Source organism: Alistipes senegalensis JC50, from assembly GCF_025145645.1.
In the GTDB taxonomy this organism is placed as follows: Bacteria; Bacteroidota; Bacteroidia; order Bacteroidales; family Rikenellaceae; genus Alistipes; species Alistipes senegalensis.
Window position 1 is genome coordinate 2652017 of sequence record NZ_CP102252.1, and the last position, 57671, is coordinate 2709687.

General features: G+C 58.6%; 50 protein-coding genes and 4 pseudogenes (1 of these 54 cut by a window edge). 27 read left to right on the plus strand and 27 right to left on the minus strand.

The window, feature by feature from the left end; genetic code table 11:
- Positions 1-92 precede the first annotated feature (92 nt).
- Positions 93-1223: pseudogene (locus tag NQ519_RS10515) on the minus strand (DNA methylase); the annotation flags it as partial.
- A gap of 321 nt (positions 1224-1544) precedes the next feature.
- Positions 1545-1907 carry a WYL domain-containing protein gene (locus NQ519_RS10520; protein ID WP_083871083.1) on the minus strand — a complete coding sequence of 121 codons (363 nt, stop codon included), beginning with the start codon at positions 1905-1907 and terminating at the stop codon, positions 1545-1547.
- A gap of 24 nt (positions 1908-1931) precedes the next feature.
- Here NQ519_RS10520 and NQ519_RS10525 point away from each other — a divergent pair.
- From NQ519_RS10525 to NQ519_RS10550, 6 genes and pseudogenes are all read left to right on the plus strand, one after another.
- A pseudogene (locus NQ519_RS10525) lies at positions 1932-2699 on the plus strand (helix-turn-helix domain-containing protein); the annotation flags it as partial.
- Between the two features lie 235 nt (positions 2700-2934).
- On the plus strand, positions 2935-4035 hold the full coding sequence (locus NQ519_RS10530) for a DUF3575 domain-containing protein (protein WP_019151196.1): 1101 nt from the start codon (positions 2935-2937) through the stop codon (positions 4033-4035).
- 16 nt (positions 4036-4051) lie between these two features.
- Entirely contained in the window at positions 4052-4939 is an 888-nt protein-coding gene (locus NQ519_RS10535) for a FimB/Mfa2 family fimbrial subunit (protein ID WP_026076622.1), read from the plus strand.
- Between the two features lie 20 nt (positions 4940-4959).
- Complete coding sequence (locus NQ519_RS10540; protein ID WP_019151194.1) at positions 4960-5847, plus strand: fimbrillin family protein; 888 nt, start codon at positions 4960-4962, stop codon at positions 5845-5847.
- A gap of 34 nt (positions 5848-5881) precedes the next feature.
- Positions 5882-7684 carry a fimbrillin family protein gene (locus NQ519_RS10545; RefSeq protein WP_019151193.1) on the plus strand — a complete coding sequence of 601 codons (1803 nt, stop codon included), beginning with the start codon at positions 5882-5884 and terminating at the stop codon, positions 7682-7684.
- Between the two features lie 64 nt (positions 7685-7748).
- The gene (locus NQ519_RS10550; RefSeq protein ID WP_019151192.1) at positions 7749-9446 is read left to right on the plus strand and encodes a fimbrillin family protein; all 1698 of its coding nucleotides are present in this window, start codon (positions 7749-7751) and stop codon (positions 9444-9446) included.
- A 122-nt stretch (positions 9447-9568) separates the two neighbouring features.
- Here the strand turns inward: NQ519_RS10550 and NQ519_RS10555 are convergent, their stop codons facing one another.
- The gene (locus NQ519_RS10555; protein WP_019151191.1) at positions 9569-10567 is read right to left on the minus strand and encodes a competence protein CoiA; all 999 of its coding nucleotides are present in this window, start codon (positions 10565-10567) and stop codon (positions 9569-9571) included.
- 264 nt (positions 10568-10831) lie between these two features.
- Here NQ519_RS10555 and NQ519_RS10560 point away from each other — a divergent pair, with 264 nt between their 5' ends.
- Entirely contained in the window at positions 10832-11149 is a 318-nt protein-coding gene (locus NQ519_RS10560; protein ID WP_019151190.1) for a DUF2958 domain-containing protein, read from the plus strand.
- A 70-nt stretch (positions 11150-11219) separates the two neighbouring features.
- The gene (locus NQ519_RS10565) at positions 11220-11609 is read left to right on the plus strand and encodes a hypothetical protein (RefSeq protein ID WP_019151189.1); all 390 of its coding nucleotides are present in this window, start codon (positions 11220-11222) and stop codon (positions 11607-11609) included.
- 36 nt (positions 11610-11645) lie between these two features.
- Here NQ519_RS10565 and NQ519_RS10570 read toward each other — a convergent pair.
- The 9 genes and pseudogenes from NQ519_RS10570 to NQ519_RS10610 form a co-directional block, all read right to left on the minus strand.
- Positions 11646-12425, minus strand: a pseudogene (locus NQ519_RS10570) (IS3 family transposase); the annotation flags it as partial.
- A gap of 6 nt (positions 12426-12431) precedes the next feature.
- Positions 12432-12944 carry a helix-turn-helix domain-containing protein gene (locus NQ519_RS16305; protein ID WP_019151186.1) on the minus strand — a complete coding sequence of 171 codons (513 nt, stop codon included), beginning with the start codon at positions 12942-12944 and terminating at the stop codon, positions 12432-12434.
- 72 nt (positions 12945-13016) lie between these two features.
- Positions 13017-13313 carry a helix-turn-helix domain-containing protein gene (locus NQ519_RS10580; protein WP_009598243.1) on the minus strand — a complete coding sequence of 99 codons (297 nt, stop codon included), beginning with the start codon at positions 13311-13313 and terminating at the stop codon, positions 13017-13019.
- 1 nt (position 13314) lies between these two features.
- Positions 13315-13599 carry a helix-turn-helix domain-containing protein gene (locus tag NQ519_RS10585; RefSeq protein ID WP_026076620.1) on the minus strand — a complete coding sequence of 95 codons (285 nt, stop codon included), beginning with the start codon at positions 13597-13599 and terminating at the stop codon, positions 13315-13317.
- A gap of 369 nt (positions 13600-13968) precedes the next feature.
- On the minus strand, positions 13969-14631 hold the full coding sequence (ung, locus tag NQ519_RS10590; RefSeq protein ID WP_019151184.1) for a uracil-DNA glycosylase: 663 nt from the start codon (positions 14629-14631) through the stop codon (positions 13969-13971).
- A gap of 38 nt (positions 14632-14669) precedes the next feature.
- Positions 14670-15419, minus strand: coding sequence for a tRNA (guanosine(46)-N7)-methyltransferase TrmB (gene trmB / locus NQ519_RS10595; protein ID WP_019151183.1), 750 nt, complete (start codon positions 15417-15419; stop codon positions 14670-14672).
- 9 nt (positions 15420-15428) lie between these two features.
- Positions 15429-15872, minus strand: coding sequence for a hypothetical protein (locus NQ519_RS10600; RefSeq protein WP_019151182.1), 444 nt, complete (start codon positions 15870-15872; stop codon positions 15429-15431).
- 4 nt (positions 15873-15876) lie between these two features.
- Positions 15877-17328 carry a PSP1 domain-containing protein gene (locus tag NQ519_RS10605; protein WP_019151181.1) on the minus strand — a complete coding sequence of 484 codons (1452 nt, stop codon included), beginning with the start codon at positions 17326-17328 and terminating at the stop codon, positions 15877-15879.
- Between the two features lie 121 nt (positions 17329-17449).
- On the minus strand, positions 17450-18811 hold the full coding sequence (locus NQ519_RS10610) for an MATE family efflux transporter (RefSeq protein ID WP_019151180.1): 1362 nt from the start codon (positions 18809-18811) through the stop codon (positions 17450-17452).
- A 627-nt stretch (positions 18812-19438) separates the two neighbouring features.
- On the opposite strand from NQ519_RS10610, the gene NQ519_RS10615 reads away from it, so the two are divergent.
- Both NQ519_RS10615 and NQ519_RS10620 read left to right on the plus strand, forming a co-directional pair.
- The gene (locus NQ519_RS10615; RefSeq protein WP_227901123.1) at positions 19439-20185 is read left to right on the plus strand and encodes a hypothetical protein; all 747 of its coding nucleotides are present in this window, start codon (positions 19439-19441) and stop codon (positions 20183-20185) included.
- Positions 20186-20212: 27 nt separating this feature from the next.
- Positions 20213-20416: a hypothetical protein gene (locus tag NQ519_RS10620; protein ID WP_044054518.1), complete on the plus strand. Its 204-nt coding sequence runs from the start codon at positions 20213-20215 to the stop codon at positions 20414-20416.
- Between the two features lie 70 nt (positions 20417-20486).
- On the opposite strand, the gene NQ519_RS10625 is transcribed toward NQ519_RS10620, so the two are convergent.
- The 4 genes from NQ519_RS10625 to aspS form a co-directional block, all read right to left on the minus strand.
- Positions 20487-22940, minus strand: coding sequence for an ATP-dependent Clp protease ATP-binding subunit (locus NQ519_RS10625; RefSeq protein ID WP_019151179.1), 2454 nt, complete (start codon positions 22938-22940; stop codon positions 20487-20489).
- A 393-nt stretch (positions 22941-23333) separates the two neighbouring features.
- A complete protein-coding gene (locus NQ519_RS10630) occupies positions 23334-23828 on the minus strand; it encodes a metallophosphoesterase family protein (protein ID WP_019151178.1) in 495 nt (164 codons plus the stop codon).
- A 1-nt stretch (position 23829) separates the two neighbouring features.
- Positions 23830-25104 (minus strand): replication-associated recombination protein A, encoded by a 1275-nt coding sequence (locus NQ519_RS10635; RefSeq protein WP_026076619.1) that lies wholly within the window; start codon positions 25102-25104, stop codon positions 23830-23832.
- 171 nt (positions 25105-25275) lie between these two features.
- Complete coding sequence (gene aspS, locus NQ519_RS10640) at positions 25276-27030, minus strand: aspartate--tRNA ligase (RefSeq protein WP_019151176.1); 1755 nt, start codon at positions 27028-27030, stop codon at positions 25276-25278.
- A 448-nt stretch (positions 27031-27478) separates the two neighbouring features.
- On the opposite strand from aspS, the gene NQ519_RS10645 reads away from it, so the two are divergent.
- Both NQ519_RS10645 and NQ519_RS10650 read left to right on the plus strand, forming a co-directional pair.
- Positions 27479-27925 (plus strand): nucleoside deaminase, encoded by a 447-nt coding sequence (locus NQ519_RS10645; RefSeq protein WP_019151174.1) that lies wholly within the window; start codon positions 27479-27481, stop codon positions 27923-27925.
- Between the two features lie 97 nt (positions 27926-28022).
- Positions 28023-28982: a tetratricopeptide repeat protein gene (locus NQ519_RS10650; RefSeq protein WP_019151173.1), complete on the plus strand. Its 960-nt coding sequence runs from the start codon at positions 28023-28025 to the stop codon at positions 28980-28982.
- A 362-nt stretch (positions 28983-29344) separates the two neighbouring features.
- Here the strand turns inward: NQ519_RS10650 and queG are convergent, their stop codons facing one another.
- Positions 29345-30280 carry a tRNA epoxyqueuosine(34) reductase QueG gene (queG, locus tag NQ519_RS10655; RefSeq protein ID WP_019151172.1) on the minus strand — a complete coding sequence of 312 codons (936 nt, stop codon included), beginning with the start codon at positions 30278-30280 and terminating at the stop codon, positions 29345-29347.
- A 99-nt stretch (positions 30281-30379) separates the two neighbouring features.
- Between queG and NQ519_RS10660 the strand changes: the two genes are divergently transcribed.
- Entirely contained in the window at positions 30380-32047 is a 1668-nt protein-coding gene (locus tag NQ519_RS10660) for an AMP-binding protein (RefSeq protein ID WP_019151171.1), read from the plus strand.
- A 388-nt stretch (positions 32048-32435) separates the two neighbouring features.
- Here NQ519_RS10660 and NQ519_RS10665 read toward each other — a convergent pair whose 3' ends face one another.
- The 4 genes and pseudogenes from NQ519_RS10665 to NQ519_RS10680 all read right to left on the minus strand — a co-directional run.
- Positions 32436-32672: a helix-turn-helix domain-containing protein gene (locus NQ519_RS10665; RefSeq protein ID WP_019151170.1), complete on the minus strand. Its 237-nt coding sequence runs from the start codon at positions 32670-32672 to the stop codon at positions 32436-32438.
- Positions 32673-33150: 478 nt separating this feature from the next.
- Positions 33151-34185, minus strand: a complete 1035-nt coding sequence (gene asnA, locus NQ519_RS10670) for an aspartate--ammonia ligase (RefSeq protein ID WP_019151169.1) — start codon at positions 34183-34185, stop codon at positions 33151-33153.
- A gap of 166 nt (positions 34186-34351) precedes the next feature.
- A complete protein-coding gene (locus tag NQ519_RS10675; protein ID WP_019151168.1) occupies positions 34352-37579 on the minus strand; it encodes a glycosyltransferase family 117 protein in 3228 nt (1075 codons plus the stop codon).
- A 607-nt stretch (positions 37580-38186) separates the two neighbouring features.
- A pseudogene (locus tag NQ519_RS10680) lies at positions 38187-39278 on the minus strand (DEAD/DEAH box helicase); the annotation flags it as partial.
- A gap of 181 nt (positions 39279-39459) precedes the next feature.
- On the opposite strand from NQ519_RS10680, the gene NQ519_RS10685 reads away from it, so the two are divergent.
- The 8 genes from NQ519_RS10685 (at position 39460) to NQ519_RS10720 (ending at position 47342) form a co-directional block, all read left to right on the plus strand.
- Positions 39460-40134, plus strand: a complete 675-nt coding sequence (locus NQ519_RS10685) for a M15 family metallopeptidase (RefSeq protein WP_019151166.1) — start codon at positions 39460-39462, stop codon at positions 40132-40134.
- A 65-nt stretch (positions 40135-40199) separates the two neighbouring features.
- Complete coding sequence (cysS, locus tag NQ519_RS10690) at positions 40200-41675, plus strand: cysteine--tRNA ligase (RefSeq protein ID WP_019151165.1); 1476 nt, start codon at positions 40200-40202, stop codon at positions 41673-41675.
- A 102-nt stretch (positions 41676-41777) separates the two neighbouring features.
- The gene (locus tag NQ519_RS10695; protein WP_019151164.1) at positions 41778-43178 is read left to right on the plus strand and encodes an MATE family efflux transporter; all 1401 of its coding nucleotides are present in this window, start codon (positions 41778-41780) and stop codon (positions 43176-43178) included.
- Positions 43179-43182: 4 nt separating this feature from the next.
- A complete protein-coding gene (locus NQ519_RS10700) occupies positions 43183-43815 on the plus strand; it encodes a cytidylate kinase-like family protein (protein WP_019151163.1) in 633 nt (210 codons plus the stop codon).
- A 220-nt stretch (positions 43816-44035) separates the two neighbouring features.
- Positions 44036-44605, plus strand: coding sequence for a hypothetical protein (locus NQ519_RS10705; RefSeq protein WP_161603987.1), 570 nt, complete (start codon positions 44036-44038; stop codon positions 44603-44605).
- A gap of 97 nt (positions 44606-44702) precedes the next feature.
- Positions 44703-45815: a peptide chain release factor 2 gene (gene prfB, locus NQ519_RS10710; protein WP_019151161.1), complete on the plus strand. Its 1113-nt coding sequence runs from the start codon at positions 44703-44705 to the stop codon at positions 45813-45815.
- Positions 45816-45828: 13 nt separating this feature from the next.
- A complete protein-coding gene (locus NQ519_RS10715; RefSeq protein ID WP_147513257.1) occupies positions 45829-46983 on the plus strand; it encodes an exo-beta-N-acetylmuramidase NamZ family protein in 1155 nt (384 codons plus the stop codon).
- Between the two features lie 74 nt (positions 46984-47057).
- Positions 47058-47342, plus strand: coding sequence for a GIY-YIG nuclease family protein (locus NQ519_RS10720; RefSeq protein ID WP_026076614.1), 285 nt, complete (start codon positions 47058-47060; stop codon positions 47340-47342).
- 272 nt (positions 47343-47614) lie between these two features.
- Here the strand turns inward: NQ519_RS10720 and NQ519_RS10725 are convergent, their stop codons facing one another.
- From NQ519_RS10725 to serS, 3 genes are all read right to left on the minus strand, one after another.
- Positions 47615-48196, minus strand: a complete 582-nt coding sequence (locus NQ519_RS10725) for a sugar O-acetyltransferase (RefSeq protein WP_019151158.1) — start codon at positions 48194-48196, stop codon at positions 47615-47617.
- 75 nt (positions 48197-48271) lie between these two features.
- On the minus strand, positions 48272-48439 hold the full coding sequence (locus tag NQ519_RS10730; RefSeq protein WP_019151157.1) for a DUF362 domain-containing protein: 168 nt from the start codon (positions 48437-48439) through the stop codon (positions 48272-48274).
- Between the two features lie 46 nt (positions 48440-48485).
- Positions 48486-49757, minus strand: coding sequence for a serine--tRNA ligase (gene serS, locus NQ519_RS10735; RefSeq protein ID WP_019151156.1), 1272 nt, complete (start codon positions 49755-49757; stop codon positions 48486-48488).
- Positions 49758-49851: 94 nt separating this feature from the next.
- Here serS and NQ519_RS10740 point away from each other — a divergent pair, with 94 nt between their 5' ends.
- The 5 genes from NQ519_RS10740 to NQ519_RS10760 all read left to right on the plus strand — a co-directional run bounded on the left by NQ519_RS10740 (position 49852) and on the right by NQ519_RS10760 (position 54250).
- Positions 49852-51669, plus strand: a complete 1818-nt coding sequence (locus tag NQ519_RS10740) for a peptidase U32 family protein (RefSeq protein WP_019151155.1) — start codon at positions 49852-49854, stop codon at positions 51667-51669.
- A complete protein-coding gene (locus NQ519_RS10745) occupies positions 51669-52553 on the plus strand; it encodes a class I SAM-dependent methyltransferase (protein ID WP_019151154.1) in 885 nt (294 codons plus the stop codon). Before NQ519_RS10740 ends, NQ519_RS10745 begins: the two co-directional genes overlap by 1 nt.
- Positions 52554-52585: 32 nt before the next feature.
- Complete coding sequence (locus NQ519_RS10750; RefSeq protein ID WP_019151153.1) at positions 52586-52873, plus strand: hypothetical protein; 288 nt, start codon at positions 52586-52588, stop codon at positions 52871-52873.
- Positions 52870-53724: an AraC family transcriptional regulator gene (locus NQ519_RS10755; protein ID WP_019151152.1), complete on the plus strand. Its 855-nt coding sequence runs from the start codon at positions 52870-52872 to the stop codon at positions 53722-53724. Before NQ519_RS10750 ends, NQ519_RS10755 begins: the two co-directional genes overlap by 4 nt.
- 97 nt (positions 53725-53821) lie before the next feature.
- On the plus strand, positions 53822-54250 hold the full coding sequence (locus NQ519_RS10760; protein WP_257005757.1) for a DUF4405 domain-containing protein: 429 nt from the start codon (positions 53822-53824) through the stop codon (positions 54248-54250).
- Here NQ519_RS10760 and NQ519_RS10765 read toward each other — a convergent pair.
- The 3 genes from NQ519_RS10765 to NQ519_RS10775 all read right to left on the minus strand — a co-directional run bounded on the left by NQ519_RS10765 (position 54231) and on the right by NQ519_RS10775 (position 56221).
- A complete protein-coding gene (locus NQ519_RS10765; RefSeq protein ID WP_019151150.1) occupies positions 54231-54803 on the minus strand; it encodes a chromate transporter in 573 nt (190 codons plus the stop codon). The two genes, NQ519_RS10760 and NQ519_RS10765, sit on opposite strands and share 20 nt — an antisense overlap.
- On the minus strand, positions 54800-55345 hold the full coding sequence (locus NQ519_RS10770; RefSeq protein ID WP_019151149.1) for a chromate transporter: 546 nt from the start codon (positions 55343-55345) through the stop codon (positions 54800-54802). The genes NQ519_RS10765 and NQ519_RS10770 overlap by 4 nt, the downstream gene beginning before the upstream one ends.
- A gap of 144 nt (positions 55346-55489) precedes the next feature.
- On the minus strand, positions 55490-56221 hold the full coding sequence (locus NQ519_RS10775; protein WP_026076613.1) for an RsmE family RNA methyltransferase: 732 nt from the start codon (positions 56219-56221) through the stop codon (positions 55490-55492).
- A gap of 79 nt (positions 56222-56300) precedes the next feature.
- On the opposite strand from NQ519_RS10775, the gene NQ519_RS10780 reads away from it, so the two are divergent.
- Positions 56301-57671, plus strand: partial view of a M3 family metallopeptidase gene (locus tag NQ519_RS10780; RefSeq protein ID WP_026076612.1) — the 5' portion only. 813 nt of this gene lie beyond the right edge of the window; only the first 1371 of its 2184 coding nucleotides appear in the window; the start codon lies at positions 56301-56303; its stop codon lies beyond the right edge, outside the window.

A 57671-nucleotide genomic window follows, 5' to 3' on the forward strand; every position in this document is an offset into this window, starting at 1 on the left:
CTATTTCCCTTGCCACTATGGCATATTGATGAAAAAAGGCAGGAAAAGGGATGATATATCCCTAATCCTGCCACACATATCCGCACACTTGTTCACATTTTTATTCCTTTCGGTTTGCATACGAATCCCGCCCGTCCGATAACGATATGATCGGCAATGAAATTCCCAGACGGACTTCGGTCATTCGCCGGGCTGCGTATCTGCGGAGCATCTTCGGTTGGTTGTGACGGTACGTTCCGTACACCTTCCGTATCCGGCTTGACCTCCTGCCCGTCATTCTCCTTTTCGGCGACTTCGGGCACGGGCGGCGCAAGCTCCAACTGTATCTTGCGGTCGAGCGCGGCAAGTTCGGACTTCAACTGTTTCAGTTCATCTTCTTTTTTCCATACCTTGCCCGCTATTTTCTGCAACTGCGGAATATCCCTCTCCAATGCCTCGTTTTTCGCCTTGTACTGGTCAATGGTGGAGGGTATCTTCTCCAGTGCGTTCAGGAAGTTGCGTGCGGCGGCCACCGGGTCAGCCATCGCCAGATGCCCGTTGTTGTAGGTGTACTTGTAGTTCCCCTCCACCACGAAGCGGTTGTCGGTAAACTCCAGCCCCTCTTTGAGCATCCTCTCGCTGACCACCTTTATCGGGAAACCGTAAAGTTCTCCGACAGGATTGTACAGTCCGCCCGTCGTGGCGTTCTTGGCTATCTCCTGCAAACGCTTTCCGATAACCTTCTCATCCGAAGAAGAAACGCCGTCCTCCTTGACCGCATTCAGGCGGTTGCCCTCCTTGTCGGTCTTGACGACGGAAAGGAAACGGTTCCAGTCCTCCGTCATGGCATTGATGACCGCCGTGTTGTTGCGAAGTTCCCCCGTCTTGGCTTCCAATTTGAACTCCGAATCGCGCTTGCCCTTGCCCCACGACTTGCGTTCCCCTTCGAGCGATGCGATTTTCTTCTCCAATTTCGCCTTGTCGAGCAGGTCGGTGTTGCCGGAGAGCAACGCCATGTACTCCGAGAAGTTCATGCCCGACTTCTCGTCCATAGCCCCCTCGTCGATGGTACGCGCTCCCAACGCGCCGGACTTCAACTGCGAGATGAACGTCTGCTTGCAGTGCAGCAGGTTGAACTTGTAGCTGTCAAGCGACTTCTCCACGGCATAGATGATGACGTCCACGTTGTTACCGGCAAAATGCTTGGCAATCTCGTTGCCCGCCCTGACTCCCCGTCCATCCTCCTTGTTTGCAGCTGACAACCGGCGATAACTGTAAAGAGCAACTCCTTCCACGCTATTGGTTCAAGTGTGGAATTAAGGTAACAGGCTCTGACAAAGCCCACAAGTATAAATAAGCAACAGCCCACGCCTGTTTGAGACGTAAGGATATCAGCTTATTCTCTACTTGTTTTGAATTGTCAGATTCGTTACCTGAGAATAAAGCCAAACACTTTCCCGTGTTATGTATGTCTGCATTGCCTGCAACAGGCAGTACAAGATAAAGATAACAAAAATATCGAAACATAATACTAACTAAGTGTCCCCTTTTCGGGCTGTTGCATATTATTTGTCCATATTGCGATGCAATGCTTTTTCATATATTTCCGCGACTCTGCGGCGTAATGAAGCGGGTTTTATAACGGTTAACGAAGTGCTTCTGGAGAGTAACTCTATCACGAAATCGTTTGTAATTCGAAGCCGGACGCTTATTCTGAATTCATTTTCCGTATCGGTAAGGATGGTTTGCGAATGATGCAGCGGAACCGATTTCAGGAAACGACCGTCGAGAGCACTGTATGAAAGGACTATATCCTCTACCGGAATGTCCTCCTGATTCCAAATGCCGAAACAGTCTTTGAACAGATTGGCGATGTCGATGGTTTCGTCTCTTTCAAAAGTATCTGCAAGTATCTGAAAGTTGGAAATACGCTCTACGCCGAATAGTTTTAGTTATTATTGCTGCTGCCGGGTGGCGCCGTGCAGAATGTTGCATTGCTGGCTTTGGCAGCATGGCTGGTGATTTACGGGCTTGTGCTGGCCCGCAGGGTCATTGTCGCATACCGCAGAGCCGTCAGGATTTTCGATGACACGCATGCAGATGATATAGGGGCATATATAGAATGGCTGTCCACCTTTACCTATTGGGCACTTATCTTCGGTGTCGGATGCGGATTGCTGACATTCCTGCCTGACAAATATGTATATATCTGGGTGTTTTCATCAATCCCGTTCTACAGTTATCTTTTTCACTGTTATCAGAACTACCTGCTGTTCTATGAACAGGTAGAAAATGCGTTTGAGCAGGATATACAATCTGAAGAAGAACTTCTGACAAATTCGGGAACTGAACCCGAAATGGTTTCAGAAGAGGAAGTTCCAGTGTCCTATACAGAAATTATAGAGAAGGTGGACAACTGGATAAAGACAGACGGCTATGTCCAGCAGGGACTTACCATAAAAGAACTGTCCGAAATACTTCATACGAACCGTACCTATCTTTCCGCTTATATCAAGACTACGTATAAAATGACATTCCGCGAATGGATAACCGGTCTCCGGTTGGAGTATGCGAAAAACATACTGAAGGAGCATCCGGAAATCAATATACAGAAGCTGGCTGAGTCTTCCGGTTTTCTTTCCCGCAGTAACTTCATCAAATCATTTACCGAGAAGGAAGGATGTACGCCTGCCAAGTGGAAAAAAGCAAATCTGGAATAATTTGTGTGGTAAAAAGCCGATGAAAAAGGTCTCAGAAGCCCATTTTCAAAAAGTGCTCAAGCGACAAAAAAGTGCTAATTCGACAAAAAAGTGCTCAAACGACAATTTGAAAAGTGCTCAAACGACAATTTTTATAAAACGCTGTATTTTAACAGAAAAAGTTTTTGTAATATTTTGGGCGCTGAATGGCATTTATTACCTTTGGAGAAGACAAAGATAATAAATTCAAGTTTATATGAGCAGAAAAATCACTTTTCTCACCCTGTTTCTGTGGCTGATGACGGTAACTTTTCCTGTCATTGCGCAGCAGAAAGCAGACACGACCTACACCTTCCGGTTCGTTCCGCAGAAGGACATGTTCTACGTGCCTTGGAATGGCAATGACACGGAACTTGCCCGTCTGTTGGAATGTATCGAAAACAACAAAACCACAATTCTTGACGGCAAGCTGCCGCTATTGGTTGACGGCTACTGCAACTCGCTGGGCAGTGAAGCCGAGAACCTTGCCACGGCGAAGATTCGTGCCAACCGTGTGAAATCCGAACTGATTACACGCGCGGAAATAAAAGAGGAGAATTTCATTACCCGCAACCATGCGACTGAGGGTGACTTTGTTACCGTGCGCCTGACGGTACCGGTAAAGGAAACAGCCGTGACGGATGCGGAAGCGGAAGCACGACGCAAGGCGGAAGCCGAACGACTGGAAGCCGAGAAGCGTGCCGAACAGGAACGACTTGCCGAAGAGCAGCGTAAAGCGGAAGAAGCCCGACTTGCCGCTGAAAAGGCAGAAGCTGAGAAAGCCGCTCAACAAAATACACTTGCCGACACGCCGTCGGAAACCAAAATCACAACTGATTATCATCTCTCCCTGCGTGCCAACCTGCTGCGCTGGGCTACCCTGACACCAGATCTTGGCGTGGAATGGCGCATCTGCCCATCGTGGGGCATTGCCGTAAACGGCTCGTGGACTTCATGGACGTGGAGCGACAAGGACCACCGCTATGCACTCTGGGAAGTGGCTCCGGAAGTGCGTTACTATATGGGTGAGAAGAAAGCCTGGTATCTGGGCGCGCTGTTCAAGGCCGGACAGTTCAACTACAAGCTCTCCGAAACAGGCAAGCAGGGCGACCTGATGGGTGGCGGCATCACCGCCGGCTATCAGCTGCGGCTGAACAAGGCACTGGCTCTTGATTTCAACCTCGGTTTGGGCTACCTGAATGCCGATTTCGAAAAATATGAAGTCATCGACGGTGTACGTGTACGCCGCGGCAACGAGACAAAAAATTGGTGTGGCCCCATCAACGCCGGTGTGACATTGGTATGGAAGTTATTCTAATACGGAGGAATAGAGTATGAAAGCAAGACAATATATATATATGATGGGAATGGCAGCCGCCGTGCTGCTCTCTTCCTGCGTAAAGGACACGCTTTATGACACACCGCATCCCGACTACGGGAAGATTGCGGTGACAGCCGACTGGTCGGCCTGCGGTGAGGGTATCAACATACCTGCCACGTGGACGGTCACCATGGGCGACTATACGGGTACGGAGACTTCCGCCACCCATGCCCCCGACCATCTGTTTGCTCCGGGCAGCTACACCTTTGCGGTGTGGAATCCTGCCGAGGGAATCACGGTGAACGGCACCACAGCCACCATTGCCGCAGCCACGGGAAACCGAGCAGGCACGGATGCCTTTGTGAACAATGCCCCGGGATGGTTCTTCACCTATACGAAACAGATGAGCATCGAGAAAGACAAGGACTATCCGCTGACAGCCGCAATGAAGCAGCAGGTACGCGAACTGACGCTTGTCGTCAAACCGACGGGTGATGCCGCCGGACGCATCACGGAGATTGTTGCCCATCTGACGGGTGCCGCCGGAACACTCGACTTCGCAACCGATACCTACGGAGCCGCTTCGAACGTCGTGCTGCTCTTCACCAAGATTACCGAAGGTGACGATGCCGGCAAGTGGAAAGCCACGGTGCGGCTGCTGGGTGTGACCGGCACGGAACAACTGCTGACGGCTGAAATCCGCTATGCGGACGGCAACCCGAGCCCCACCACGCTGAAAAGCGACCTCACAGAAGCTCTCAAGGAGTTCAACATCGGAAAGGGCAAATCGCTGACCCTCGGCGGAACGCTGGTTGAGACTCCCGAAGGCATGGAAGTGGACGGAGCCGAAATCAACGGCTGGGAAGAAGTGAAAGGTGATGATGTAAATGCCGATTTGTAAATAATAAAATTATAGATATAATGAAGACAAGATTTTTTGCACTTGCAGCGCTCGCCCTCGCACTTGTAGCCTGCAACAACGACAACGAGAACCTGAACGGTGACCCCGTGGCCGCCCAGTTTACCGCCAACATCGCCCCCGCCACCCGCGCCAGCGGAACCACCTGGACTGCCGGCGACCGTATCGGCATCACCGACATCGGCAACGATTCCCAGTACGGCAACGTACCTTTCATCTTGAAAAACGGGAAATTTGAGGCAGAAGGAAAGGTTATCTATATCGAAGATATAAAGACACATACTTTCCGCGCCTACTATCCGTACAACGCGGCGGGAGGCATCCTCACAGCCACGACCGATGCCACGGCGCAGCAGAACCAGCCTGCCATCGACTTCCTCTTTGCTTCAGGAGCCACGGGAGACAAAAACAACCCGGTAGTAAGCTTCACCGACAAAACCGCCAAAGGCGGTGAAGACAACTCCTTCCACCACCGCATGAGCCAGATAACCCTTACCTTCGAGGCGGGCGACGGCGTGAATTTCAGCGTGGTCAAGCCTGAACGTTACACGCTGGACGGATTGTTACTCACCGGTACGTTCAACACGGCCGACGGTATTGCCACCGCAGACAACGGACTACAGACCGGAGAACTGACCATGAATCTGGCAGACGGCAATCTCACGTCATCGATCATCCTCTTCCCGCAGACAGTTGCATCACTGCCGTTGGTTGTGAATTACAAAGGTCGGGAATATCATGCCACACTCACCGTGCCCGAAGGCGCACTGCAGGCGGGCAACAACTATACCTATACCGTCAAGGTACGCAATAAAGTCCTTGAAGTCAGCGAAGCCACCATTGCAAAGTGGAACGATATAGACGGTGGAGATGTGGGTGCTGACCTGTAGGATTTTAATAATTAATCGATTAGAATGAAGAATTATGAGACATAGATTATTTATTCCCGCAGCCACCGCGCTGCTGTTCGCCCTCGCCGCCTGCACGCAGGACGAACTTGCTGACGATAACCGTCTGCCCGAAGGTGAATACCCCGTCGTCATCCGTGCCACCGGACTGTCCGTAGAAGCAACGCCGCTGGCAGCCCCTTCCACTCGTGCCGCTGTGGACGGCGATTGGCAGGGCGTCACTTCCGTGGCACTCAAGATGGGCGATGCGGTAAAGGAATACACCGTAACGGCTTCTACCGATTTCAAGAGTGCCACGCTCTCACGCGAGAACGACCCGCACTACTGGACCAGCCGCGACCCGATTACCGTATCGGCGTGGTGGCCCTTCGACAATGCCGACATCACACAGATGCCTGCCGTGAAGGTTGCAGAAGACCAAAGCAAACTGGCTGACTTCCAGAACAGCGACTTCATCTCTGCTGAGAACCGGAAGGTGGAATTTAACAACCCGACTCTTGAATTTACCCATCGCACGGCACGCGTGACTATCGAACTGAAGCCCGGCACGGGATTCACGAGCGTCGCCGGTGCCACGGTGAGCCTCGTGAGCCTGTCCGCCGATAACGGCAACCCGACCGCCATCAAAACCTACAACGCAAGCGGCAACACCTACGAGGCACTGACTGCCCCGCAGACCGTTGCGGCAGGCAAGCCGTTCGTCAAGGTGGAACTCGGCGGCGGCACCTTCTACTTCCGCCCGCAGAACAACGTTGTATTAGAAGCGGGCAGCCGCTATAAATATACCGTCAAGGTGAACGCCACCGGCCTGACGTTAGAGGGTTGCACCATCGGTAGCTGGGCTGACGGCGGCGGCGAGAGCGGCGCAGCCGAGGATTTGGGCTACATCTACGACAGCAACACCAATACCTACACGGTCTATAACGCCGACGGCCTGATGAATGTAGCCGAATTAGTGAACGGAGGTAAGACCGACATAAACATTACCCTCGACAAAAACATTGACCTCACAGGCAAAGGCTGGACGCCGATAGGCACAGACTACGACAACTCATACACCGGCACCTTCGACGGCGGCGGCCATACCATCACGGGGCTGACCGTTACGACAAATGACGAATATGCGGGTCTGTTCGGCTATCTCGGTAATTTCGGTAATGCCGCTGGTACGGTGAAGAATGTGGTGATGGAGGGCATACAGATAACATGCAATCACAGGTTGGGTTATGCCGGCGGCGTGGCAGGATTTAGCTGGGGCACCATTGAAAACTGCTCGGTGTCGGGCAGCATTAACGGCACGGTGAGCGTCGGCGGTGTGGTGGGTGCTCAAAGGGACCGTTCCATCACCGGATGCAGTTCCTCTGCCACAGTGAAGGGAACGCTCAATGTCGGCGGCGTGGCAGGTCAGACGAGTTTTGGTGCCACCTTGACCGCTTGCTATGCCACAGGCAACGTGATCATAGAAATAGACCGCACACAGAATATCTCTGGCGGCGGTCTGGTAGGATTCAACGACGGAATCAGCCTTCTTGCCTGCTATGCCACGGGCAACGTAACCAGTACGGGTAGTGGCACTGGCAATATGCATATCGGCGGCTTTTTGGGAGATAACTACACTACCGTGACCGCCTGCTATTGGAAGAACAATCATGAACAAGGCATCGGCTACAATAGGAGAAGCACCGAAGCCACGAAGGTGGACGGCTCTGTCGTTACCTGGCAGAAAGCCGTCGATACCATGAACACCGCCTTGCAGAACGCAGGCTCAGAGTGGCGTTACGAACTTAAAGGAGCATTGCCCACCTTGAGGAAGCAGTAAACCGTCGGGCGGAAAAAGTTCTGCCCGCAACGGAAAGAACCAGAGTAATAAAACAACAGATATAATGAAGATAAGATTTTTTGCACTTGCAGCGCTCGTCCTCTCACTTGCCGCCTGCACGCAGGACGAAGCGGACTTCCTGCCGGAAGGGGCGGAAGGCACACCCATCGTCTTCACCGCCACGGGGCTGAATCCCGCCGCGACAGCCATCGCCGGCACCCGTGCCCCGGTGGACGGCAATTGGGAGGGTGTGCAGAGCGTGGCAGTCCTGATGGACGGCACGGTGAAGGCATACGACGTGACGCCCTCCACCGCCGACCCCACCAGCGCCACGCTGACCTCCACCGACCCGTACTACTGGACCAACCACAACGACATCACCGTCACAGCGTGGTGGCCCTACACCGCTGGCGAGACAACCCCGCCTGCTGTGAAGGTAAAAGCCAACCAAAGTGCCCAGAAAGACTTTGAGACCAGCGACCTCATCGTAGCCGACGGGCAGACGGTGACCTACGGCAGCCCCACGCTCCGCTTCACCCACCGCACGGCGCGAGTGACCATCGTTCTGACGGACTACACCGAGGGACTGGCATCCGTGCGACTGACGGGTCTCTCCACCGAGAATGACAACCCAGCCGAAATCACCCCGTATGACAAGGGCAGCAACACCTACATCGCCCTCATAGCCCCGCAAAGTGTGGCAGCTGGCACGACCTTCATTACGTGCACCTTCACTAACGGCAAGACCTTCGTTTATAAGATGAAGAATGCTACCGACTGGCAGGCGGGCGGTGAATATACCTACACCGTCTCCCTCGCTGCGGCAAAAGACCTGGGCTATACCATAGAGAGCAACGGCAGCTACACGGTGACCTCCGCTGATGGCCTGATGAATATAGCCGAATTAGTGAACGGAGGTAAGAGCGACATTAACATTACCCTCGACACTGACATTGACCTCACAGGCAAAGACTGGACACCGATAGGCACAGACTACGACAACTCATACAAAGGCACCTTCGACGGTGGCGGCCATACCATTACGGGGCTGACCTTTACGACAAATGACGAATATGCGGGTCTGTTCGGCTGGCTCAATAGAGCTGGTACGGTGAAGAACGTGGTGATGGAGGGCGTACAGATAACAAGCAATCAAATATATGGCGGCAGTATTGGCGGCGTGGTAGGATATAGCTGGGGCACCATTGAAAACTGCTCGGTGTCGGGCAGCGTCAGCGGCACGGTGTATGTCGGCGGTGTGGTGGGTGCTCAAATAGGCGGTTCCATCACCGGATGCAGTTCCTCTGCCACAGTGAAGGGAACGGTCGATGTCGGCGGCGTGGCAGGTCAGACGAATTCGAGTGCCACCCTGACCGCTTGCTATGCCACGGGCAACGTGACCATAGAAATAAACCCCGCAAAGAATATCGCTGGCGGCAGTCTGGTGGGAATGAACGCAGGAAGCAGCCTCCTTGCCTGCTATGCCACGGGCAACGTAACCAGTACGGGTAGTAGCACTGGCAAAGTACATATCGGCGGCTTTTTGGGAAATAACTACACCACCGTGACCGCCTGCTATTGGAAGAACAATCATGAACAAGGCATCGGCTACAATAGGGAAAGCACCGGAGCCACGAAGGTGGACGGCACTGACGTTACCTGGCAGAAAGCCGTTGATGCCATGAACACCGCCTTGCAGACCGCAGGCTCAAAGTGGCGTTACGAACTTAACGGAGCATTGCCTACCTTGAGGAAGCAGTAAACCGTCGGGCGGAAAAGTTCCGCCCGCAACGGAAAGAACCGAAGTATAACCCCAATAAAGAAAGGAGGACGTGATGGAACACACGGAGAATCCACCATATAGGTTTTGGCATCAAGGCATTGTCAATAATGATATAGACTCCAGAAAGCATACAACTTTTCTTCTATGAGATGGAAATCGCCGAAAATAGCGTCGCAATAATAACAGCCGTGCGATAGGTAGCTATCGGCAACCGTCCGGCTATACCGTTTTTTTACCGGACCGACCTTGAGTTGTCGCCCCTCTTCCGTCTGTAAGAAATCTTGTACCGCGGTATAGACTCCCGGATGCTTGTCTATATCATGATCGTCCCACGAAGACCGCTCCACATCGAAATCGCAGTTGCAGACGCTCTTCAGACTTGGCTCTACCGTATAGCAGTATTGCAGCGTCCCGCACTTCCAGCATTTCATTTCAAAAAAGATGATAGTAACCTTCTGCTTGGGCGCTGATCTGATATGCTCGCAAAATTTCAACTTACGCGCCAGTAAATTACTTATCAATGCTTTTAACGGCATTTGAACTTTCCCTACTTGGGCAAGTATGTTTGAATTTTCGTCCTTGAATATTTTGAACGCAGGAGTCTCTTTGTCTGCAACTAAAGTTTTGTCATAATCCGACATTTCTTTGGGGGCTATGCGGAAAAACCAGCAACCTCTTACGTTCGATGCCTTATACCGTTCCTGCCGGAGGCGGGTTGCTTCATAAGTCTGCCGGCTCCATTGAACCTCGAAAGCAATCCTTTTACCTCCCTGTACAGCCAAAACATCCGCCCTCCAATCCGCTTCGGAAAATTCGGGGATGGCATTCCATCCCTGCTTCCGGCAAGCCTCCATGATCGCGACTTTCGCTTTGAGATGCTCTGCGGATTCGGGTTTCCAATCGCATGGATTTGCTGATTTCGAATGAACGAAATGTTTCAGGCCCTTGCTGCTCGTTCTCAAAAAGCCCTCTTGCCCGCAGCACGGCAATGTTAAAACGATTTCTTTGGCTTTAAGACGGGCTTTCAAAACACTCCATTCTTCGTCATTAAGATCGATGGAAACAATTACTTTGTCTTCTATATGAGCACGTAAAGGCATCTGCCGAAATGTATAAGGATTGTTAATGTCTCGGGTATATTACATCAATCCAAATATAGCGAATCCGAGCGAAACGAGCAAGTTTTGCGGAGTGAATCATCGTCGTCCTAATATTGATCACCGTATATTTTCTTACGCCGACCCGTCCAGCAAGATAGCCGCTGCATGCGACACGCCAAGGTCTTCGCCTTGTCTTTGTCGCCCGCAGCGGCTATTCGGCTCTTGCTGTCCGGGCGTTCCGGGCAGTCTGAAATTTTATTCTCTATGACACTGCTCACAAAACAGATCATCTCGAAATTCGAGAAACATCCTATCCACTCACAGGATGGGAAAGGAATGGATGCCGAAGTCCTCGTCAAGTATTTCAACCCCTGCGGCTCGGGCACATGGCTCATCACCGAAGCCGAACGCGAAGGCGACGACTGGCGCCTGTTCGGTTATTGTCATATCCACGAATGGGAGTGGGGCTACCTGATGCTCTCCGAGCTGGCATATCTTCGTCTGCCGTTCGGACTTACCATCGAACGCGACATTTACACGGCCAGGAAATACGTCCGGGATTTTCTACCGCAGGATGAATGACGGCAAAGGCCCCGGAATTTTACCCGGCCCTTGCCGATAACAGAATCATTACACAAAAAAGACTATAAATATGGCAACATTCGAAGAAAGAGCCGAACGGTTGAAGAAAGAGTTGGAAGAAGCTGCAAACGACGACCAACGTCGAAATCTGTCCCGCGAATACGAACTTACCTTGCGCCTGCTGCGCATCATCCGGGGAGAGGTCTTTACGCTCGACGACATCAATAAATGCCGCATGGAGATCATGCGACAACATCCCGGATACGATCGTCCCATAACGGCAGAATCGGGACTCCTGCTGGCTGCGGAGGCAATCCGCAAATCCTTCGGACGGAAATACTATCTGCCGCTTTACAAATATCCGATCCTCATCGATTTCGGAAAACCCGACGGGCAGATATGCGTGATCCATCCGAGCAACTTTATTAGCTATACGTCCAAAAAAGGAGGGGAAGAGTGATTGATGTGCACCCCAAAGTTTGGACTGATTAATAATTCAGATAGCATGAGCTCGGTATTGTACCGGGCTCATGTTGTTTAATGCGGTCTTTATTCGCTTGTTATTGTAGTAATTTATGTATTCCTCCAGTTCCTTACGGAAGTGATCGACAGACTCGAACTTCTGCAAATATAATAATTCTGATTTTAACAGTCCGAAAAAGTTTTCCATGACCGCATTATCCAAACAGTTTCCCTTACGAGACATGCTCTGACTAATACCTTTTTCACGCAGCCGATATTGATAGCGTTTCATCTGGTACTGCCAACCCTGATCCGAGTGAAGTATAAGTTCCGGAGTATCGGGCAGATCCTTTATGGCATCTTCAAGCATTTTCATTGTTTGGTAAAAGGTCGGATGTTCAGCTATATTATAACTTATTATTTCCCTGTTATATAAGTCCATAATAGGCGACAGATAAAGCTTCTTGCCGAACAGAGAAAATTCAGTAAGGTCTGTAACCCACTTTTGATTAGGACGTTCCGCCATAAAATTACGTTTCAGCAAGTCGGGCACCACGGCACCAACCTCTCCTTTGTATGAACGATATTTTTTTAGGCGCACCTGGCATTTAACTCCACATTCGTTCATTAACCTAAGTACCGTTTTATGGTTTATAGAATATCCGCGATTGTGCATCTCTACTGTGATACGGCGGTAACCATAACGTCCCTTATGATCGTGGTATATACTTACAATCTCGTTTTTCTCTTGTTTGTATTTATCGGGGAACTTTAACTGCTTCAGATGATAACAATAGCGTGGGAAGGGTATGTTCCGGTCTTAGTTCTTCGATGGCTTTTGCCCGTTCCCGTTCTCGCGGACGATGCGTTCCTCGACTAAGACCCTCAATTTTTTTAAGTAAGCAACCTCGGCGCGAAGACGTTGGTTTTCGACTCGCAAGTCATTTTCTTCCTGTGGTTGTAGTTCCTGTTTATTAGGTTTGGTTCTCATCTTACCCCGATTATCACGGTAAAGACCGGATTCACCTTCTTCATAATAGATACGCTCCCATTTGCTCAGCGTACTCTCATTGTAAATACCGAACTTTGCCGTTGTTTCCGTTAAAGATAAGTGATTCTCGTGCATGTGCCTGATAGCTGACAACTTAAAATCGCCGCTGTAAGTATATTGCCGTATACGAAGACCTGCTTCGCCGAACTCTTTATAACGCGCAATCCAACGCGACAAAGGCGTATAGCTTATTCCAAAATGCTTGGAGGCGGACGATACGGAATGTTGGCCATTGACAACAGACAAAACTGCCGCTAATTTCTCCTCATAACTGTACTTCATAAAACACCCCAAAAGTTATGTCCAACTTTTGGGGTGCAGTTCATGATGATCTTCCCCTTTTCACAGACCGCATCAGCGCTGCGCTTTCATATAATGCTGTTCCAGCAGTTTATAAAGCGAGGACTGCGGATAAAGAATCTTTCCACCAAGAGTAGTATAAGGGATTTGGCGGTTGTCCCGGTAATTCTGCAAGGAGCGTTTCGAGATGCTGAAGATGCTGCAAATCTCCTCACTGGTCAGGTACAGTTCATTTCCGATGGTCGGGCGGTGCGTGTCGATCAGAATATCGACGGCACGGATGGCTTTGACGATGTCGCGGCGCAGTTCCTTGAACGCGGCGCTGTCGCGGGTAATGATCTCTTCGGTCATGCTACAGGCTTTTTATCAGGTTCTTTTCCAGAAGTTGCCGGATGTCGTCGTCCCGGAACAATACTTTATTCCCCAAGGCCGTATAGGGGATGATGCCGGCGGAGCGATAGTATTGCAAGGCTCGCTTGGTGATGCTCAAGGCCTTGCAGACCTCCTCGGCCGTAAGCCACCGGACAGTTGTCGGTTGGGCGGAGAGGGAATGGAGCGCAGACACTCGCTCCAGAAGACGTTGAAGGTGCGCCTGCATCTCTTTATAGGCGCTCGTTTCCATAAGGACGCAATCCATAATGCTGAGGGTTTAGGTGATTTCTGCGTTAAGGATGTGCAAGATAATCCAAGCCTTCAGAAAACGATCCCCATGTCCGCTCCAGACCGATCCAGTCCGCTCAAAGGAAAAAATGATCGGCGGTGACGCTGATGTACGCCATAAATCGGAAAATAGAGAGATAAAAATTCTATTTGCTTTTTTATCAGATATTCACTATATTTGTATAGAGTTGTTTGACAGGATGAACCTCGATGTAAGTTTATTCAAGACTTGCGTTTCTAAATCATTACCTCATAAAAAACAACGCCGTAACTTATTAGGTTACAGCATTGTTTTGTAAATCCCCGGAACTCCAGAGCGAGGCCGGGATTTTTGTGTTCCGGGAGGTTACCACACGATCGGCTCCTTGCCCACGGAGCGGAGGTATTCGTTGGCGCGCGAGAAGTGGCGGCAGCCGAAGAATCCCCGGTAGACCGACAGCGGCGAGGGGTGCACGGCCTTGAGGATCAGATTCTGCCCGGGATCGGCGATGGCGCCTTTCCGCTGGGCGTAGCTGCCCCAGAGCATGTAGACGATGTGCTGTTTGCGTTCGGCGATGGCGCGGACCACGGCGTCGGTGAAGGTCTCCCAGCCGTGCCCGGCATGCGAGGCCGCCTCGTGGGCGCGGACCGTCAGCACGGCGTTGAGCAGCAGCACCCCCTGCTCGGCCCAGCGGTCGAGGTTGCCTGTCGGGGGGATGGGCGTGCCGGTGTCGTCGGCGACCTCCTTGAAGATGTTTTGCAGCGAGGGCGGGAAGGGAACGCCGTCGGCGACCGAGAAACAGAGTCCGTTGGCCTGTCCGGGACCGTGATAGGGGTCCTGGCCGATGACGACCACTTTCAGCTTTTCGAACGGGCATTTGTCGAAGGCCCGGAAAATGTTGCTGCCGCGGGGAAAGATGCGCCGCGAGGCGTACTCCTGCCGCACGAACTCCGTGAGGGCGGCGAAATAGGGTTTCTCGAATTCGGGGGCGAGGATCTCTTTCCAGTCGGGTGCGATCTTTACATCCATGATATTTCGGAATATGAGTTGTTTTCGTTTGCGCAGGATTACCGGAGCTGCCGTTCGGCTTCGCTGTCCTTTTCCGTTTCGTCGTCTCCCTCCCAGTCGAACCACGGGAAATCGCGGCGGTCGCCGAGCGAGAAGCGGGTGTAGGTGATCGGAAGCCCCATGCCGAGGAACCGCTCCTCGTAGGCGGTCTTGATCGAGAGCACCTCGTCGGCGCGGCCCGTGCTGTAGATGTCCGGTTCGGAGACCTCGCAGGGAAGCCCGAAGCGGCGGATCACCTCGGCGGTGTAGGCGTAGAGGTGTTTGGAGTCGGTTTTGAGGTTGATGGCTCCGCCCGCCTGGAGCAGTCCGGCGTAGTAGGCCAGATAGACGGGCGAGGTGAGCCGCTTGCGGGCCCGGCGCGTCTTGAGCTGCGGATCGGGGAAGGTGATCCAGATCTCGGCGACCTCGCCTTCGGCGAACAGCGCGTTGATGAACTCGATGCGGGTGCGCAGGAAGCCCACGTTGGGCATCTTGCGGTCGGTGGCGGTGCGGGCGCCCCGCCACATGCGGGCCCCCTTGATGTCGATGCCGATGTAGTTGCGCATCGGGTCGCGTTCGGCCAGCGCCACGGTGTATTCGCCCTTGCCGCACCCCAGTTCCAGCACGATGGGGTTGTCGTTGCGGAAGAAGTCGCGGTGCCAATTCCCTTTCAGCGGGTGGTCGCGGCGGAACACCTCGTCGAATTCGGGTTGTACGAAACATTCGAAACCGAGGTTCTCGCGGAACCTCCGGAGCTTGTCTTTGCCCATATTGCGTATCTATTCGCTCTTTGTCAGGTTAATGCCCACGGCTTCGACCCCGCGGACAGGGTGTGTCGGCGTGAGGATGCAGTGGTAGTCGCCCTGCTGCGCGAACCGCATGCGGATGCGGTAGGGGACGACTATTTCGCGCATCAGCGGTGTCGGGCGGCTCTCTCCGCGGGGGATGACCAGCCGGAAAGGCTCCTCGAAGCGGAGCGAATCGGGCGTCACGGTGGCGATGCGGAGCGTCAGCGTATCTTCGGCGAAGCGGTCGTTGCAGCGCAGGAACACCTCCGCGTCGCGCAGGGTCACGGTGTCGGCGTTCGGCAGAAGGATTTCGGCGCCCAGCTCCCAGCGGAACGGATCGACATCCGTGGCCGCCGACTGGTGGGGCGAAACGCACCCTCCGGCCAGCAGCGCGGCCGTCGCGGCCGCGGCGATATGCCGTGCCGAAGCCCTCACGCGCCTATTGGTTTTGGGGCGATCCGCCGTTGTTGCCGCCGTTCCCGCCGTTGTTCCCGTTATTGCCGCCTCCGTTGCCTCCGTTGCCGCGGCGGCGCCGGTTGTTGCGGTTCCGGTTGCCGTTGTTCTCGCGGGGAGCGTTGCCGCCGCCCTCGGAATTGTTGTTGCGCGGCCGTTCGCCGCCGTTGTTCGGACGCTGCTGACGCCGCTGTTCGGGGCGTCCCTGCTGGCCCTCGCGGGGCGTGCGGGCCTCTCCCGAAGCCTCCCGGCGTTCGTTTCCGCCGCCGTTCTGCTGCGGACGGTCGCCGCCGCGGCCCTTGTTGTTGCGGCCTCCGCGCTTGTTGCGGCGCTTGGCCTGGTCGAAGCGGGTGATGCTGTCCTCCTCGGAACGGTAGGTCGGCTCCTCGACCGTCGGGCGGATGTCGTCGGCGTGTTGCAGCTGCTCGACCTTCTTGCCCTGACGGTTCAGCGCCAGAATCTCCCGCACGCGCGATACGGGCAGCGTGACGACGTTGGCCATCGTGTCTTTCGACGACGAGAAGGTCATCGTGCCGGCCAGTACGTCGCTCTTGACGAGGAACCACTCCCCTTCGACGGCCTGCAACGGCTCGCGCAGCCGCGGGAACTCCTTGCGGGCATCGACGTAGGTGTCGTATTCGTACATCATGCAGCATTTGAGCTTCGAGCACTGCCCGGCCAGCTTCTGGGGATTGAGCGAGATGTCCTGCACGCGCGCGGCGCCCGTGGTGACGCTCGAAAAACTCGACATCCACGACGCGCAGCACAGTTCGCGGCCGCAGGCGCCCAGTCCGCCGATGCGTCCGGCCTCCTGGCGGGCGCCGATCTGCTTCATCTCGATGCGGATGTGGAACCGCTCGGCGAAGACCTTGATCAGCTCGCGGAAATCGACGCGCTCGTCGGCGATGTAGTAGAAGATGGCCTTGATCTTGTCGCCCTGATACTCCACGTCGCCGATCTTCATATTCAGTCCCATGTCGGCGGCGATCTGGCGCGAGGCGATCATCGTTTCGTGCTCCAGGGCGATGGCCTCCTGCCACTTTTCGATGTCGTAGGGCTTGGCCTTGCGGTAGATCTTGCGGTATTCGCCGTTGAAGGGGTTGAAGCCCGTGCGGCGCATCTGCCGCGCCACGAGGTCGCCCGTGAGCGACACGATGCCGATGTCGTGGCCCGGCGATGCCTCGACGGCCACGATGTCGCCCCGTTTGAGGGGCAGTTTGTTGACATTCTGGTAGAACGAGCGGCGGGTGTTCTTGAAGCGCACCTCGACGATGTCGGTCGGCACGTTGACCGGATACTCGTCGAGCCAGGGGGTTTCGTGGAGCTTGAAGCAGCCGTCGCAGAGCCTGGCCTCGCTCTCCGAGCCGCAGTCGCAGAAGGCGCATCCGCGGCCCACTTCGGGTTTGCAGGCGCCTGTATGTTGTTTTTCGCTATCCATTGACGGGTATAATTTGCGTAAAGATACGAATAATCAATTAAAAGTTAAAAATTAAAAATTAAAAATCGAGAGGATTGCCATTCGAAATATCCCCGAAGATGCCCGCCCCGATTTTTAATTCTTAATTGCCGCTTGCATACAAGCGGCGAATGCTGCGGCGGATGCGCAGGATCATCATCACGGCGGCGGCCGAGAGTCCGAACGAGAAGCCCAGGAAGAGCCCCGAAGGGCCCATGCCCATCGTGAAGCCGAAGAGGTAGCCCACCGGGAGGTTCAGCAGCCAGTACGACACGAAGGCGATCGGCATGATGATCTTCACGTCCTGAATACCCCGCAGAATGCCGACCGAGACGTTCTGGATGCCGTCCGAAAGCTGGTACAGCGCGGCGAAGACCATCAGCTGCGAGGCGATGGCGATCACCTCGGCGTTGGTGGTGAAGAGCGTCGGGATGACGTTGCGCATCGTGATGAAGACGATGGCCGCGAAGGCGTTCCACGCCAGCACGAGGTGGTACGACGCTTTGGCCGCCAGCGACAGTTCGCCGATGTTGCGCGCTCCGTAGCAGTGCGACACGCGGATGGTGGTGGCCGCGCCGATCGACATGACGATCATAAAGGCGCAGTTGCCGATGGTCGTGGCGATCTGGTTGGCGCTCATGGTCTCCTTGTTGAACCACCCCATCATGATCCCCGTGCCGACGAAGGCCGAGGCTTCGAGGAACATTTGCAGCGAGATCGGAAGCCCCATGTGCAGCAGCCGTTTGACCGTGGCCCACGAGTAGTTGCGGGGCGAGAATCCGTCGAGGTAAGCGCGGTATTTGTGGCGGCTGTAAAAGTAGCCGATCATCCCGATCGGGGCGATGATGCGCGACAGCAGCGTGCCGAGGCCCGCGCCTTCGGCGCCCATCTCGGGGAATCCGTAGCGGCCGTAGATGAAGACCCAGTTGAAGCCGATGTTGGCCAGGTTGGCGACGATCGTGACCGCCATTTCGACCTTCGTGTTGCCCACGCCTTCGAGGAACTGTTTGAAGGTGAAGAACAGCATGATGAAAGGCATGCTGTAAACCAGCATCTTGTAGTAGGGGATGGCCATATCGACCACTTCGGCGGGTTGGCCGAGATGATAGAGCAGCGGGATGGCGGCATACTGCACGACGGCCATCGTCAGGCCGAGCAGTCCGTAGAAGAGGATGCCGTTTTGCAGCAGGCCCGCCGATTTTTCGCGGTCGCCCTGGGCGTAGAGTTCGCCCACGAGGGGCGTCATGCCGAGTGCGATGCCGACGGCGGCGATGAAGAGGATGAAGAAGACCGCGCCGCCGAACGACACGGCAGCCAGCGGCGTGGGGTCGTCTCCGCCGTAACGGCCGACCATGAGGTTGTCGGCGAACTGCGTCAGGATCTGGCCCAGCTGCGTGAGCACCACGGGCAGCGCCAGCCGCAGGTTGGCCTTGTATTGGTCTTTGTATGTTGCGAATTTGTACATAGGTGCGCAAAGGTACGAATAATCTCTGGGAAAAGAGAAGAAAGGTTTGTGCGGATTTTTCCAAGTTGAAATAACATAGTTCCTGGTCAATATTGACTTTCGGGGATTTTTTGCTGAAATTTGTGGGAGCAATACCCCAAAAGAGCGTTGTATTCTGCAAAACATTTTCTATCTTTGTCTTGCTGTCCGGATGGGCAGCGACATATTGTTGGCAGAAGTGTTTCGCTTTTATTCTTGAATGGAAATCTGGAAAATTTCACGTGAACAAGAATAAGCAATACAAACACTCATCGCCGTGTATAGTTATATCATTCTCGATATACTGTCCGGTGTGGGGTATTGTTTATTTGTTCACGGGTATTCCAGAACCTCCATTCAGATAAACGAACGACTCCACACTTCTTTTTTGACAACCGCCATATAGGAGCCGAGTGGCGCATATCTCAGTGCTTATGGAAAATAATTGAATTGGCAATAATTGTGGAAATAGATTCCTGTAATATTAGTGATAAATATTTGTAAATTAATAAAATATAAATTATGAAACAGTATAGGGTAATTGGGGCGTCGATATTTTTTTGTCTTTCATTTTTGGGGTGTAAAAATTACGAAAACCAAAAGGATAAAATGATACGATTCGTATGCGATTACAAAGCAATGCAAATCGAAAACGGAAACGTGGACTATGAGAATCTGTGTGATTTAAACCGGATTTTATCCCGATTCAGGGATACCATGCAGATGAGTTTAATCGAATATTGTTCGCAGAAAAGAGAGCAGAGCGAACGGGACTTAAAGTTGTCACAGCAGATACGCTTGAGTGAATATGACCTTATGACAGGGTCATCCAGAGCGGCTCTTGATAAAATGAAGCCGATGAATTATTATGAACAAGATTTGAAAAAATTGAAATCTATCCTAATGAAAACAGATTCATTGGCACTCAACTCGGACATGTATGCGAAAACGATCTCCGGGTATTTTACAATGGCATTGAGTAAATTAAAAAAGAAGAACAAGGCCGATGCCGATTTTATGGGGCTTCTTCTCTTTTTTGCAGGGAACTCTCAAATTATTTCGGACAAATACGAGATCGTTTATAATGCGTATTATGATGCGGTCCGATTTTTAATAACCGAACCGGAGTTTTGGATTTCAGATTATTGTAATATCGTGTTGAAAACGATAAAGGCATTTTCGGCGAAATTGGAGGCGGATGAATTTTATTCGATTTATATGGATATGGTAAACCATACTGCGGCTGACTATCTTGGTCCCGATCTTGTTGATATTATAAATACATACACTCGGTATGCGTATGTTACGGATAAGGAAACTGAATTTGAAAAATATTTGGCAATTTCATTGGAATAACGATCATACATTTAAAAATTGAAAACTATGGCTGGAAATTTATGGAAAATGACAGCGATCAAAAATGCTGGAAAACTGACGAAGGGAATGAGCGTCGAGATTCTTGTAACCGGAACATCAGCAAAACCGAGTGTAAAACAAATTATCGAGGCAATCGAAGACAAATACGGCGTAACCGTATCGAGTTGTCATTGTGGATATGCTAATTTTGAGATTGAGAAATTGAATTGAACCGATAGCTGTTTATGTAATAAGGGAGAACCGCACGGTCCTCCCTTATTACATAAACAGCTGTTTGGTTTTACGCCACGCGCAGCTTCACGCCGTGGGCCTTGTCCGACTCCACGACCACGGTGTCGCCCTCGTGGAGCTTGCCGTCGATGATCAGTGACGAAAGCGGCTCTTCGACGTTGTCCATCAGCGTCCGTTTCAGCGAGCGGACTCCGTAGCGCGATTCGTAGCCCATGGCCGCCAGGCGGCGTTTGGCCCCTTCGGTGATCTTCACCTTGTAGCCCAGCTTCTTCGTGCGGTTGAGCAATCCCTGCAACTCCAGCTCGATGATCCGCTCCACGTCGGCGATTTCCAGCGTGCGGAACAGGATGATGTCGTCGATGCGGTTCAGGAACTCCGGGGCGAAGGTCTGCTCCAGCGCCTTGCGGTATTCGCTCTGGGGCGTCCGGTCGGCCACGGCGCTCTTCGAAGTGGTGCTGTAACCCACATGCACCGATTTCTGGATCACGACCCGCGAACCCACGTTCGAGGTCATGATGATGATCGTGTTGCGGAAATCGACCCTGCGTCCCGAGCCGTCGGTGAGGTGCCCCTCGTCGAAGATCTGCAACATGGTGTTGAAGACCTCGGGATGGGCCTTTTCGATCTCGTCGAAGAGCACCACGGCGTAGGGCTGACGACGCACGGCCTCCGTTAACTGGCCTCCTTCGCCGTAACCGACGTATCCGGGGGGCGAGCCGATCAGGCGCGCCACGTTGTGTTTCTCGCTGTATTCGCTCATGTCGATCCGGATCAGTCCGCGGTGTTCGTCGAACAGCCATTTCGACACCTCCTTGGCCAGCAGCGTCTTGCCTACGCCCGTGGGACCCACGAAGAGGAAGACCCCGATGGGGCGGTTCTCGTCTTTCAGACCCGCGCGGGAGCGCCGGATCGTGCGCGAGATCTTCTCCACGGCCTCCTGCTGCCCCACCACGCGCCGGGCGAGGTGGTCGCGCAGGGTTTGCAGACGGGCCATTTCGCCGCTCGAAACCCGTTCGGCCGGGATGCCCGTCATCGCCGTGATGACCTGCTGGATGTGCTCCGCGGTGATCTCCACGGGGTTGTTTTCCAGCGAGCGTTTCCATTCGGCGCTGGTTTCGCCCAGCTTCGAGCGCAGCGCGATTTCGCGCATGCGGGCCGAGGCGGCCTTTTCGTAGACCAGCGCTTCGATCGCTTCGCGGCGTTCGCGTTTGGCTTCGCAGAGCGCCGTCTTCATGGCTTGCAGCTCCTCGGGTTCGCGCGCCGATTGCAGGTGGGCCCGCGATCCGGCTTCGTCCATGACATCAATAGCCTTGTCGGGGAAGTAGCGGTCGGTGATGTAGCGTCCGGTGAGGTTCACGCAGGCTTGCAACGCCTCCTCGGTGTAGTGCACCTTGTGGTAGCGCTCGTAGTGGGGGGCGATGTTGCGCAGGATCTGGAGCGTCTGCTCGGGCGTCGTGGGTTCGATCACCACCTTCTGGAAACGGCGTTCCAGCGCCGAGTCGCTTTCGATGTTCTCGCGGTACTCGTCGAGCGTCGTCGCGCCGATGGTTTGCAGTTCGCCGCGCGCCAGGGCCGGTTTGAGGATGTTGGCCGTGTCGAGGCTGCCTTGCGTGGAGCCCGCGCCGACGATGGTGTGGATCTCGTCGATGAAGATGATCGTATCCTTGGCCTTGCGCAGTTCGTCGATCAGCTGCTGCATGCGCTCTTCGAACTCGCCGCGGAACTTCGTGCCCGCCACGAGCGACGAGACATCGAGCGAGAAGAGCGTCTTGTCGGCGATGGTGTAGGGCACCTCGCCGCGCGCCATGCGCAGCGCCAGCCCCTCGACGATGGCGCTTTTGCCCACGCCGGCTTCGCCGATCAGGATCGGGTTGTTCTTCTTGCGGCGCGAAAGGATCTGCACCACGCGCTCGATCTCCTGCTCGCGGCCCACGACCGGGTCGATCTTGCCCTCGCGGGCCAGCCGCGTGAGGTTCACGCCGAATTTGTCCAGCAGGTGTTCCGACTCCTTTCCGGCGGATTTGTTCTCCTCGCCGAAGTCGAGCATGTGGACCTGTATTTCGGAGCGGAAGTCGTCGCCCACGGAGAACTTTTGCAGCTCTTCGGCGACGATCTCCGGCGTCACATGGTACATCTCCAGCACGCGCGACGTGGCGGTCGTGCGGTCCTTGATGACGGCCAGCAGCGCGTGGGCGGTCGAGACGCTCCGGACAGCCCCCGATGTGGCGAGCAGCTCCTCGGTGAAATCCCGGAAGAAGGTCTCCGGCGAGAGGGACTCCTGCGGTTTGACGGTGATTATCTCGCGTTCGATGCGCAGGCGTACCTGGTAGAGCTCCCAGTCCTTGAGACGGGAGGACAAGAGTTGATAGGCGAGGGAGCCCTCTTCGCGGAGCAGTTCCAGCGTGAGGAAGTCTTTGAACGAGTGCGTCATTCCTGCCTTCGTCGTGTTGAATGCCGAACGGGCGATGATGCCTTCCAGCGTTTTTGAGATTTTCGGTTGCATGTTGCGTCGTCGTTAGTGAATTCGCTATACTAACGGCGAGGCGTATATGATTATTGTAAGATCGTTTTTGTTTAGCAGCTGAACCATGCCTGTTGATTATTAACTGGTTCCGTGTGCCGAGTCCGTTTCGGTCCGATCCTGAGGCTTGGGACTACGGGCTGTTTATCAGTCGGTTGCGGGCGGTATTGGTTTTTCGATGGGCGGAATCGTGCAGTCAGGTCCGTTTTGTGGGGTGCCCCGGCGGAATGCACCGTTTATTTCTCTGACTACCAGCAAAGTCTGTCCGAGATACGTTCCCGGCTTTTTTTGATATATAAATTGCATTCAGGTAGGAAGGTGGCTGAAAAAGCCGGGGTGAGTTAGCTCTTTTGGCTCGGGGTAAGTCCGATTTTTCTATTTTCGCGGCCATTCGCCGACCTCCATGTCGCGCATGTCCGTACCGTCGATCACCAGCCTTACGGCGGTGCGGACCTTGTGGAATCCGAACTCCCCGGCGGCTCCGGGATTGACCGCCAGCAGGTCGTAGACGGGGTCGTAGGCCACCTTGAGTATATGGGAGTGCCCGGCGATGAAGAGCTTCGGGCGCACGGACTGGATCTTGGCGACGGCGCGCGGGTCGTAGCGGCGCGGATAGCCCCCGATGTGGGTCATCAGCACCCGGACGCCCTCGCATTCGAACGAGAGGAACTGGGGATAGACACGGCGGGTCAGTCCGCCGTCGATGTTGCCGCTGACGGCCCGGAGCGGTTTGAAGGCGGCGATCCGGTCGGCCAGTTCGATCGACCCGATGTCGCCCGCGTGCCAGAGTTCATCGACGTCCCGGAAGAAATTCATCAGGGTTTCGTCGAACGTGCCGTGGGTGTCGGACAGGATACCGATGCGCTTCATCTTATTTGTATTTGTCTTTCCAGAGTTGCGCCATCCGTTCGGCGATCTTCGCTTCGGTGGCGTTCTGCGTGTCGGGTTCGTAGAATTTCGTGCCCGAGAGCGATTCCGGCAGGAACTCCATCTCGGCAAAGTGCCCGGCGTAGTCGTGGGCGTATTTGTACCCTTTGCCGTAACCCGCCCGGTCCATCAGTTTGGTCGGGGCGTTGCGCAGGTGCAGCGGCACCGGGCGGTTCGTCGTGTCGTGTTCGACGAGCCCCATCGCCTTGTTGATGGCCATGTAGGCCGAATTGCTCTTGGGGCTCGTGGCCAGATAGATCGTCGTCTCGGCCAGCGTGATGCGCGCTTCGGGCATGCCGATCTTGTGCACCGTGTCGAAGCAGGCGTTGGCCAGCAGCAGGGCGTTGGGATTTGCCAGCCCGATGTCTTCCGAGGCCAGGATCACCAGCCTCCGGGCCAGGAACCGCGGCTCCTCGCCCCCGGCCAGCATCCGCGCGAGGTAGTAGATCGCGGCGTTGGGGTCGCTGCCCCGGACCGACTTGATGAAGGCCGAGATAACGTCGTAATGTTGTTCGCCGTTCTTGTCGTAGAGGGCGATATTCTGTTGGAGACAGTCGGTGACGTATTGGTCGGAGATCGTCACCTTGCCGTCCGTGGCTCCGACGACGATGTCGAGGATGTTCAGGAGCTTGCGCGCGTCGCCGCCCGAGAATTTGAACAGCGCGCCGGTCTCCGCGACCTCGATGTCGCGTTCCTTCAGTTCGGTGTCGGTCGTCAGGGCTCGGTCGAGCAGCACTTGCAGGTCCTTGTCTTCGAGCGACTTGAGGATGTAGACCTGACAGCGGCTCAGCAGCGGGGAGATCACCTCGAACGAGGGGTTCTCCGTCGTGGCGCCGATCAGCGTGACGACGCCCTGCTCGACGGCTCCTAACAGCGAATCCTGCTGCGACTTGTTGAAGCGGTGGATCTCGTCGATGAAGAGGAACGGCGGGCGCTGGTCGAAGAACCGCTGCTTGCGCGCCGATTCGATCACCTCGCGCACGTCCTTCACGCCCGACGTGACGGCCGAGAGGGTGAAGAACGGGCGTTCCAACTGCGTGGCGACGATCTTGGCCAGGGTGGTTTTGCCCACGCCCGGAGGCCCCCAGAGGATGAACGACGGGACATTTCCCGTCTCGAAGAATTTTCGGAACACCCCGTTTTTACCCACGAGATGTTCCTGCCCGATATATTCGTCTATCGTGCGGGGGCGCAGTCGTTCGGCTAAGGGTGCTGACATGGCGGCGGTTTTAGTTTTGTCTGTCATTGCGGGGAGCCGCAGGCGACGGGCGATCTGCCGAAACCCCGCAATGACGCTTTTCGTCGGACAAAGATAGTGCTTTTTTTATGATTTCACCCCTGCCGCAACCTGCGGCAGGGGTGAATTGATTTCCGTCGGGATGATTTTGCTTTACTCCTCCGGCTTCCGCAGCTCCAGATACAGTTCGTCGAGCTGCGACTGGTCGATGTAGCCCGGGGCGTCGAGCATCATGTCGCGGCCGGCGTTGTTCTTCGGGAAGGCGATGTAGTCGCGGATCGACTCCGAGCCGCCGAACAGCGAACACAGACGGTCGAATCCGAACGCCAGTCCGCCGTGAGGGGGCGCGCCGTATTTGAAGGCGTTCATCAGGAAGCCGAAGCGCTTCTGCGCCTCCTCGGGCGTGAAGCCCAGCAGTTCGAACATCTTCTCTTGCAATTTCGAGTCGTGGATACGGATCGAGCCGCCGCCGATCTCCGTGCCGTTGCATACGAAGTCGTAGGCGTTGGCACGCACGCGCCCGGGATCGCTGTCGAGGTATTGCACGTCTTCGAGCTTGGGGGCCGTGAAGGGATGGTGCACGGCGTAATAGCGCTGCGTCTCGTCGTCCCACTCGAAGAGCGGGAAATCCACCACCCACAGCGGGGCGAACTTCTGCGGATCGCGCAGGCCCAGCTGCTGGGCCACTTCGAGACGCAGGGCGCACAGCTGCGTCAGCGTCTTGAACTTCTTGCCGCAGAGGATGAAAACCATGTCTCCGGCCTTTGCGCCGCAGCGTTCGGCCATCGCGCGCACCTCCTCGGGGGCGTAGAACTTGTCGATCGACGACTTCACGCCTCCCTCCTCGACACGAATCCAGATGAGGCCCTTGGCGCCGATCTGCTGCCGCTTGACGAACTCCGTCAGGGCGTCGATCTGCTTGCGGGTGTACGCGGCGCAGCCCTCGGCGGCGAATCCGGTGATGTACTCCGCATCGTCGAACACGCTGAAACCGTGCCCTTTGGCGAGGTCGGTGATCTCCGCGAACTCCATGCCGAAGCGCAGGTCGGGTTTGTCCGAACCGTATTTCTCCATCGCCTCGATCCACGGCATGCGGCGCAGCGGCTCGGTCAGCTCGATTCCCATCACATGCTTGAACATGTGCTTGGCCCAGCGTTCGAAGATCTCGAGCACGTCCTCCTGCTCGACGAACGACATCTCGCAGTCGATCTGCGTGAACTCGGGCTGACGGTCGGCGCGCAGGTCCTCGTCGCGGAAGCAGCGCACGATCTGGAAATATTTGTCGTAGCCGGCGACCATCAGCAGTTGTTTGAGGGTCTGCGGCGACTGCGGCAGGGCGTAGAACTGGTTGGGCGACATGCGGCTGGGCACCACGAAGTCGCGGGCGCCCTCCGGAGTGGAACCCACCAGACAGGGGGTCTCGATTTCGAGGAATCCCTCGTCGGAGAGGAAGCGGCGGATCTCCTGGGCCATCTTGTGACGCAGAATCAGGTTGCGTTGCAGGGGCGGACGCCGCAGATCGAGGTAGCGGTACTTCATGCGCAGGTCGTCGCCGCCGTCCGACACCTCCTCGATGGTGAAGGGGGGCACCTCGGCTTCGTGCAGCACGACCACCTTTTGGGCGGCCACCTCGATGTCCCCGGTGGCCATCTTCGGGTTCTTCGACTCGCGTTCGATGACTTTGCCGACGACCTGGATGACCCATTCGCGGCCCACCGAGCAGGCCACGGCGCGGGCTTCGGCCGGGGAGTGTTCCTCGACGACGATCTGGGTGATACCGTAACGGTCCCTGAGGTCGATGAAGGTCATGGCCCCGAGGTTTCTGATTTTCTGCACCCACCCGGCCAGGGTGACGGTTTCGTTGACGTTGCAGGCCCTGAGGCAGCCGCAGGTATGGGTTCTGTACATGGCGGAAATGGAAATATGTTCGTTCGTTTTGTTGTTGCAACCCGCAAAGTTAGCAAAAAGGTTCCGGATTCGGAAAGGAAAAGGTCAAAAAAACGATGGCGGGACGTGCCGTATGCACGCCCCGCCGCGGGCTAATGTGCGCTTATTGCTTGAAGGCTTCCCAGAGCTCGGTCCGAGGGGCCCGCGTAAAACGAAAGACGCGGACGAAGTTCGTATGATCTCGACAGAGGTTCTGGAATACCCGCAAGAAGAATCATAGATAACGCCCGCGTTGAAACAACACGAGCATCAACTCTATAACTTCTTCTTACTGAAATTTTCCAGATTTCTGTCGAAAGAAAAAAGCTAATGCCTTATAAATAAAAATTTATCGTATGTCAAGAACGTCGCAGCCGGAACTGCTTGGGACAAATATAGCGAAAATTTTTACCTTTGCAAAAAAAATGCGATGAATCAGCTGCAAACCGACGAAAAATTCATGCGCCTGGCACTAAACGAGGCGCAAAAGGCGTTAAAAGAACAGGAGGTGCCCATCGGAGCCGTCGTCGTGGCGGGGGACGCCGTCATCGGACGGGGCCACAACCTCGTGGAGACGCTCGCCGACCCCACGGCCCACGCCGAAATGCAGGCCCTGACGGCCGCGGCCGCGACGCTCGGAGGCAAATACTTGCAGGAGTGCACGTTGTATGTGACAGTCGAGCCGTGCATCATGTGCGCCGGAGCCGCCGGGTGGGCGCAGGTGAGCCGCGTGGTGTGGGGCGCCGACGACCCGAAGAAGGGCTACCGCCGCTACTCCGAAAACGTGTTCCATCCTAAGACCACCGTGACGTGGGGCGTGCTCCGCGAAGAGTGCGAAGCGCTGATGAACGATTTTTTCGCGGGTTTGCGCGGATAGATTTGGTAAAAAAGGAATTTTTTTTATACTTTTGCAACCGACGCATCTCCGGGCGGGGTGCACGGACTGAAAAACTTAAAAATCGAATAGTAAGACAATGAAAAAGTTATTCGTATCGGTAGTCGCGCTGCTGGCGGCGGTATCGCTCTCGGCGCAGGATCTCACGGCAATTTACAACGAGGCGGCGGCCGCTTACGGCGCCAAGGATTTCGCCGGCGCCGCCGCGAAGTTCGAGCAGGTGATCGACCAGGGGATGGACAACGAAGATGCCGCTTCGCTGGTGGCAACCGCCAAGAAGACGCTCCCCAACTGCTATTTCATGCTGGGAGGCGGGGCGCTGAAAGGCAAGAACTACGACGAGGCGCTGAAGAATTTCACCAAGTCCGCCGAGCTGGCCGAGCTCTACGGAGACATGAACCAGATGGCCAAGGCCAACGGCTGGGTCGCCAAGATGTACCAGATTCAGGGCGGCGACGCTTTCAACAACAAGGATTACGCGACGGCCGCCGGCATCTTCGAGAAGGGCTACAAGGCCGACCCCGACAATACGGACATGGCGCTGAACCTGGCGATGAGCTACTGCGAGATGTTTATGAACACGGGCGATATGGCTCAGTACGAACGGGGTATGGAGATCTACGAGGCCGTTGCGGCCAAGACGCACCCCAAATATGCCGAGGCTGCCGCCAAGGCCAAGGAGATGATCACGCTCTACACCAATAACATGGTGGCCAAGTTGCAGGAGGCCAACAACTTCGACGGCATCATCGCCGCAGCCGACGCCATGCTGGCCAAGAATCCGGCGAGCGCGCTGGCCGAGAAGGTCCGTTTGCAGGCTTATGCCAACAAGAAGGATTACGCCAAGGTGATCGAGCTGGCCCAGACCGCCGCCGACGCTCAGACCGATCCCGAGGACAAGAGCCTGATGTACTACCTGCTGGGCGCAGCCTACAACGCCAAGGAGATGAAGCCGCAGGCCATCGCCGCTTTCCAGAAGGTGACCGCAGGTCCCGCTGCCGAGAGCGCCAAGGCCGCGCTGGCCGAGCTGTCGAAGTAGTTCGCGGACGAACGACTGTCATACGGCGGGTTCCGGATTTCCGGGACCCGCTTTTTTCGTGCCCGGCGGGGGCGTTGGGCGTGTGTGTTGGGCCGGTGTCGGGGGGCTGGGGTTGTGTTGAGCGGTGCCGGGGGCGTGTTGGGCCGGGTCGCGTTGGAGTAGGGGAGCTGGGGTGGGTCGCATTTGCCGTGCCGGAGGGGCCGGGGCGTGCCGCGTTGGACGTTGCCGGGACGGGTTGTGTTGGACGTTGTCGGGGTCGGGCGGTGCCGGGTCGGGTGACGTTGGAGGGTGCCGGAGGAACTGGGATCGGGTTCTGCCGGGCCGGGTTTGCCGTGCCGGAGGCGAGGGGCGAGGCGGCCGGTTCAGCGTTCCGAGGGCTCTTCGGGGACGATGTTCCGGCGGACGTTTTCCCGGATGCGGGCCAGTCCGCTGCGGGTCAGCGGCGTGCGGCCGCAAAGGGCCTCGAACGCCGTTTCGTCCATCCCCAGCCATGCCGCGGCGTCCATCGTCAGCGGGTCGAACACGGGGTCGAACGCCGCGTTGCGGTGCCGCGGCGCGCGCAAGTTCCAGGGGCAGCAGCTCTGGCAGCAGTCGCAGCCGAAGATCCAGCCGTCGAGGCCGGCGTCGCTCTCCGGGACCTTCTCGATGGTGCGGCACGAGATGCAGCGCGCGGTGTCGATGGTCCGGTCCGGGGCGATGGCCCCCGTGGGGCAGGCTTCGACGCACCGGCGGCACGTGCCGCAGCGCTCCTCTCCGAACGGCGTGTCGTAGGCGTCGGCCTCGTCGGTGAGGATCAGCTCGCCCAGCAGGACGCAGGTGCCGAACTGCGGCGTCACGAGCAGCGACTGGCGTCCGATCCAGCCCAGTCCTGCTTCCGCGGCCAGCTGTTTTTCGGCCAGCGGCGCCGTGTCGGTGAACGCCCGGCCTCCGAGCCCGGGATACGCCGCGCGCAGGGCCTCGAGCAGCTGCGCGAGCATGGCCCGGATGGTCGTGTGGTAGTCCGCCGTGCAGGCGTAGGAGGCGATTTTGGTGCGGTGTCCGGCCGGATAGCCCTCCGAGGCGGTGTTCTTGTAGGAGACGGCGCAGACGACGGCCGTGCGGGCCCCCTCGACCAGCAGCCGGGGGTCGAAACGCTTCTCGGCGTTGCGCTCCATGTAGCCCAGCGACGACTGCCCGCCGCGCGCCAGCCATGCCCGGAACCGCGCTTCGCCCTCGGACAGGTGGCGGCACGGCGCGACGCCGCAGAGGTCGAAGCCCGCATCGGCGGCAAGTTTTTTGATGTTCAGAAGGTCGAGCATGCTGTTATTTTGTCTCAAAAGTAGTGTTTTTTCGCCGGAATTTAGTAATTTCGCCCCGGACTTTTGCGTTATCTCAACGCACATAAACGAGAACGTACCATGACAATCAATACATTGTACGAACTGGCCCGCAGCAGCGTGGAGAAGTTCGCGTCGAAAATCGCCTTTTCGATGTTCGAGGGCGAAGACGTGACTTACGCCGAGGCGGGCCGTCGTATTGCCAAAGTGCAGGAAATCCTGACCGGAGCGGGGCTTCGCGCCGGGGACAAGGTGGCCCTGCTGAGCAGCAACATGCCCAACTGGGGCGTCTGCTACTTCGCCGTGACCTCGGCCGGCATGATCGCCGTGCCGATCCTGCCCGACTTCTCGGGCGAGGAGCTCGACATGATCATCGAACACTCCGAGGCCAAGGCGCTGCTGGTTTCCGACAAACTCTTCACCAAACTCTCCCGCGACACCATCGAACGGCTCAACGTCGTGGTCCGCACCAAGAATCTCGGCGTCATCGCCCAGCGCGTCCGCGAGGAGGGTTCGACCGGCATCCCCAAACCCGACGACCTCGCCGTGATCATCTACACCTCGGGCACGACCTCGAAGCCCAAGGGCGTGATGCTGACCCATGCGGCGCTGTGCGCGCAGGGTGCCATCTCGGAGGCGATTTTCCCGGTCGGCGGCGACGATACGTTCCTCTCGGTGCTGCCCCTGTCGCACACCTACGAATGTTCGATCGGCATGATCTATCCCTTCTCGATGGGCGCCCGGATCGTCTATCTCGACCGTCCGCCCACGGCGTCGGCGCTGATGCCCGCCCTGCGGGCCATCCGTCCCTCGGTGATGCTGATCGTGCCGCTGGTCATCGAGAAGATCTACCGCCATCAGGTGCTCGCCAAATTCAACTCCACGCGCTTCTGGCGCATGCTCTACCGGATCGGCTTCATGCGCCGCTATCTCAACCGCATGGCCGGCAAGAAGCTCCTGAAGCTCTTCGGAGGCCGCCTGCGCTTCCTCGGCATCGGCGGAGCGAAGCTCGACGGCGGGGCCGAACGGTTTCTGCTCGAAGCGAAAGTGCCCTATGCCATCGGCTACGGGCTGACCGAGACCGCGCCGCTGCTGGCCGGAGCCGCTCCCTCGCAAGTGCGTCTCGGATCGACGGGCCCCCAGGCGCCGGGGGTCGAACTGCGTTTGGAGAATGTCAATCCCGAAACCCGGCAGGGCGAGATCGTGGCCCGCACGCCGAGCGCGATGGTGGGATATTTCAAGAATCCCGAGGCCACGAAGGAGGCTTTCACGGCCGACGGCTGGTTCCGCACGGGCGATCTCGGGGAGTTCGACAAGGACGGATGGCTCTACATCAAAGGCCGTCTGAAGAATATGATCGTGGGGCCCGGGGGCGAGAATATCTATCCCGAGGACATCGAAACGGTGCTGAATTCGCACGTCTGCATCGCCGATTCGATCGTCACGGAGCAGGAGGGGCGTCTCATAGCCCTCGTGCACTTCAACCGGGAGGAGATCGAGTCGATGATCGACGACTGGCGCGAGGAGTGGGAGAGCAAGAAGGAGGCTTGGGAGGCCAAGACCGAGCAGTTGAAGAAGGAGATCATGGATTTCGTGAACGCCAAGGTCAACCGTTTTTCGCGCATCTCGGAGGTGGTTGAGGAGAAGGAGGATTTCATCAAGACCCCCACGCAGAAGATCAAGCGATTCCTCTACAACAAGAGTAAGAAAGAGGGCAAGACGCCCGATCAGCCGGCTACCGGGAAATAACTCCGCCCGCCCAAGAGCCGCCCGCCTAAGAGGCGGGATTTAGGGGGGGGCTTCGGAACGCTTTTCCGTCCGGTTCTGCGCTTTCCCCGTCATTGCTCGGCCCGGCTAAGAGCCGGGTTTTAGGGCGCGACGGAATGTCAGGACGCTTTCCACCCTCATCTGCGCCTTTTTCGTCATTGCTCGGCCCGCCTAAGAGGCGGGTTTTAGGAGGGGGGGGCTTCGGACGCTTTCCGTCCAGTTCTGCGCCTTTTTCGTCATTGCGAGGAGCCGCAGGCGACGCGGCAATCTGATTGGAAAGTCGTGACCTTACAACGCATTCTTCGGATTCCCACGCTCACTTCCGTTCGCTCGGAATGACGCCCTGCTTCGAAAGAAGCAGGGGTTTGATTTATTGGTCGAGTTCGTTGAAAAACTCTTTCAGCGAGGTGCCGTAGAATTTGCAGAGAATATCCAACGTAATCAGGGATACGGTTGTCGTGCTGGATTCGCTGCGTTGTATGTTTACTCCGGTGTTTTCCTTTACATATTCCTGTGAGAACCCTTTGGCAACGCGGAGTTGTTTCAATTTCCACGCAACGGCTGAGGTCAATGAGTTGTTCACTCTTTTCGGGCTTCTCGGCTTCATGGTGCAAAGATGACTTGGAAATAAAATTTTATTACACCCTATATAGTGTGTAATGGGAAATTTTATTTATCTTTGTCGTATGAGATAGCAGATACCGGGCCGGAATGGCATGCGGCGGAGCAAAGGTGTGAGTTGCGTCACTGATTATTGAATTCTTCAGAGTTTTCCTTTGCCCGCCGCTTTTTTTCGGCTGCACAAATAAACCCCGCACCGGAAAGTGCGGGGTTTTAATATGGGCGAGGTATAAGATGTTTCAGCAGCCCTTAAATTCGCCTCTGAATGCGTTGCAAGGTCACGACTTTCGATCGGATTGCCGCGTCGCTACGCTCCTCGCAATGACAATAGAGGTTCAGGCCGCCGCTGCATCTGACTGAAGAGGCGCGGAACCGGACAGAAAGCGCATCGAAGCATCCCCTCCCCTAAATCCTGCTTCTTAAGCGGGCCGCCTCTTAGGCGGGCGGCTCTTGGGCGGGCGGGCTTATTTCAGGTAGATGCCGTGGGCGGCGCACTCGGCGGTCATCTGCTCGGGCCAGATGCTGACCTGCACCTCGCCGATATGGGCGCACCGCAGGTAGAACATGCACAACCGCGACTGTCCGATACCGCCGCCGATCGAAAGCGGCAGACGCCCTTCGAGCAGCATCCGGTGGAACTCCATCTCGCGCCGCTCGGGACATCCGCAGATCGACAGCTGCCGTTCGAGCGCCTCGCGGTCCACGCGGATACCCATGCTCGACAACTCGAAGGCGTTTTCGAGAACCGGGTTCCAGACGATGATGTCGCCGTTGAGCCCCTTGAATCCCCCTTCGGTCGGAGTGCTCCAGTCGTCGTAGTCCGGGGCGCGTCCGTCGTGACGCTGGCCGTTCGACAGCTCGCCGCCGATGCCGATGAGGAACAGCGCGCCGTATTTCCGTGCGGCGGCCTGCTCGCGCTCCTTGGGCGTGAGCGAGGGAAACTCCCGCAGCAGCTCTTCGGATTGGATGAACGTGATCCGTTCGGGCAGGATGGGCGTGATGTGCGGGTAGAGTTCGTAGACCTCCTCTTCGACGGCTTTCATCGCCTCGTAGATCGTTTCGACGATCCCTTTCAGGAAGCCGAGGTTGCGCTCCTCGGGGCGCATCGTGCGCTCCCAGTCCCATTGATCGACGTAGAGCGAGTGGATGTTGTCCAGCTCTTCGTCGGCGCGGATGGCGTTCATGTCGGTGTAGAGTCCGTATCCCGGGGCGATCTTGTAGGCTCCGAGCTTCATGCGTTTCCACTTGGCCAGCGAGTGCACCACTTCGGCACGGCGTTCGCCCAGGTCGCGGATCGGGAACGACACGGGGCGTTCCACGCCGTTGAGGTCGTCGTTGATGCCCGTGCCCGAAAGCACGAACAGCGGGGCCGTGACGCGGCGCAGGCGCAGGCTGCGGGCCAGCATGTCGGGAAAAATCTCTTTGAGGTAGGTGATGGCCTGCTCCATCGTTTCGGGAGCGAGTTTGGCCGTGTACTCTTTCGGAATGAACAGCGCCATAAGTTCGGGGTTTTGGGGGTTTGTACCCGGCAAATATACGAAAAAGTGCACGCAATCGCTCCTGCGGCGCACAAAAAAACGCACGGATTGCTCCGTGCGTTCTGCATAGGATGCGGGTTTTCAATGGGATTGAAGCGTGCAATCCGGTTAATGCAGACCGTCGCTCCTAAATCCCGTTTTTTAAGCGGGCCGAATCGGGCTGCTGGGGCTTGTCGCCCGCGTCGATCAGGTTCTCTTCCGAGACTCCCAGCGAACGGTAGTAGGTGTTCAGTTCGGCGAGCACCTCCCTGCGGCCCGCGTAGCTGGCCAGGTAGTAAACGTCGCCCAGCTGGTCGAGCTTCTCGTCGATGATGCCCGAAACCATGTCGCCCTGCGCACCCTCGAAACGGAGGTAGTGCTCGATGTATTCGATCAGCGTCTGGGCATACTCCCGCAGCAGCGCGTCGCCCTTTTCGGCGGCCTCCGCGTCGCCCATCGCCGCAGCGGCGTAGTAGGCTTCGAGGAAGGGGTAGGTGTTGGTGTCGGTGAAGCGCACCTGCGAAGTCGGCATCCGTTCCAGTCCCAGGTCGAGCAGCTCGACGGCCTCTGCGACGCGCTCCTGCCGCAGCAGCTCCTTGGCCACGCGGGCGAAGGCGTCGCGGGCGTGCGAGGCCGAGAGGTTGTACTGGATGAAATAGTCGGCGTAGACCCTCGGGTCGGAGAGGTTGCCATAGCGGAAAGTCTCTTTCAGCAGCGGAGCCGCATAGTCGGGGTCGATGCGTCCGATCTCGAAGGGGTTCTGCGCCGGGGTGAGGATCGGCACGAAGCGGTAGGCGTAGCCGTCGAACTGGAGGTAGTCCATCAGTCCGAAGTCTTGCAGGATGTAGACCTGCGTGAGGTAGATCGGGCGTTTCCAGTCGAAGTTGGCCAGCATGTCGAGGATCATCAGCTGGTTCTTGTCCAGCGAGTTCTTTTTGATGTTGATGTACACCGTGTCAACCATCTTGTCGCGGTCCTTTTCGGCCACGATGCCCGAAGCGACGGCGTTCTCCTTGTTCACCGGCAGCGCGATGCGCTTGGTGGGGATGTAGTCGGTCATCGAACCGTCAGAGAGCTTGATCTGGCTGCGCGGGTCGTCGCTGCGCACGAAGTCCATCACCTCGCGGATGTCCACCGCGCGGTCGATGCTGTTCGTGACGTAGATCATGTCGTTGTTGTAGGTGTACTTGCGCTTGGGCAGCGAGAACGGAACCCCTGCGGCCTCGTTGGCCTTGGTCTTCATCTCGTCGATGTACCATTCGCCCCCGAGGTAGGAGGTGTTCATGATCCGCACGTCGGGGCGCACGCCGTAGACCTCCTGGTTGTTCCACAGCGGGAAGGTGTCGTTGTCGCCGTAGTTGAGGATGATCGAGTTGGGAAGCGTTGACATCAGGTAGTTCCAGCCGATGTCGCGGGCCATCGTGCGGTGCGAGCGGTCGTGGTCGTCCCAGTTCTGGGCCGCGAGGATCGCCGGAACGCCCATGCAGAGGACGGTTGCGGCGGCTGCCGCCGTGACGTTGCTGCGTTTGGTGATCCACGCGATCAGGTCGCGGATGGCCAGCACGCCGAACCCGATCCAGATCGAGAAGGCATAGAACGAGCCCGCATAGACGTAGTCGCGTTCGCGCGGCTCGCCGGGCGAGGTGTTGAAATAGAAGACCAGCGCGATGCCCATCATCACGAACAACCACATCACGATCGAGAAGTTCCGCTGGTCACGGTTCAGTTGGTACAGCAGCCCGATCAGACCCAGCAGGAAGGGCAGGAAATAGTAGGTGTTGCGGCCCTTGTTTTCGGCGATTTCGCGCGGCAGGTTGTCCTGCGGGCCGAGGTACATCTCGTCGATCCAGCGGATGCCCGAGAGCCAGTTGCCGTCGGTGATCGTCGTGCGCGAAGGCTGTATGTCGCTCTGGCGCCCCACGAAATTCCACAGGAAATAGCGCCAGTACATGTACGAGAGCTGGTAGTTGAAGAAGAAGTTGAGGTTTTCGCCGAACGTCGGTTCCGTGACCGTGCGGGTTTCGCCGTAGGAGTCGGTGTAGACCTTCCTGCGGCCGAAATCGAGCACCTCGCCGCGCACGGGGCGTCCCTGCGCGTCGCGGCGGACTTCGCCGTTCTCGTCGCGCAGCGCCTCGGTCTTGGTGCGGTAGGCGGCCCACTGCTTGTACTCCTTTTCGCCTTTCGAGTAGTTCCACATGCGCGGGAAGAGGGTCATGAACTCCGGCGAGTGGGTGTAGCCCGTCAGCACCGTGGCGGTCTTGTACTTGCCGTCCTCGTCCAGATACCACACCTTCTTCTCCTTCACGCCCTCGGGGGGAGCCGAATACTGCGCGCCGTACAGCAGCGGGCGGTCGCCGTACTGGTCGCGGTTCAGGAGCGACAGCAGGGCGTGCGGGTTGTTGGGGTTGTTGGAGTTCATCGGCGGGTTGGCCGCGGCGCGGATCGTCACCGAGGCGTAGGACGAGTAGCCGACGAGGATCATCGTCGTCGAGAGCAGGATGATGTTCAGCAGCACGCGGCCCCGCTTGTGGGCGGTCCATGCGGCCCATCCCAGGCCGACGATCAGCGCCAGCGCGAAGAGCGTGATGCCCGAGTTGACCGGCAGGCCGAACGTGTTGACGAACAGCGTGTCGATCTGCGCCCCGAACCAGACGGTGTAGGGGATGATGAAGTTGTTGACGAAGACGATCAGCGCGCCGGAGATCACGGTTGACCACGCGATGCCTTTCCACGTCACCCGTTCGGTCTTGCGGAAGTAGTAGATGAAGACCAGCGCCGGGATACACAGCAGGTTGAGGATGTGCACGCCGATCGAGAGCCCCATCAGGTAGGCGATCAGCACGATCCAGCGCGAGGCGTGGGGTTCGTCGGCCTGCTCCTCCCATTTGAGCATCAGCCAGACGACCAGCGCCGTGAACATCGACGACAGGGCGTAGACCTCGCCCTCGATGGCCGAGAACCAGAAGGTGTCGGTGAAGGTGTAGGCCAGGGCCCCGACGGCTCCGGCGCCCAGCACGGCGACGGTGTCGGCCACGGAGAGTTCGCCGCCGTTGCGGGTCAGCAGACGCCGCGCCAGGTGGGTGACGGTCCAGAACAGGAACAGAATGCAGAAAGCGCTGGCCAGCGAGTTCATGGCGTTGACGGCGATGCCTACGTAGTCGGGGTTGCCGAAGGCGAAGAGCGTGGCCAGGCGCGCCAGCATCATGAACAGCGGGGCTCCGGGAGGATGCCCCACTTCGAGCTTGTAGGAGGTGGCGATGAACTCCGAGCAGTCCCAGAGGCTCGACACGGGTTCCATGGTCATCAGGTAGACGATCGCCGCGACGGCGAATACCGCCCAGCCGGTGATATTGTTCCAGCGTTTGAAAAACTGCATATCCGAGAAAACTTTTTTCGTAACTACTTATCTCGCAAAAGTAACGATTTAACGGCTTATTTCCAATCCTTATTACGCGAAAACCCGATTTTTACCACATTTTCCACCAGCTCTTCCGCGGGGCGGGCTCTGCGGCGGGTTTCGCCGCCGGGGCCTGCGTCGGTTTCGCACCGCCTGCGGGGCGGCGTCTGCGGCGGCGGGACGACGACGGTTTCGGAGCGCCCTCCGGGGCGTTCGCAGCGGGTTTCGCGGCGGATTTGTTTGCGGCGGGCTGTTGGGCGTTCCGGTCGCCTTTCGGGGCGTTGCCGGCATTCTGTTTCCGTTCCGGCTTGCGGGGCGTGTCGGCGGCGGGTTTGGCCGACGGCTGGATCGGGGTTCCCGGTGCGGGGCGCGTGCCCCGGCGGCGGCGCGAACGCGACGGCCGGGCGGCCTTTTCCGCGGCCTCCTGCGGCGGTTTCTGCTCCGGGGTGCGGGCAGGTGCAGGCTCCGCGTTCCGGGCGGGTTTCTGCGCCGGTTTCGGGGCGGCTTTCCGGGCCTGTTTCTGCGCCGGGGCGGCGTTCTGCCGTGCGGCGAACTCCGGAACGGGACCCTCGACGGGGATCGTCAGCCCGGTGAGCTTCTGGATGTCTTTCAGGTAGTCGAACTCGTCCTCCGAGCAGAACGACCATGCGGCGCCCTTGCACCCGGCGCGGCCCGTGCGGCCGATGCGGTGGACGTAGGTCTCGGCGACCTCCGGCAGGTCGTAGTTGATGACCAGCGGCAGCTGGTCGATGTCGATGCCGCGCGCTGCGATGTCGGTGGCGATCAGCACGCGGCAGGCTCCGCCCTTGAAGTCGTTCATCGCCTTCACGCGGGCGTTCTGCGACTTGTTGCCGTGAATGGCGCTCGACTGGATGCCGGCGCGGTTGAGGATCTTGGCCAGCTTGTCGGCGCCGTGCTTGGTGCGTGTGAAGACCAGCACCTGCTGTGCGTCGGAGTCCTCCAGCAGGTCGATCAGCAGCCGGCTCTTTTCGGCCTTCTCGGCGAAATGGACCCGCTGCGAGATGGTCTCGACGACCGAGGCCGGCGGCGTGACGGTCACCAGCACGGGGTCGTGCAGGATTTTGGCGGCCAGCTGGGCGATGTCCGGGGGCATCGTGGCCGAGAAGAAGAGCGTCTGCCGCCGTGCGGGCAGCAGCGGCAGGATGCGGCGGATGTCGTGGATGAAGCCCATGTCCAGCATGCGGTCGGCCTCGTCGAGGACGAAGAAGCGGACCTTGTCCAGCGAGATATGGCCCTGCCCGACGAGGTCCAGCAGGCGGCCCGGGGTGGCGACCAGCAGGTCCACGCCCCGTTGCAGCACATCGACCTGCGGACGCTGGTTGACGCCTCCGAAGATCACGCAGTGGCGGACGGCGAGGTAGCGGGCGTAGTCGCGGCAGCATTCGTCGATCTGGATGGCCAGCTCGCGCGTCGGCGTGACGACCAGGGCGCGGATTTCGCGGCGGCCTTTGGCGGCGGGCTCTGCGGCCAGGAGCTGGAGGATGGGCAGCGTGAAAGCTGCGGTCTTGCCCGTCCCGGTCTGTGCGCAGCCTTGCAGGTCGCGGCCTTCGAGTGCGGGAGGGATGGCTTGTTGCTGAATGGGGGTCGGGTCGGTGTACCCCTTTTCCCCGATGGCGCGCAACAGCGGCTCGGAGAGTCCTAAGTCTTGAAATTTCATAATAATCGGCGGCAAAGGTACGATAATTTCCCGGTTCCTGCGCCGGAGCGGCGTATATTTCTTGCCTTTGGTGCCGTAACGGCGCTTTCGGAGATTCGAAAAGTCTCGCCGGGCCGTTCGCAATCCGGTTTTGGAACCGCCCCGGCTTTTTGCTACCTTTGTCACGTCAATACCGCAAAAAATGTTGAAACGAAACTTGCTTTTGGCGGCGTGTGCCGTCCTGCTCTGCGCGGGCGTCCGGGCGCAGGGCGCGACCGACCGGAAAATGCGCGACGCGGGGCTGATCGACGTGCTCGAAGTGGATTCCACCCTGTGCGTACGGCTGATGTACTCCACGGACGACAATTTCATGGGGCGCGACGTTTACGGCGACCTCGAACGGGCCTATCTGCTGCCGCACTTCGCCGCGAAGCTGGCGCATGCCCAGCGGCTGCTGCGCGAACGGCGTCCCGGGTGGCGGATGCTGGTCTGCGACGCGGCGCGTCCGGTCTGCGTCCAGCGGTATATGTACAGCCTGGTCGAGGGGACTCCGAATCAGGTCTATGTGGCCGACGGCACCCGCGGAGGACGCCACAACTACGGCGTGGCGGTCGATGTGACGCTGCTCGACGCCGCGGGGCGCGAGGCCGACATGGGAACGCCGGTCGATTTCTTCGGCGAGGAGGCCCACACCGGGGGCGAGGCCGCGCTGGTCGCCGCGGGGAAGATCTCGGCCGTGGCGGCCCGCAACCGCGAACTGCTCCGGTCGGTCATGCGCGAGGCCGGGCTGGTTCCCTACCGCCGCGAATGGTGGCACTACGAGGAGCCGATGCCGATGCCCGAGGTGCGCAAACGCTTCCGGCTGCTCGATTTTTGAGTTGAAAGGCGGTTGTTTGCGGAAAAAGTTGTAATTTTACCCGTTCAAAACGTTAATTCACGAATATGGATTCCAAACTCGTACTTTACAATACGCTCACCCGCCGCAAGGAGGAGTTCGAACCCCTCGTGCCGGGCCGCGTGGGCATGTATGTCTGCGGTCCCACGGTCTACGGCGATCCGCATCTGGGCCACGCCCGCCCCGCCGTGACGTTCGACCTGCTGTTCCGCTACCTCAAGGCTTCGGGATACAAGGTGCGCTACGTGCGCAACATCACGGACGTGGGGCATCTGGAGCACGACGCCGACGAGGGAGAGGACAAGATCGCCAAGAAGGCCCGGCTCGAACAGCTGGAGCCGATGGAGGTGGCCCACTACTACACGGAGCGTTACCACCGGGCGATGGAGGCCCTCAATGTCGAGACCCCCTCGATCGAGCCCTACGCTTCGGGCCACATCATCGAGCAGATCGAGTTCGTGAAGAAGATCCTCGCCGACGGCTACGCCTACGAGTCCAACGGCTCGGTCTATTTCGACGTTGAAAAGTACAACGCCAAATACAACTACGGCAGGTTGTCGGGCCGCAACCTCGACGACATCGTCGCCAACACGCGCGAACTGGACGGGCAGTCGGACAAACGCCACTCCTACGATTTCGCGCTGTGGAAGAAAGCGGCGCCCGAACACATCATGCGGTGGCCGTCGCCCTGGGGCGAGGGATTCCCGGGCTGGCACATGGAGTGCTCGGCGATGTCCACGCGCTACCTCGGGGAGCGTTTCGACATCCACGGCGGCGGCATGGACCTGATGTTTCCGCACCACGAGTGCGAGATCGCGCAGTCTACCGCTGCGCTGGGCCACGACTCGGCACGGTATTGGGTGCACAACAACATGATCACGATCAACGGGCAGAAGATGGGCAAGTCGCTGGGGAATTTCATCACCCTCGAAGAGCTCTTCACCGGGTCGCACAAACTGCTGGCGCAGGCTTTCTCGCCCATGACCATCCGCTTCTTCGTCTTGCAGGCCCACTACCGCTCGACGCTCGATTTCTCGAACGAGGCTTTGCAGGCCGCCGAAAAGGGGCTGGACCGTCTGATGAAAGGCATCGAGGCTTTGGGGAAAATCAAACCCGCGGCGGCTTCGACGGTGAACCCCGCGGAGCTGGAGACCCGCTGCGCCGAGGCGATGGCCGACGACCTCAATTCACCGATGGTCATTTCGGCGTTGTTCGACTGGGTGCGCATCATCAACCAGCTGATCGACGGTTCGCAGACGATCACCGCCGCCGATCTCGAAACCCTTACGGCCACCGTCCGCCGCTATGCCTTCGACATTCTGGGTCTGCGCGACGAAAAGGCCGCCGGAGCCGCTTCGGGCCGGGATTACGTGACGCCGCTGGTCGAAATGCTGCTGGACGAGCGGCTGAAGGCCCGTGCCGCGAAGGATTGGGCCGCCTCGGACCGCATCCGCGACGGGCTGGCCGCGGCCGGCATCCGCGTCAAGGACCGCAAGGACGGCACGGACTGGGAGCTGGAATAGCCGTTGCGGCTATTCCAATGCACAATTCAGAATTCATAATTCACAATTATGGATTCCGGATTGTTTTTCCAATTATGAATTTTGAATTCTGAATTCTGAATTATGAATTCCGAAACTAAATCGGCAGCTTTGGAGCTCGGGACCGAGCGTATCCGCAAGCTGCTCGTGCAATATGCCGTGCCGGCGATCATCGCCATGACGGCCTCGTCGCTCTACAACATGGTCGATAGCATTTTCATCGGCCACGGAGTGGGGCCGCTGGCCATTTCGGGCCTCGCGCTGACCTTCCCGCTGATGAATCTCGCCGCGGCGTTCGGTTCGCTGGTGGGCGTGGGCGCTGCGACGCTGATCTCGATGCGTCTGGGCCAGCGGGACTATGAGACGGCTCAGCGGGTGCTGGGCAATGTGTTGGTGCTCAATCTCATAATCGGCGTTTCGTTCGGACTCGTGACGCTGCTTTTCCTCGATCCGATCCTCTATTTCTTCGGGGCCAGCGAGGCCACGATCGGCTATGCCCGCGAGTATATGACGATCATCCTGCTGGGCAACGTCATTACCCATATGTATCTGGGACTGAACGCCGTGCTGAGGGCCTCGGGGCATCCCCGCAAGTCGATGTACGCCACCATAATCACGGTGGTCATCAATGCCGTCCTCGACCCGATCTTCATCTTCGGGTTCGGCTGGGGCATTCGCGGAGCGGCCGTCGCCACGGTGCTGGCGCAGATCATCGCGCTCGTGTGGCAGTTCCGGATTCTCTCCGACAAACGGGAGCTGCTCCACTTCCGGCGCGGCATCTACCGCCTGCGGAAGAAGATCGTGCGCGACATGCTCGCCATCGGCATGTCGCCCTTCCTGATGAACCTCGCGGCCTGCTTCATCGTCATCCTGATCAACAAGGGACTGAAAGAGTACGGCGGCGACCTGACGATCGGCGCCTACGGCATCGTCAACCGGCTGGCTTTCTTCTTCGTGATGATCGTGCTGGGCGTCAACCAGGGCATGCAGCCCATCGCGGGGTACAATTTCGGCGCGAAGCAGTACGACCGCGTGATGCGCGTGCTGAAACTGACGATCATCGGCGCCACGTGCGTCACCACGGCGGGATTCGTCATCGGTGAGTTCCTGCCGCGCATGGCCGTGGGGATGTTCACCTCCGACGAGGAGCTGATCCGCCTGTCGGTCGAGGGCATGCGCATCGTCTTCTTCTGCTTCCCGATCATCGGGTTTCAGATGGTGGCCACGAACTTCTTCATGAGCGTCGGCATGGCCGGCAAGGCGATCTTCCTGTCGCTGTCGCGCCAGCTGCTGTTCCTGATGCCGGGGCTGATCTTCCTGCCCCGCATCTTCGACGCCTGCACCGAGTGGAGCGGCAGTTGGGGCGTGTGGTGCGCCATGCCGCTGTCGGATTTCCTGGCGTCGCTCGTGGCGTTCTTCATGCTGACTTACCAACTGCGGAAATTCCGCGCCATCGGCGCCGCGAATACCGCCAAAGAGGGATAGGGATATGGAAAAATTCGTCATCAACATCGGCCGCCAGCTGGGCAGCGGCGGCAGGACAGTCGGGGAGATCATCGCCCGCAGGCTGGGCATCCGCCTCTACGACAAGGAGCTGATCAACCTGGCCGCCCGGGAGAGCGGCATTTGTCCCGAGATTTTCGAAAAGGCCGATGAAAAGGAGTCGCGCGGCGTGCTCTCGACGATGATCGGCTACCTGCGCGCACCCTTCGCGGGCGACGACGCAGGCATGACGAACGTTCTGTCGAACGACGCGCTGTTCAAGATTCAGAGCGACGTGATCCGCAAGGTCGCCGCCGGGGAGTCGGCGGTTTTCGTGGGCCGCTGCGCCGACTACATCCTGCGCGAGAATCCGCGCTGCGTCAACGTCTTCATCACGGCCGACGACGAAGACCGCTGCCGCCGCATCTGCACGCGGCAGGGCTGCACTCCCGCCGAGGCGCAGGCTCTGATGGAGCGCGTGGACGCCCGCCGCGCTTCGTATTACAATTATTACAGTTCGCGGACATGGGGCGTGGCTTCGACCTACCACCTCTGCGTGAGCTCCTCGGTGCTGGGCGACGAGGGCACGGCCGATTTCATTCTGGAATTCGCCGCACGGAAACTGCACGAAAAAATGTGAGAATACGTTTTTTGGTTTATTGAAAAACAGGCATGGTTCCGATGTCTGTTTTTTTTTATTGTGATTTGCTGATTATGAATATTTTATTTATATTGCAAAACCATCGAATAATTAGCCTATGAAAAAGCTATTGTTTTTTCTTTCGGTATTGCTTTTGGTCGGTATGATCGCTCCCGCACGTGCCGACGTTACGCCGTCGCAGATTGTGAAAGAATATAAGGTGGGCGACAAGACCTATTGCCTTGTCAAACGGTCGGACTTTTACAGACTGACAAGGCCGGAGATGAATGCGGCCTGGGAGAAATTTTGGGAGTCCGGGGATTTTCTTGAATATGAGTCCAACGCCCGCCGGACACTGCTCCTCCGGGATGAGGCGAAACTTCGGATTACGGGGATATCCGGCAATGATGAATTGGAACGGATAATTCGCTCGGTCTATACTCCTGAAGAGATCGAGAAATATGCTGCTGCAAAGACGAGCGACATGAGAGGTATCTTTCTCTATATTTTGTGCGATTATACCGGAAAGATCGTTTCTATTGCAATGGGCGGTATAGGTACCGATTCGCTTGACAACTTGCATCCGAGCGCCCTCAATGTGGAGAAATTCGCCCGCCTGATCGAGGCGATCGAGAAACGGTGGAAGGTCGAGCTCTTTTACAAGGAGAATCCGGAACCGTGTTACCAGATTTATGCGGGCGATATTTTCCATTTCAAGTTGTTCCCCGATTGGGTTTACAAACCTTTCGACCAGCGTCCGGCTGCGTTCACACTGCCTGAATTGCGGTAGTGCCGGATAAAAGAGCTGCCGATCGGCGGCTCTTTTCGTATGGATATTGCACTTCCGGATTATTTGCCGTATTTTTGTTAGCATTTAATCGAAAACTATGGTACTTGCCGAACAGATCAAGGAGATCGAACAGCGCCGGGAGGCGCTGGAACGCTGTCTCGACATCGAACAGAAGCGCATCGACCTCCGCAACGAGGAGGAGAAGACCCAGGAACCGAATTTCTGGGACGAACCCGACAAGGCGCGCGAACAGCTGCGCAAGGTGGCGGCGATCAAGGCGTGGGTCGATGACTACGACGCCGTGCGCAAGGATGCCGAGGACCTCGCGCTGATGCCCGATTTCGTGAAGGAGGGGGTGGTGACCGAGGCCGAGATGGACGCCCACTATGCGGCGACGCTCGAGAAGATCGGAAATCTCGAAATGCGCAACATGCTGCGCCGCGAGGAGGACAAACTGGGAGCCATCCTCGACATCAACGCCGGGGCGGGCGGCACCGAGGCCCTCGACTGGGCGTCGATGCTGATGCGCATGTACACCCGCTGGGGCGAGGCCCACGGCTACAAGGTCAAGGTGCTGGACTATCAGGCCGGCGACGAAGTGGGGGTGAAATCCTGCACGATGGAGTTCGAGGGCGAGTACGCCTACGGTTACCTCAAGAGCGAGAACGGCGTGCACCGCATGGTGCGCCTTTCGCCGTTCAACGCCAACAACAAGCGGCAGACGACCTTTGCGTCGGTGTTCGTTTCGCCCGCCGTGGACGACACGATCGAGATCACGGTCAACCCGTCGGACATCGAGTGGGACACGTTCCGCTCGTCGGGCGCCGGCGGCCAGAACGTCAACAAGGTCGAGACGGCGGTGCGCCTGCGCTACCACGGCAAGGATGCCGATACGGGCGAACCCGTGGAGTTTCTGATCGAGAACATGGAGACCCGTTCGCAGCTGATGAACCGCGAGAACGCCATGCGCATCCTCAAATCGAAGCTCTATCAGCGCGAGCTGGACAAGCGCATGGCGACGCAGCAGGCCCTGGAGGCTTCGAAGAAAAAGATCGAGTGGGGATCGCAGATCCGCTCCTACGTCTTCGACGACCGCCGCGTGAAGGACCACCGTACGGGCGTCCAGACCTCGGCCGTGGAGGCGGTGATGGACGGCGATCTGGACCAGTTCATCAAGGGATATTTAATGGAGTTCGGTGCGCAGGCTTAGCGTCATATCGTTGTTGGCGGTGCTTTTGCCGTCGGCCCTTTCAGCCCGGGTGCTGGTGGGCATGACCGACACGGCGGCCTATTTCCCGCTCGTCCGGGGGCAGCGCGTGGCCGTGCTGGCCAATCAGACCTCCGTGGCGGAGATGCCCGGAGCGCCCGGGGCCGATGCCGCAGGGCGGGTGCATCTCGTGGACCTGCTTCACGGGGCGGGCTTCGACGTGGCGGCGATCTTCTCGCCCGAACACGGATTCCGCGGCACGGCGGACGCCGGGGAGCATGTCGCAAGTTCGGTCGATGCACGGACGGGCATTCCCATCCGCTCGCTCTACGACGGCAACACGAAACGTCCTTCGGACGAGACGATGCGCTCGTTCGACGTGTTGGTCGTGGATATGCAGGATGTCGGATTGCGGTTCTATACCTATTATATCTCGATGTTGCGGATGATGGATGCCTGCGCCGATTTCGGCCGCCGGGTCGTGGTGCTCGACCGTCCCAACCCCAACGGACACATCATCGACGGTCCCGTGCTGGACATGAAATATCGGTCGGGCGTCGGGGCGATTCCCGTTCCCGTGCTCCACGGCCTGACGATGGGTGAGATCGCCCGCATGGCCGCCGGGGAGGGATGGGCGAAGCAATGCGCCCTGACCGTCGTGAAGTGTCGCAACTACACCCATGCGACCGAATACCTCCTGCCCGTGGCGCCGTCGCCCAACTTGCCGACCGCGCGTGCCGTGTATCTTTATGCCGCGCTGTGCCCTTTCGAAGGCACCGTCGTCAGCCTCGGACGGGGAACGGACAAACCGTTCGAGATGTACGGACATCCGGATATGACCGGACGCATGTTCTCTTTCACGCCCCGTCCGACGGCCGGGGCCAAGCATCCGCCGCTCGAAGGACGGCTGTGCCGGGGCGTCGATCTGAGCGGCATGCCGCTCGCCGAGGCCCGCGAGGTGGGCTTTTCGCTGCGGTACGTGATCGACGCCTGTACGGACCTGGGGATGGGGGACAAGTTCTTCACGCCGATGTTCGAAAAGCTGGTCGGCGTGGGATGGGTGCGCGAGATGATCCTCGCCGGAGCCCCGGAGGCGGAGATACGCGCCCGCTGGGCCGGCGATGTGGAACGCTACCGCGAACGGAGAACGAAATACTTGCTTTACGAATAGAACGATGGGGTTTCACGTCGTTGCGAGAAGCCGCAGGCGACGCGGCGATCCGGAGAGACCGCAGTAGGATCGGTATGGAAAGCGGTTATGTATATATATTGACCAATAAACTGCATACGGTGCTGTATGTCGGTGTTACGACATGCCTGTCCCGGCGCATGAAAGAACATGCGGCTGGTTTGTCCGCATTTACACGCCGCTATAACGTCCATAAGTTGATTTACGTCGAGGAGTATTCGGTCATTCGGGATGCGATTGCCCGAGAGAAACAGATCAAGAGCTGGAGCCGGAAACGGAAGATGGAGCTGGTTGACTCCCGGAATCCGTTGTGGAAAGATTTGTCGAACGGAATCGTCTGATTTCCGCTGTGACGGGAAAGGCGTGGAGTTGGACGGAGAGCGTTGCTACAAGACTGCCGCCTCCTAAAACCCACCTCTTAGGTGGGTCATTCCGAGCGAACGTCAGTGAGCGTGGGAATCCGATGGATGCGTTGTAAGGTCTTGGTCTTCTATCGGATTGCCACGTCGCCTGCGGCTCCTCGCAATGACGGAAAAGGCGCGGAGCCGAACGGAGAGCGTTCCCACACTCCCCCCCCCTAAACCTCATCTCTTAGGTGGGCTCGCAATGACATTCAATACACCTCCGCTATACGGTCTGCTTCGGTGATCTCCCGCAGGACCCGGCAGGGCGACCCGACGGCGATCACCCCCGCGGGGATGTCGCGCGTGACGACGCTCCCGGCGCCGATCACCGTGTTGTCGCCGATCGTCACGCCCTGCATCACCACCGTGTTGCCCCCGATCCAGACGTTGTTGCCGATGGCAATGGGCAGCGAACGCATGATGCCCGCGTTGCGCTGGTCGGGCAGCAGGGCGTGGCTGACGGTGTAGAGCCCCACGTTGGGACCGATGAAGACGTGGTCGCCGATCGTCACGGGGGCCTCGTCGAGGATCGTCAGGTTGAAGTTGCCGACGAAATGGTCGCCGATCGAGATCTGTTCCCCGAAGTCGCAGTGGAACGGGCTGTGGATGGTGAAATCCCGGCCGATGCGCCCGAACAGCCGGCGGATGATCGCCTCGCGCTCTTCGCGGCGGCTCGGGGCCAGCCGGTTGAGTTCGAATACCAGTTCCTCGGCACGCCGCAGGGCTTCGCCGATCTGCGGGCGGATGGCGTGGAGCCAGAGGCCCGCCTTCATTTTTTCAAGATCGTCCATCGCTCTGTCTTAAACCGAAAGCACACCCTGCGGCCGAAACTGCGGGGTGTGCTTTCCTTTCGGATATTCCGTTCGTTACTCCGAAACGATCGCTTCGCTCGGGCAAACGCCTGCGCAGGTGCCGCAGTCGATGCACTTGTCGGCGTCGATGACGTAGATGTCGCCGGCCGAAATAGCCTCTACCGGGCACTCGCCGATGCAGGTGCCGCATGCTACGCAGGAATCAGTGATTTTGTAAGCCATTGTTTTTCGTGTTTATGGTTAATGTGTGCAGTGCAAATATAGAAACTTATTTGATAATATCAAAACCCGTGTAGGGAACCAGCACCTCGGGGATGCGGATGCCTTCCGGGGTCTGGAAGTTTTCGAGCAGCGCCGCCACGATGCGCGGCAGGGCCAGCGAGGAGCCGTTCAGCGTGTGTGCCAGCTGGATTTTCTTCTCCTCGTCGCGGTAGCGGAGTTTGAGGCGGTTGGCCTGGAACGACTCGAAGTTCGACACCGACGACACCTCCAGCCAGCGTTTCTGGGCCTCGGAGTAGACCTCGAAGTCGTAGGTCAGCGCCGAGGTGAACGACATGTCGCCGCCGCACAGCCGCAGGATGCGGTAGGGGAGCCCGAGCGATTTGACGATCCCTTCGACATGGGCCACCATGCCGTCGAGCGCCTCGTAGGAGACTTCGGGCAGCGACAGCTGCACGATCTCCACCTTGTCGAACTGGTGCAGGCGGTTCAGTCCGCGCACGTCCTTGCCGTAGGAGCCGGCCTCGCGGCGGAAGCAGGGGGTGTAGGCGGTCATCTTCACCGGGAAATCCTCCTTTTCGAGAATCACGTCGCGGTAGATGTTCGTCACGGGAACCTCGGCCGTGGGCACCAGGTAGAAATTGTCCGCCGTGGCGTGGTACATCTGGCCCTCCTTGTCGGGAAGCTGTCCCGTGCCGAAGCCCGAAGCCTCGTTGACCATCACGGGAGGCTCGACTTCGAGGTAGCCGGCCCGGGTGTTGCAGTCGAGGAAATAGTTGATCAGCGCACGCTGGAGCCGTGCACCCTTCCCCTTGTAGACGGGGAATCCGGCGCCGGTGAGCTTCACGCCCAGGTCGAAGTCGATGATGTCGTATTTGCGGGCCAGCTCCCAGTGGGGCAGCGGGTTTTCGGGCAGCGTCGTGTAGTTTTCCACGAGTTTCACCACGAGGTTGTCCTCGGCCGTCTTGCCTTCGGGGACGATGTCGGCGGGGAAGTTCGGAAGCGAAACGACGGCGGCCTGCAACTCCTGCCGAACGTCGTTCAGTTCGGCTTCGAGGCGCGAGGATTTCTCCTTGAGGTCGGCCACGAAGCGTTTGCGCTCCTCGGCCTCCTCGCGGCGGCCCTGGCCCATCAGTGCGCCGATCTCCTTGGCGGCCTTGTTCTGGGCGGCCAGCGTGTTGTCGAGCTCCAGTTGGACGGCCTTGCGGCGGTCGTCGAAGGCGATGATTTTTTCGATGACGGGCGCGGCGTCGATGCCTTTTTTCGCCAGTTTGCGGACGGCAGCCTCTTTGTCGTCGCGGATTTGCTTTATCGTAAGCATAGTATCGGGTGATTTTTATGTTTTCGCGTTTCGAAGGGCAAAATTACAAAACAATTCCTGAAATTGTCTTATTTTTGTGCAAAATTCCGCATTCGTGAAAACCGTCGAACTCCTGGCTCCCGCCAAAGATTACGCCTCGGCCGTGGCCGCCGTGGATTACGGCGCCGACGCCGTCTATATCGGCGGTGCGAAGTTCGGGGCCCGGCAGGCCGCGGGCAACTCCGCGGAGGAGATCGCCCGCGTCGTGGAGTACGCCCGCCGCTATGGCGTAAGGGTCCATGCCGCGCTCAACACGCTGGTGTGGGACGACGAGCTGGAGGAGGCCGAACGGCAGGCCCGGGAGCTGATCGCCGCGGGCGTCGATGCGCTGATCGTGCAGGACATGGCCCTGCGGCGGATGTCGCTGCCCGTCGAACTGCACGCCTCGACGCAGGTGTGCAACTCGACGCCCGAGGGGGCCCGTTTTCTGGGCGAGGCGGGCTTCGCGCGGGTGATCCTCGAACGGAACCTGTCGCTGGACGAGATCCGGGCGATCTGCTCGGCCACGGCGGCCGAGGTCGAATGCTTCGTCCACGGGGCGATCTGCGTGGGTTTCAGCGGCCGTTGTTTCCTTTCGCGGTCGATGTCGGGGCGCAGCGGCAATCGGGGCGCATGCAGCCAGCCCTGCCGCCTGGCCTGGGACCTCACCGACGGCCGGGGACGCACCTACATCGCCGGCAAACACCTGCTGTCGGTGCGCGACATGAACCTATCGCACCGCATCGGCGACCTGCTGGATGCGGGCGTCACCTCCTTCAAGATCGAAGGGCGTCTGAAAGACACCAATTATATCAAGAACGTCGTGGCCTATTACCGCCGGGCGGTGGACGAGGCGCTGGCCGTGCGGCCGGGGTTCGTGCGGTCGTCCGCGGGCGAGAGCGTCCCGGACTTCACGCCCGATCCCTCGAAGAGCTTCACGCGCGGGGAATCCGAATACTTTTTTGCCGGAAAACGTCCCGGGGTGGCGTCGTTCGACACCCCGAAGGCCGTCGGCGAGTATGTGGGGCGCGTGGCGAAGGTTTTCGGGAATGGGTTTACGCTTCTCGGGGAGGCTGAACTGGCTCCGGGCGACGGCATCTGCTTCATCACGCCGCACGGCGTGACCGGAACCAATGTCAATGCCGCGGAGGGGCGCCGCATCGTGCCCAACCGCATGGAGGGGATCGTCGCCGGGGCGGAGGTCTACCGCAATTCCGACCGGCTGTTCAACCTCCGGCTGGAGCGCAGCCGCACGCGGCGGGTGATTCCTGCCACGGCCGTCGCGGAGGTCTCGGCGGAGGGCTTTGCGATAACGTATACCGACTGCGAGGGCGTCACGGCTTCGGCCGCGCGCACCGTGCCGCTCGACCGGGCGAAGAATCCCGGCGCCAACGCTTCGGCGCTGCGGGTACAGGCGATGAAGTCGGGCGACACGATTTTTGCAGTACGGGATGCGGAGGTGCGGGGCGCGGAGTGGTTCGTGCCGGCGTCGCTGGCCGCCGAGGTGCGCCGCGAAGCGCTCTCCGCATTGGACGAGGCGCGCCGGAACAGGCCGTTGGAACACCGCATTCTGCCCGAAAATCCGGCGGCGCGGTATCCTTCGGAGCGGCTGACGGCCGAGGAGAACGTCACCAACCGGCTGGCCGAGGCGTTTTACCGCGACCACGGGGTAGTGCGCATCGAGCGGGGGCTGGACCTCGCGCCGACGACCGCCGGGCATCGGGTGATGCGTTCGGCCTACTGCATCCGCCGCGAGATCGGCGAGTGTCTCCGCGAGCGTCCGCGGCTGCGCGGCGACCTCTATCTGGAGCACGGCGCGCACCGTTACCGGCTGGAATTCGACTGCGCGGCCTGCGAAATGTCACTAATTGATTGCACGAAAAATCTGAAATAATGCAGGAGCAGCTGACACCCGATTTCGGGGATTACGAACTGATCGACACGGGCGATTTCGAGAAACTGGAGCGTTTCGGGCGTTATGTGACGCGCCGTCCCGAGCCGCAGGCCATCTGGCGGCGGACGCTTTCCGAAGAGGAGTGGCGCCGCATGGCCGACGCCGCGTTCCTGCGCGACGCCCGCAGCGACGAGCGGGGCGAATGGCGTCTTGCGCCCAAGACTCCCGACCGCTGGACGGTGGAATATTCCTACCGGGGGATGCGGCTGCGCATGCGGCTGGGGCTCACATCGTTCAAGCACGTGGGGATCTTCCCCGAGCAGGCCGCCAACTGGAACTTCATCTACGACGAGTGCCGGAAGCTGGCCGGGGATTCGGGCGGCGCGAAGGTGCTGAACCTCTTCGCCTACACGGGCGGCGCGACGCTGGCGGCCCGGGCCGCCGGAGCCGAGGTGACGCACGTCGATTCGGTGAAGCAGGTGGTGACGTGGGCGCGCGAGAATATGGAGCAGAGCGGTCTGGAGGGCGTGCGGTGGATCGTCGAGGATGCGTTGAAATTCGTGCGGCGCGAAGTTCGCCGCGGCAGCCGCTATCGGGGCATCATCCTTGATCCTCCGGCCTACGGGCGCGGGGCCAACGGCGAAAAGTGGGTGTTGGAGGACGACATCTGCGAGATGCTGGATTGCTGTGCGCGGCTGCTGGAGCCGGAAAACGCCTTCCTCGTGCTGAACCTCTATTCGATGGGGCTTTCCCCGACGCTGGCCCGCACCGCCGTCAGGCAGGCGTTCGGGGCTCCGCGCACGGAACAGTGGGGCGAACTGTGCTTCTCCGACCGCGCCGGCAAGGAACTGCCGCTGGGGACCTATTACCGGTTCACGCGGTAGGGGCCTTTTGACATTGGATTAAAACGCAAGATATGAGTGTTCTGACCTTGATATTCGGACTTCTGAGCGGCTGTTTCCTCTCCGTGCTGGTGGGGATCATCGGCAGCCGCCGGCGCATCGGCTTCGGCTGGGCGTTTCTTCTGAGCGTGATCTTCACGCCGCTGGTGGGGCTCGTCATCGCCCTGCTGACCGACCCGCTGCCGGGCGGCGACCAGCGGTGGGGGTGCATCGGAACCTTCGTCGCCGTGCTGGGCATGCTGTTCCTCGCGGCTTTCCTGTTCCTGCTGCTGACGGGCGGGACCATGCTGTTGGCGCTGTGAATCCGGAATCCGCCTCCATCCCCCTGCACAAGGCGGCCCAGCGTTCCGATTTCGGGATATTCGTCAAGGAGATCGCTTCCCGGTCGGCGGGAGAGCCTGTCGGATATGCCCACCGCGACGATTTCTATGTGTTCGGGCTGGTGACCGGCGGAAGCTGCCGTGTCGGCATCGACTTCAGGGAGTATAGCCTTTCGGAGGGCGATGTCGTGGCTGTCCGGCCGGGACAGGTCCACCGCGTCGCGGATGCCGGCGACGCCGAGGCGCTGCTCCTCTTTGCGGACGCTGCGCTCGTCGATCCCCCGAATAAGCAGGTGCTCGCCGAATATGCGCTGTGTCCGGCGCCCTGCCGTACCGCCGGGGCGCAGCGGGACGAACTGGAACGGTTGTTTGCGATGATCCTCCGCAGGATGGACAGCCTGGAGAACGACGATTCGAAACGCATCGTGCGGTATCTGTCGGATGCGCTGATGGGGATGGTGACGGAGATTCTGCGGAGCGCGGTCGGCCGATTGCCCGGAAACCGGCGGCATGTGGAAATCGTGCTGGCATTCAGGGAACTGCTGGCGAGAGACGGCCGGATCGTCCGGAATCCGGCCCACTATGCGGCGGCTCTGCATATCTCCCCGGTCTATCTGAACGAGGTGGTGAAAAACGTGACCGGGGAGAGTGTCGGCAGGTACATCCGGAACGAAATCGTGCTGCGCGCGAAGCGCATGCTGGTCTATACGACGCGCAACATCGGGGAGATAGCCTGCGAACTGGGCTTCGACGACTATGCCTATTTCACCCGCCTGTTCACGAAGCAGACCGGAATGAATCCCACCGCCTATCGGAAAAAATACCTCGAATAGTCCAAATCCCGCCTCGTGGCGTCCATTGTCCGTTTGCCCGGCAAGCCGTTATTTTGCAATCAAAAAAACGATGAACGAAAAACGGTTTGTATTCCTTGTGGATGCAGTATTGGCGCCTCTTTTTGCGCTGACGGTATATACGGGTTTGGAACTGCATGTCGCCGGGCACGGCGCGGACCATGAGGCATGGCACGACTGGGCGGTGTTCCACACGCTCGTCGGTCTGCTGTTTACGGTGTTCGGAGCCATACACGTCAGGGACCATTGGGGGTGGTATAGAGGGCTGTGGGCGAAAGGCCCGAAGGGCAGGAGCCGGATCGTATCGGCGCTGTCGGCCGTATGCGTTCCGCTGCTTGTTACGGCGGTGCTGCTATTGTGCTGCGTAGATGGGGCCAACACGCCGGTCGGGCTGTGCCATTACGCCGCGGGACTTGCCGCGGGAATCCTGGGGATACTGCATGTGCTGACGCGGGCCCGGCGTTTGTACGGCGGGCTGACGGCGCACGTCAGAACACGTAATAGATGAGTATTCCGGCCGCGGCCGAAAGGACGATCAGCAGGATGGGGTTGACCTTGCGCCACGACCCTGCGAAGACTCCGCCGAACAGCACCCAGCTCCAGGCGTCGATGAAGTTCTGATCGCCGGGGGCATCGCTGTGGGGGAAGATCAGCAGCAGGGCCGCCGCGGCGATCATGCCGATCACCGCCGGACGCATGCCCCGCATGGCCCCCTCGACCAGCCGGTTGTGCTGGAGCCGCATGAAGAAGCGCGCCACGAGGATCATCAGCGTGAGCGACGGCAGGCAGACGGCGAAGGTGGCGATCACCGACCCGAGGATGCCGCACCAGAGGTGTCCGGTCTGGACCCCGACGCTGTAACCCACGTAGGTCGCCGAATTGATGGCGATGGGGCCGGGGGTGATCTGCGACACGGCGACGATGTCGGCGAACTGGGCGTTGGTCATCCATTGGTGCTGCACGACCACCTCGTTCTGGATCAGCGACAGCATGGCGTAGCCGCCGCCGAATCCGAAGAATCCGATTTTGAGATACGACAGGAAGAGTTGCCAGAGTATCATTGCTTTCCTTTCTTTTTAACGGTTGCGAGTTCCCACGCGATGCCCGACAGGGCTGCGGCGGCGAGCACCCAGATCGGCGACCAGCCCAGCCCCCAGACTGCGAGGGCCGCGAGGGCGATCACCCCCAGCATGGTCCAGTGCATGCCCCGGGCCAGCGAGATGACCGGGCCGATGATGAGCGCCACGACGGCCGGGCGCATGCCCTTGAAGGCGGCGTCGATGACCGGGTTCTGGCGGATGTCGGAGAAGAAGAGCGCGATGGCCAGGATGATGGCGAACGACGGCAGCACGCACCCCAGCAGGGCCGCCACGGCGCCGCCGAAGCCGCGGACCTTGTAGCCCACGAAGACCGAGGTGTTGACGGCGATCGGTCCCGGAACCGACTGCGCGAGGGTCAGCAGGTCGAGGAACTCCTTCTGCTCGATCCATTTGCGTTTGGCGATGAGCTCCCGCTCGATCAGCGGCAGCATGGCGTAGCCGCCGCCGAAGGTGAAGAGTCCGATCTTGAAGAACGACAGGAAGATGGTGTGGAGGCGTTGCAAGTTATTCAGGTTTTATATTTTTAACATTCGCAGTCTGATTATGTACTTTTGGCGGCAAAAGTATCAAAACCCCCGCTTAAAAAGCGGGTTTTAGGTGCTGCGGCAGGATTTTGCACGTCAAATCCCGTTTCCCGCTTCCGCCGCTCATAAGTCCCGACTCTTAGGCGGGTTTACGACCGAGGCCATGACCGTTGCCGCGAGGGCCGCCGTTTCGGTGCGCAGACGCTGGGTGCCGAGGGTGATCTCCTCGAACCCGCGGGCGAGGGCGAAGTCGATTTCCTCGGGCGAGAAATCCCCCTCGGGGCCGATGAAGACCGCGGCCTTCTCGCCCGGGCGGAGCGCGTCGGGGAGGTAGACCTTGCCTTCGGGCGACCGGGCCGGGGCGCAATGGGCGATGAAACGCCGTCCCTCGAAGGGCTGCAGCACCGCTTCGCGGAAGGGCGTGAGGGGCAGCAGCGCCGGGCGGTAGGCTTTCAGCGACTGTTTCAGGGCTGCGGTGATGACCTTCTCGCTCCGTGCGGGCTTGAAGACGTGCCGTTCGCTGTGGGCCGTGTCGAGGGGCAGGAACTCCGTGACGCCGACCTCGGTGGCCTTCTCCAACAGCCACTCGAAACGGTCGGGGCTTTTCGTCGGCGCGACGGCCAGAGTCAGCGCATAGGGCATTTTTTCGAACTCCTCTTCCACGCTGACGATCCGCACCGTACAGCGTTTGGGATCGTCGTCGGTGATCTCGCAGCAAAATAAATTGCCCCGTCCGTCGGTTATATGGATACGTCCGCCGCGCCGCAGACGCAGTACGCGGACGCAGTGTTTCGACTCCTCCTCGCCCAAGGCGTACAGGGGCGGCATGATGTCCGGTGCGTAAAATAGTTGCATGATCGGAGGCGTTATTTATGGAATTTTATTGTAACTTTGTAAATAATATGCGGCAAAGTTACTAAAATAACACGACAGCATGAAACGTATCACCGCTTTATTGACACTTATTCTGACCATGACACTCGTGTCCTGCAAATCCGACAAGCATGCGGGCGAAAATCCCTTTTTCGCCGAATGGAATACGCCCTACGGGGTGCCGCCCTTCGACCGGATAGCTCCCGAACACTTCCTGCCCGCCCTGGAGCGCGGCATGTCGCTGCACGACGCCGAGATCGACGCCATCACGTCGGACAACGACGCCCCGACGTTCGAGAACGTCATCCTCGCCTACGACCGCTCGGGGCGTATGCTCGCGCAGACGGAGCTGATCTTCGGCATGCTCTGCGCCGCGGAGAACACCCCCGAGATGCAGGCTTTGCAGGAGCGGGTGATGCCCCTGCTGGCGGCGCACGCCGACAAGATTCTGTTGAACGAAAAGCTCTTCGAACGGGTGAAGGCCGTCTACGACCGGCGCGGCGCATTGGAGCTCGATGCCGAGCAGAACCGTCTGCTGGAGAAGACCTACCGCGATTTCGTGCGCGCCGGGGCGCTGCTCGACGCCGAGCAGAAAGCCCGTCTGAAAGCCATCAACGGCGAACTGTCGCTGGCTGCGGTGAAGTTCGGGCAGAACATCCTCGCTGAGAACGGCAACTATGCGCTGGTGCTCGAATTGGCCGACCTGGACGGCATTCCCTCCAACGTCCGCGATCAGGCCCGCGAGAAGGCCGAAGCGACGGGCAAGAAGGGCAAGTATGTCTTCACGCTGCACAAACCCAGCCTGATCCCGTTTCTGACCTACTCCCAGAAACGCGAACTGCGCGAGGAGATTTACAAGGCGTATCTCAACCGCTGCAACAACGGCGACGAGTACGACAACAAACAGCTGATCAACGACTTCATCCGTCTGCGCACGGAAAAGGCCCATCTGCTGGGCTATCCGTCGTATGCCGACTATGTGGTGGCCGACGAGATGGCCGGGACGACCGACGCCGTCTACAAGCTGCTGAACGAGATCTGGACGCCCGCGCTGGAGCGCGCCAAGGGCGAACTGGCCGAGATGGAGGAGCTTTTCAAAAAGGATCATCCCGACGGGGAGTTCGCCTCGTGGGACTGGTGGTACTATGCCGAGAAGGTCCGCAAGCAGAAATACCAGCTGGAAGAGGAGCTGTTGCGTCCCTATTTCTCGCTGGAGAACGTGCAGTCGGGGATTTTCTTCCTGGCGAACCGCCTCTACGGCATCACGTTCCGTCCCATCGTCGTGCCGCTGTACCATCCCGATGCGATCGCCTACGAGGTGCTCGATGCCGACGAATCGCATCTGGGCGTGCTCTATTTCGACTATTTCCCGCGCGACGGCAAGAGCCAGGGCGCGTGGTGCGGCAACTACGTGGAGCAGACCTACGAGGAC

Coding starts and splice junctions, on each gene's coding strand:
- NQ519_RS10530 (WP_019151196.1), top strand. CDS start 2,935: ATGAGCAGAAAAATCACTTTTCTCACCCTGTTTCTGTGGCTGATGACG.
- NQ519_RS10535 (WP_026076622.1), top strand. CDS start 4,052: ATGAAAGCAAGACAATATATATATATGATGGGAATGGCAGCCGCCGTG.
- NQ519_RS10540 (WP_019151194.1), top strand. CDS start 4,960: ATGAAGACAAGATTTTTTGCACTTGCAGCGCTCGCCCTCGCACTTGTA.
- NQ519_RS10545 (WP_019151193.1), top strand. CDS start 5,882: ATGAGACATAGATTATTTATTCCCGCAGCCACCGCGCTGCTGTTCGCC.
- NQ519_RS10550 (WP_019151192.1), top strand. CDS start 7,749: ATGAAGATAAGATTTTTTGCACTTGCAGCGCTCGTCCTCTCACTTGCC.
- NQ519_RS10555 (WP_019151191.1), bottom strand. CDS start 10,567: ATGCCTTTACGTGCTCATATAGAAGACAAAGTAATTGTTTCCATCGAT.
- NQ519_RS10560 (WP_019151190.1), top strand. CDS start 10,832: ATGACACTGCTCACAAAACAGATCATCTCGAAATTCGAGAAACATCCT.
- NQ519_RS10565 (WP_019151189.1), top strand. CDS start 11,220: ATGGCAACATTCGAAGAAAGAGCCGAACGGTTGAAGAAAGAGTTGGAA.
- NQ519_RS16305 (WP_019151186.1), bottom strand. CDS start 12,944: ATGAAGTACAGTTATGAGGAGAAATTAGCGGCAGTTTTGTCTGTTGTC.
- NQ519_RS10580 (WP_009598243.1), bottom strand. CDS start 13,313: ATGACCGAAGAGATCATTACCCGCGACAGCGCCGCGTTCAAGGAACTG.
- NQ519_RS10585 (WP_026076620.1), bottom strand. CDS start 13,599: ATGGATTGCGTCCTTATGGAAACGAGCGCCTATAAAGAGATGCAGGCG.
- ung (WP_019151184.1), bottom strand. CDS start 14,631: ATGGATGTAAAGATCGCACCCGACTGGAAAGAGATCCTCGCCCCCGAA.
- trmB (WP_019151183.1), bottom strand. CDS start 15,419: ATGGGCAAAGACAAGCTCCGGAGGTTCCGCGAGAACCTCGGTTTCGAA.
- NQ519_RS10605 (WP_019151181.1), bottom strand. CDS start 17,328: ATGGATAGCGAAAAACAACATACAGGCGCCTGCAAACCCGAAGTGGGC.
- NQ519_RS10610 (WP_019151180.1), bottom strand. CDS start 18,811: ATGTACAAATTCGCAACATACAAAGACCAATACAAGGCCAACCTGCGG.
- NQ519_RS10615 (WP_227901123.1), top strand. CDS start 19,439: ATGATACGATTCGTATGCGATTACAAAGCAATGCAAATCGAAAACGGA.
- NQ519_RS10620 (WP_044054518.1), top strand. CDS start 20,213: ATGGCTGGAAATTTATGGAAAATGACAGCGATCAAAAATGCTGGAAAA.
- NQ519_RS10625 (WP_019151179.1), bottom strand. CDS start 22,940: ATGCAACCGAAAATCTCAAAAACGCTGGAAGGCATCATCGCCCGTTCG.
- NQ519_RS10630 (WP_019151178.1), bottom strand. CDS start 23,828: ATGAAGCGCATCGGTATCCTGTCCGACACCCACGGCACGTTCGACGAA.
- NQ519_RS10635 (WP_026076619.1), bottom strand. CDS start 25,104: ATGTCAGCACCCTTAGCCGAACGACTGCGCCCCCGCACGATAGACGAA.
- aspS (WP_019151176.1), bottom strand. CDS start 27,030: ATGTACAGAACCCATACCTGCGGCTGCCTCAGGGCCTGCAACGTCAAC.
- NQ519_RS10645 (WP_019151174.1), top strand. CDS start 27,479: ATGAATCAGCTGCAAACCGACGAAAAATTCATGCGCCTGGCACTAAAC.
- NQ519_RS10650 (WP_019151173.1), top strand. CDS start 28,023: ATGAAAAAGTTATTCGTATCGGTAGTCGCGCTGCTGGCGGCGGTATCG.
- queG (WP_019151172.1), bottom strand. CDS start 30,280: ATGCTCGACCTTCTGAACATCAAAAAACTTGCCGCCGATGCGGGCTTC.
- NQ519_RS10660 (WP_019151171.1), top strand. CDS start 30,380: ATGACAATCAATACATTGTACGAACTGGCCCGCAGCAGCGTGGAGAAG.
- NQ519_RS10665 (WP_019151170.1), bottom strand. CDS start 32,672: ATGAAGCCGAGAAGCCCGAAAAGAGTGAACAACTCATTGACCTCAGCC.
- asnA (WP_019151169.1), bottom strand. CDS start 34,185: ATGGCGCTGTTCATTCCGAAAGAGTACACGGCCAAACTCGCTCCCGAA.
- NQ519_RS10675 (WP_019151168.1), bottom strand. CDS start 37,579: ATGCAGTTTTTCAAACGCTGGAACAATATCACCGGCTGGGCGGTATTC.
- NQ519_RS10685 (WP_019151166.1), top strand. CDS start 39,460: ATGTTGAAACGAAACTTGCTTTTGGCGGCGTGTGCCGTCCTGCTCTGC.
- cysS (WP_019151165.1), top strand. CDS start 40,200: ATGGATTCCAAACTCGTACTTTACAATACGCTCACCCGCCGCAAGGAG.
- NQ519_RS10695 (WP_019151164.1), top strand. CDS start 41,778: ATGAATTCCGAAACTAAATCGGCAGCTTTGGAGCTCGGGACCGAGCGT.
- NQ519_RS10700 (WP_019151163.1), top strand. CDS start 43,183: ATGGAAAAATTCGTCATCAACATCGGCCGCCAGCTGGGCAGCGGCGGC.
- prfB (WP_019151161.1), top strand. CDS start 44,703: ATGGTACTTGCCGAACAGATCAAGGAGATCGAACAGCGCCGGGAGGCG.
- NQ519_RS10720 (WP_026076614.1), top strand. CDS start 47,058: ATGGAAAGCGGTTATGTATATATATTGACCAATAAACTGCATACGGTG.
- NQ519_RS10725 (WP_019151158.1), bottom strand. CDS start 48,196: ATGGACGATCTTGAAAAAATGAAGGCGGGCCTCTGGCTCCACGCCATC.
- NQ519_RS10730 (WP_019151157.1), bottom strand. CDS start 48,439: ATGGCTTACAAAATCACTGATTCCTGCGTAGCATGCGGCACCTGCATC.
- serS (WP_019151156.1), bottom strand. CDS start 49,757: ATGCTTACGATAAAGCAAATCCGCGACGACAAAGAGGCTGCCGTCCGC.
- NQ519_RS10745 (WP_019151154.1), top strand. CDS start 51,669: ATGCAGGAGCAGCTGACACCCGATTTCGGGGATTACGAACTGATCGAC.
- NQ519_RS10750 (WP_019151153.1), top strand. CDS start 52,586: ATGAGTGTTCTGACCTTGATATTCGGACTTCTGAGCGGCTGTTTCCTC.
- NQ519_RS10765 (WP_019151150.1), bottom strand. CDS start 54,803: ATGATACTCTGGCAACTCTTCCTGTCGTATCTCAAAATCGGATTCTTC.
- NQ519_RS10775 (WP_026076613.1), bottom strand. CDS start 56,221: ATGCAACTATTTTACGCACCGGACATCATGCCGCCCCTGTACGCCTTG.